This is a genomic window from Rhodanobacter ginsengisoli, from assembly GCF_042657065.1.
Taxonomy (GTDB): Bacteria; Pseudomonadota; Gammaproteobacteria; order Xanthomonadales; family Rhodanobacteraceae; genus Rhodanobacter; species Rhodanobacter ginsengisoli.
In genome coordinates this window covers 168162-223271 of sequence record NZ_JBHSNF010000002.1, presented here as the reverse complement: position 1 = coordinate 223271, position 55110 = coordinate 168162, and the positions used below count along the sequence as shown (strand labels likewise).

General features: G+C 68.0%; 53 protein-coding genes and 1 pseudogene (2 of these 54 running past the window's edge). 28 read left to right on the top strand and 26 right to left on the bottom strand.

What is annotated here, in order from left to right; genetic code table 11:
• The 12 genes from ccmB to ACFPPA_RS10170 form a co-directional block, all read right to left on the bottom strand.
• Window positions 1–38, bottom strand: partial view of a heme exporter protein CcmB gene (gene ccmB, locus ACFPPA_RS10225; protein ID WP_377319666.1) — the start only. 649 nt of this gene lie to the left of the window's left edge; the window shows 38 of its 687 coding nt (coding positions 1–38); the start codon lies at window positions 36–38; its stop codon lies off the left edge, out of view.
• Window positions 35–670 (bottom strand): cytochrome c biogenesis heme-transporting ATPase CcmA, encoded by a 636-nt coding sequence (gene ccmA, locus ACFPPA_RS10220; RefSeq protein ID WP_377319665.1) that lies wholly within the window; start codon window positions 668–670, stop codon window positions 35–37. The genes ccmB and ccmA overlap by 4 nt, the downstream gene beginning before the upstream one ends.
• 61 nt (window positions 671–731) lie before the next feature.
• On the bottom strand, window positions 732–1139 hold the full coding sequence (locus tag ACFPPA_RS10215) for a DUF3293 domain-containing protein (RefSeq protein ID WP_377319664.1): 408 nt from the start codon (window positions 1137–1139) through the stop codon (window positions 732–734).
• Entirely contained in the window at window positions 1132–2535 is a 1404-nt protein-coding gene (locus tag ACFPPA_RS10210) for an FAD-dependent oxidoreductase (RefSeq protein WP_377319663.1), read from the bottom strand. The genes ACFPPA_RS10215 and ACFPPA_RS10210 overlap by 8 nt, the downstream gene beginning before the upstream one ends.
• Window positions 2536–2622: 87 nt before the next feature.
• A complete protein-coding gene (locus ACFPPA_RS10205) occupies window positions 2623–4047 on the bottom strand; it encodes a peptide MFS transporter (RefSeq protein ID WP_377319662.1) in 1425 nt (474 codons plus the stop codon).
• Between the two features lie 124 nt (window positions 4048–4171).
• A complete protein-coding gene (gene phbB, locus ACFPPA_RS10200; protein WP_377319661.1) occupies window positions 4172–4933 on the bottom strand; it encodes an acetoacetyl-CoA reductase in 762 nt (253 codons plus the stop codon).
• Between the two features lie 116 nt (window positions 4934–5049).
• Window positions 5050–5547: a polyhydroxyalkanoate synthesis repressor PhaR gene (gene phaR / locus ACFPPA_RS10195; RefSeq protein ID WP_377319660.1), complete on the bottom strand. Its 498-nt coding sequence runs from the start codon at window positions 5545–5547 to the stop codon at window positions 5050–5052.
• Window positions 5548–5627: 80 nt separating this feature from the next.
• Window positions 5628–7181 (bottom strand): DHA2 family efflux MFS transporter permease subunit, encoded by a 1554-nt coding sequence (locus ACFPPA_RS10190; protein ID WP_377319659.1) that lies wholly within the window; start codon window positions 7179–7181, stop codon window positions 5628–5630.
• Window positions 7182–7191: 10 nt separating this feature from the next.
• On the bottom strand, window positions 7192–8394 hold the full coding sequence (locus ACFPPA_RS10185) for an HlyD family secretion protein (RefSeq protein ID WP_377319658.1): 1203 nt from the start codon (window positions 8392–8394) through the stop codon (window positions 7192–7194).
• Window positions 8381–9862: an efflux transporter outer membrane subunit gene (locus tag ACFPPA_RS10180; RefSeq protein ID WP_377319657.1), complete on the bottom strand. Its 1482-nt coding sequence runs from the start codon at window positions 9860–9862 to the stop codon at window positions 8381–8383. Before ACFPPA_RS10180 ends, ACFPPA_RS10185 begins: the two co-directional genes overlap by 14 nt.
• An 11-nt stretch (window positions 9863–9873) precedes the next feature.
• Window positions 9874–10398, bottom strand: a complete 525-nt coding sequence (locus ACFPPA_RS10175) for a MarR family winged helix-turn-helix transcriptional regulator (protein ID WP_377319656.1) — start codon at window positions 10396–10398, stop codon at window positions 9874–9876.
• 94 nt (window positions 10399–10492) lie between these two features.
• Window positions 10493–11272 carry a TatD family hydrolase gene (locus ACFPPA_RS10170; protein ID WP_377319655.1) on the bottom strand — a complete coding sequence of 260 codons (780 nt, stop codon included), beginning with the start codon at window positions 11270–11272 and terminating at the stop codon, window positions 10493–10495.
• A gap of 173 nt (window positions 11273–11445) precedes the next feature.
• On the opposite strand from ACFPPA_RS10170, the gene ACFPPA_RS10165 reads away from it, so the two are divergent.
• On the top strand, window positions 11446–12015 hold the full coding sequence (locus ACFPPA_RS10165; protein ID WP_377319654.1) for a glycine zipper 2TM domain-containing protein: 570 nt from the start codon (window positions 11446–11448) through the stop codon (window positions 12013–12015).
• Between the two features lie 28 nt (window positions 12016–12043).
• Window positions 12044–12547 (top strand): outer membrane lipoprotein, encoded by a 504-nt coding sequence (locus ACFPPA_RS10160; protein ID WP_377319653.1) that lies wholly within the window; start codon window positions 12044–12046, stop codon window positions 12545–12547.
• A gap of 91 nt (window positions 12548–12638) precedes the next feature.
• On the opposite strand, the gene ACFPPA_RS10155 is transcribed toward ACFPPA_RS10160, so the two are convergent.
• Window positions 12639–13073, bottom strand: a complete 435-nt coding sequence (locus ACFPPA_RS10155) for a cell wall hydrolase (protein ID WP_377319652.1) — start codon at window positions 13071–13073, stop codon at window positions 12639–12641.
• Between the two features lie 476 nt (window positions 13074–13549).
• Complete coding sequence (ygfZ, locus tag ACFPPA_RS10150) at window positions 13550–14353, bottom strand: CAF17-like 4Fe-4S cluster assembly/insertion protein YgfZ (RefSeq protein ID WP_377319651.1); 804 nt, start codon at window positions 14351–14353, stop codon at window positions 13550–13552.
• Between the two features lie 133 nt (window positions 14354–14486).
• Between ygfZ and ACFPPA_RS10145 the strand changes: the two genes are divergently transcribed.
• The 14 genes from ACFPPA_RS10145 (at window position 14487) to lpxK (ending at window position 27630) form a co-directional block, all read left to right on the top strand.
• The gene (locus tag ACFPPA_RS10145) at window positions 14487–14654 is read left to right on the top strand and encodes a DUF1674 domain-containing protein (protein ID WP_377319650.1); all 168 of its coding nucleotides are present in this window, start codon (window positions 14487–14489) and stop codon (window positions 14652–14654) included.
• 86 nt (window positions 14655–14740) lie between these two features.
• Complete coding sequence (gene sdhC, locus ACFPPA_RS10140; RefSeq protein WP_377319649.1) at window positions 14741–15136, top strand: succinate dehydrogenase, cytochrome b556 subunit; 396 nt, start codon at window positions 14741–14743, stop codon at window positions 15134–15136.
• Entirely contained in the window at window positions 15133–15537 is a 405-nt protein-coding gene (gene sdhD / locus ACFPPA_RS10135; RefSeq protein ID WP_377319648.1) for a succinate dehydrogenase, hydrophobic membrane anchor protein, read from the top strand. Before sdhC ends, sdhD begins: the two co-directional genes overlap by 4 nt.
• Window positions 15538–15556: 19 nt before the next feature.
• Window positions 15557–17344 (top strand): succinate dehydrogenase flavoprotein subunit, encoded by a 1788-nt coding sequence (gene sdhA / locus ACFPPA_RS10130; protein WP_377319647.1) that lies wholly within the window; start codon window positions 15557–15559, stop codon window positions 17342–17344.
• Window positions 17345–17439: 95 nt separating this feature from the next.
• Window positions 17440–18222, top strand: coding sequence for a succinate dehydrogenase iron-sulfur subunit (locus ACFPPA_RS10125; protein ID WP_377319646.1), 783 nt, complete (start codon window positions 17440–17442; stop codon window positions 18220–18222).
• A 269-nt stretch (window positions 18223–18491) separates the two neighbouring features.
• Window positions 18492–18746, top strand: coding sequence for an FAD assembly factor SdhE (locus tag ACFPPA_RS10120; protein ID WP_377319645.1), 255 nt, complete (start codon window positions 18492–18494; stop codon window positions 18744–18746).
• Window positions 18718–19155 carry a protein YgfX gene (locus tag ACFPPA_RS10115; protein WP_377319644.1) on the top strand — a complete coding sequence of 146 codons (438 nt, stop codon included), beginning with the start codon at window positions 18718–18720 and terminating at the stop codon, window positions 19153–19155. Before ACFPPA_RS10120 ends, ACFPPA_RS10115 begins: the two co-directional genes overlap by 29 nt.
• Window positions 19156–19251: 96 nt before the next feature.
• Window positions 19252–20493 (top strand): lipoprotein-releasing ABC transporter permease subunit, encoded by a 1242-nt coding sequence (locus tag ACFPPA_RS10110; protein ID WP_377319643.1) that lies wholly within the window; start codon window positions 19252–19254, stop codon window positions 20491–20493.
• A 25-nt stretch (window positions 20494–20518) separates the two neighbouring features.
• Window positions 20519–21214 carry a lipoprotein-releasing ABC transporter ATP-binding protein LolD gene (gene lolD / locus ACFPPA_RS10105; protein ID WP_377319642.1) on the top strand — a complete coding sequence of 232 codons (696 nt, stop codon included), beginning with the start codon at window positions 20519–20521 and terminating at the stop codon, window positions 21212–21214.
• Between the two features lie 139 nt (window positions 21215–21353).
• On the top strand, window positions 21354–23648 hold the full coding sequence (locus ACFPPA_RS10100; RefSeq protein ID WP_377319641.1) for a DNA internalization-related competence protein ComEC/Rec2: 2295 nt from the start codon (window positions 21354–21356) through the stop codon (window positions 23646–23648).
• A gap of 103 nt (window positions 23649–23751) precedes the next feature.
• Window positions 23752–24396 carry a MotA/TolQ/ExbB proton channel family protein gene (locus ACFPPA_RS10095; protein ID WP_377319640.1) on the top strand — a complete coding sequence of 215 codons (645 nt, stop codon included), beginning with the start codon at window positions 23752–23754 and terminating at the stop codon, window positions 24394–24396.
• A gap of 10 nt (window positions 24397–24406) precedes the next feature.
• A complete protein-coding gene (locus tag ACFPPA_RS10090) occupies window positions 24407–24838 on the top strand; it encodes an ExbD/TolR family protein (protein ID WP_377319639.1) in 432 nt (143 codons plus the stop codon).
• Window positions 24835–26619: a lipid A export permease/ATP-binding protein MsbA gene (msbA, locus tag ACFPPA_RS10085; RefSeq protein WP_377319638.1), complete on the top strand. Its 1785-nt coding sequence runs from the start codon at window positions 24835–24837 to the stop codon at window positions 26617–26619. Before ACFPPA_RS10090 ends, msbA begins: the two co-directional genes overlap by 4 nt.
• 9 nt (window positions 26620–26628) lie before the next feature.
• Window positions 26629–27630: a tetraacyldisaccharide 4'-kinase gene (gene lpxK, locus ACFPPA_RS10080; RefSeq protein WP_377319637.1), complete on the top strand. Its 1002-nt coding sequence runs from the start codon at window positions 26629–26631 to the stop codon at window positions 27628–27630.
• Here lpxK and hutI read toward each other — a convergent pair.
• From hutI to ACFPPA_RS10065, 3 genes are read right to left on the bottom strand one after another with little or no spacing between them, the layout of a single operon-like run.
• On the bottom strand, window positions 27567–28829 hold the full coding sequence (gene hutI / locus ACFPPA_RS10075) for an imidazolonepropionase (protein WP_377319636.1): 1263 nt from the start codon (window positions 28827–28829) through the stop codon (window positions 27567–27569). The two genes, lpxK and hutI, sit on opposite strands and share 64 nt — an antisense overlap.
• A 17-nt stretch (window positions 28830–28846) precedes the next feature.
• Complete coding sequence (locus ACFPPA_RS10070) at window positions 28847–30334, bottom strand: chloride channel protein (RefSeq protein ID WP_377319635.1); 1488 nt, start codon at window positions 30332–30334, stop codon at window positions 28847–28849.
• Window positions 30335–30367: 33 nt separating this feature from the next.
• Window positions 30368–31933 (bottom strand): GNAT family N-acetyltransferase, encoded by a 1566-nt coding sequence (locus ACFPPA_RS10065; RefSeq protein ID WP_377319634.1) that lies wholly within the window; start codon window positions 31931–31933, stop codon window positions 30368–30370.
• 92 nt (window positions 31934–32025) lie between these two features.
• On the opposite strand from ACFPPA_RS10065, the gene ACFPPA_RS10060 reads away from it, so the two are divergent.
• The 7 genes from ACFPPA_RS10060 to ACFPPA_RS10030 all read left to right on the top strand — a co-directional run bounded on the left by ACFPPA_RS10060 (window position 32026) and on the right by ACFPPA_RS10030 (window position 40964).
• Window positions 32026–33399, top strand: a complete 1374-nt coding sequence (locus ACFPPA_RS10060; RefSeq protein ID WP_377319633.1) for a formimidoylglutamate deiminase — start codon at window positions 32026–32028, stop codon at window positions 33397–33399.
• Window positions 33400–33571: 172 nt separating this feature from the next.
• Window positions 33572–34303, top strand: coding sequence for an ABC transporter ATP-binding protein (locus ACFPPA_RS10055; RefSeq protein WP_377319632.1), 732 nt, complete (start codon window positions 33572–33574; stop codon window positions 34301–34303).
• A complete protein-coding gene (locus ACFPPA_RS10050) occupies window positions 34300–36666 on the top strand; it encodes an ABC transporter permease (RefSeq protein ID WP_377319631.1) in 2367 nt (788 codons plus the stop codon). Before ACFPPA_RS10055 ends, ACFPPA_RS10050 begins: the two co-directional genes overlap by 4 nt.
• Window positions 36667–36683: 17 nt before the next feature.
• The gene (locus ACFPPA_RS10045) at window positions 36684–37877 is read left to right on the top strand and encodes an efflux RND transporter periplasmic adaptor subunit (RefSeq protein ID WP_377319630.1); all 1194 of its coding nucleotides are present in this window, start codon (window positions 36684–36686) and stop codon (window positions 37875–37877) included.
• 115 nt (window positions 37878–37992) lie between these two features.
• Entirely contained in the window at window positions 37993–38979 is a 987-nt protein-coding gene (locus tag ACFPPA_RS10040) for a multidrug resistance efflux transporter family protein (protein WP_377319629.1), read from the top strand.
• A gap of 87 nt (window positions 38980–39066) precedes the next feature.
• Window positions 39067–39525: a hypothetical protein gene (locus tag ACFPPA_RS10035; RefSeq protein ID WP_377319628.1), complete on the top strand. Its 459-nt coding sequence runs from the start codon at window positions 39067–39069 to the stop codon at window positions 39523–39525.
• Between the two features lie 179 nt (window positions 39526–39704).
• Window positions 39705–40964 (top strand): MFS transporter, encoded by a 1260-nt coding sequence (locus tag ACFPPA_RS10030; protein WP_377320673.1) that lies wholly within the window; start codon window positions 39705–39707, stop codon window positions 40962–40964.
• Here the strand turns inward: ACFPPA_RS10030 and ACFPPA_RS10025 are convergent.
• Window positions 40915–42270 carry an alkaline phosphatase family protein gene (locus ACFPPA_RS10025; protein ID WP_377319627.1) on the bottom strand — a complete coding sequence of 452 codons (1356 nt, stop codon included), beginning with the start codon at window positions 42268–42270 and terminating at the stop codon, window positions 40915–40917. The genes ACFPPA_RS10030 and ACFPPA_RS10025 overlap by 50 nt on opposite strands.
• Before the next feature lie 51 nt (window positions 42271–42321).
• On the opposite strand from ACFPPA_RS10025, the gene ACFPPA_RS10020 reads away from it, so the two are divergent.
• Window positions 42322–42753: a hypothetical protein gene (locus ACFPPA_RS10020; RefSeq protein ID WP_377319626.1), complete on the top strand. Its 432-nt coding sequence runs from the start codon at window positions 42322–42324 to the stop codon at window positions 42751–42753.
• On the opposite strand, the gene ACFPPA_RS10015 is transcribed toward ACFPPA_RS10020, so the two are convergent.
• On the bottom strand, window positions 42754–44184 hold the full coding sequence (locus ACFPPA_RS10015; protein ID WP_377319625.1) for a nitrilase-related carbon-nitrogen hydrolase: 1431 nt from the start codon (window positions 44182–44184) through the stop codon (window positions 42754–42756). It lies immediately after the preceding gene.
• Window positions 44168–44749: a TetR/AcrR family transcriptional regulator gene (locus tag ACFPPA_RS10010; protein WP_377319624.1), complete on the bottom strand. Its 582-nt coding sequence runs from the start codon at window positions 44747–44749 to the stop codon at window positions 44168–44170. Before ACFPPA_RS10010 ends, ACFPPA_RS10015 begins: the two co-directional genes overlap by 17 nt.
• Window positions 44750–44863: 114 nt before the next feature.
• Here ACFPPA_RS10010 and ACFPPA_RS10005 point away from each other — a divergent pair, with 114 nt between their 5' ends.
• The gene (locus ACFPPA_RS10005; RefSeq protein WP_377319623.1) at window positions 44864–45871 is read left to right on the top strand and encodes a bifunctional helix-turn-helix transcriptional regulator/GNAT family N-acetyltransferase; all 1008 of its coding nucleotides are present in this window, start codon (window positions 44864–44866) and stop codon (window positions 45869–45871) included.
• Between the two features lie 34 nt (window positions 45872–45905).
• On the opposite strand, the gene ACFPPA_RS10000 is transcribed toward ACFPPA_RS10005, so the two are convergent.
• The 4 genes from ACFPPA_RS10000 to ACFPPA_RS09985 all read right to left on the bottom strand — a co-directional run bounded on the left by ACFPPA_RS10000 (window position 45906) and on the right by ACFPPA_RS09985 (window position 49145).
• Entirely contained in the window at window positions 45906–46442 is a 537-nt protein-coding gene (locus ACFPPA_RS10000) for a methylated-DNA--[protein]-cysteine S-methyltransferase (protein ID WP_377319622.1), read from the bottom strand.
• Window positions 46439–47974 carry a DNA-3-methyladenine glycosylase 2 family protein gene (locus ACFPPA_RS09995; RefSeq protein WP_377319621.1) on the bottom strand — a complete coding sequence of 512 codons (1536 nt, stop codon included), beginning with the start codon at window positions 47972–47974 and terminating at the stop codon, window positions 46439–46441. The genes ACFPPA_RS10000 and ACFPPA_RS09995 overlap by 4 nt, the downstream gene beginning before the upstream one ends.
• Window positions 47975–48052: 78 nt before the next feature.
• Window positions 48053–48613 carry a YybH family protein gene (locus ACFPPA_RS09990; protein WP_377319620.1) on the bottom strand — a complete coding sequence of 187 codons (561 nt, stop codon included), beginning with the start codon at window positions 48611–48613 and terminating at the stop codon, window positions 48053–48055.
• Between the two features lie 124 nt (window positions 48614–48737).
• Window positions 48738–49145 (bottom strand): response regulator, encoded by a 408-nt coding sequence (locus ACFPPA_RS09985; protein ID WP_377319619.1) that lies wholly within the window; start codon window positions 49143–49145, stop codon window positions 48738–48740.
• Window positions 49146–49427: 282 nt separating this feature from the next.
• Between ACFPPA_RS09985 and ACFPPA_RS09980 the strand changes: the two genes are divergently transcribed.
• On the top strand, window positions 49428–51083 hold the full coding sequence (locus ACFPPA_RS09980; protein WP_377319618.1) for a tetratricopeptide repeat protein: 1656 nt from the start codon (window positions 49428–49430) through the stop codon (window positions 51081–51083).
• A gap of 241 nt (window positions 51084–51324) precedes the next feature.
• Here ACFPPA_RS09980 and ACFPPA_RS09975 read toward each other — a convergent pair.
• Both ACFPPA_RS09975 and ACFPPA_RS09970 read right to left on the bottom strand, forming a co-directional pair.
• A pseudogene (locus ACFPPA_RS09975) lies at window positions 51325–51855 on the bottom strand (cytochrome b); the annotation flags it as partial.
• Window positions 51852–52949 (bottom strand): catalase family peroxidase, encoded by a 1098-nt coding sequence (locus tag ACFPPA_RS09970; RefSeq protein ID WP_377319617.1) that lies wholly within the window; start codon window positions 52947–52949, stop codon window positions 51852–51854. The pseudogene ACFPPA_RS09975 and the gene ACFPPA_RS09970, both read right to left, overlap by 4 nt.
• A gap of 229 nt (window positions 52950–53178) precedes the next feature.
• Between ACFPPA_RS09970 and hutU the strand changes: the two genes are divergently transcribed.
• Together hutU and ACFPPA_RS09960 are read left to right on the top strand one after the other, a co-directional pair.
• Window positions 53179–54849: a urocanate hydratase gene (gene hutU / locus ACFPPA_RS09965; RefSeq protein ID WP_377319616.1), complete on the top strand. Its 1671-nt coding sequence runs from the start codon at window positions 53179–53181 to the stop codon at window positions 54847–54849.
• A gap of 146 nt (window positions 54850–54995) precedes the next feature.
• Window positions 54996–55110 carry the start of an AAA family ATPase gene (locus ACFPPA_RS09960; protein ID WP_377319615.1) on the top strand. It continues 2456 nt past the right edge of the window, so only the first 115 of its 2571 coding nucleotides appear in the window; the start codon lies at window positions 54996–54998; its stop codon lies beyond the right edge, outside the window.

Here is a 55110-nt window from a genome sequence, read left to right as displayed (position 1 = left end):
ATCGCCGCGCAGGCGGCGGCCAGGCCGGGGCGCGTCATGCGTGGATCCGGATGTGGCGCGGTTCGCCGCCATGGAAGCTCACCGCGCCGTGACTGGTCACCAGCGCCGCGCCGCCGGCGGCGAGGTGCTTCTCCAGCAGACGGTTGACCAGCGCGATGCCGATGCGGTCAAGGTTTGCGTACGGCTCGTCCAGGAGCCACAACGAGGCCGGCAGCAACAGCAGGCGGGCCAGCGCGACCCGCTTCTTCTGGCCGGCGGACAGTCGCCGCACGGGTTCGTCCTCGAAGCCGCCCAGACCGATTTCGTCCAGCACGGAGGCGATGCCGGAGCCGTCGCGGTAGCCGTTCAGGCCGGCTGCGATCAGCAGGTTTTCACGCGGGTTCAGGTCGGCCTTGAGGCCGAGTTGGTGGCCGAGGAACAGGATCTCGCCGATGCAGTCGTCCCGCTGCATCGGCTTGCCACGCCAGAACAGTTCGCCGGCGCCCACGTGCAGCAGGCCGGCAAGGATGCGCATCAAGGTGGTCTTGCCGCTGCCGTTGTCGCCCTCGATCAGCGCCAGTTCGCCGGCATCCAGCTGGAAATCGATCGGCGCGAACACCGGTTCGTCCTGGCGCAGGAAGCTCAACGCACGTGCTTCGAGCAGGGGCACAGAGGGAGTCGTGGCAATCATTGCCGCGATTGTCCGCAATGCCGATGGCGCTTGTCCATGCGGCGCGCTGCCGCTGGCCCGGTCATTCCAGCAGTCGCAACAGGGCGATGCCGTCGGCGTGGCCATGGACGTAGGCCAGTTGTGCGTGGTCGCGGGACAGGCGATCCAGCACCGCGACGTCCGCTCCGATCGCGAACAGGCTCGGTTCGGCCCAGCCGCTGGTGCCGACACCGAGGGCCGCGTAGACGTCGACATCCGGCCGGTTCTTCAGGGCGCTCAGCAACTCGTGTTGCGCGGCCAGGTTTTCCGCGGCGGGGCGCCTGCGTGCCTGCGGGTTCCAGGCCGTGATGAAGCCCCACGGACGCGCACCGACAACGGAGACGAGTTCGCGGGGCAACGGCAGGTCGACGCGTATCGTCGCCCAGGTCACCGTGTCCAGGCTGACGTAGTAGGCCGTGGCGCGGAACGCCTCGAGCAGGAACTCATCCATGCCGCAGGGCCGGCAACGGCGCCAGGCTGGACCGGAACAGCCGCGCCGCTGCATCGAGATCGATGTCCGCCACCCGCGGCACATCGCGCAGCAGCTGTTCCAGCAAGGCATCCTGGGCACGGCCGCGCTCCAGCGCGTAGGCGTAGGGCACATGGGTGAACGTGACCAGCCGATAGCGCGCCATGTAGTGCCCGGGGATCCGCGCCGCCAGCAAGGCGCCCAGTTCGCGCTTGGCCAGGTAGTGCGGGTCGGCGACCGAGTCGCGCATCTCGATGTAGTTTTCCAGCGCCATCGTGGCGATGGCGTCCGCGTTGGGCTGGCGCACGCGCTGGAACTCGGCGAACACCTCGGCGCTGTCGTCCGGCGCCGCCGCCAGCAGATTCGCCAGCACCACGGTGTCCTCGAAGCCGCAATTCATGCCCTGGCCATGGAACGGCACGATCGCGTGGGCGGCGTCGCCCACCAGCAGCGCGCGCCCGTCCAGGTGCCAGCGTTGCAGGTACAGCGTCGACAGGGTGCCCACCGGGTTGTGGTCGTAGTCTTCGCTGAAACGCGGCAGCAGCGGCAGCAGGCCGGGGAACTGCTCGCTGAAGAAGGCGGCGGCGCTGGCCGCGTCGGGCAGGGTGGCGAAACTCGGTGCGGCCCCCTGGGCGGGCAGGAACAGGGTGACGGTGAAGCTGCCCTCGGTGTTCGGCAGGGCGATGCACATGTAGCCACCGCGTGGCCAGATATGCAGTGCGTTGGGCTCCAGTGCGAACTGGTCGTGGCCGCCGCTGAGCTGCAACACGGCGGACGGCAGTTCGCCGGCGGGCGGAATCTCCAGCTCCTTGTAGCCATGGCCGAGCGATTCGATCCGCTCGCCCAACGGCGTGTGTGCATTCATCGCCGCGCGCAGCGCCGAGCCGGCGCCGTCGGCACCGATCAGCATGCCGACCGGCATCTCCCGCACGACACCGGCGTCATCGGCGAGTCGAATGCGTCGCCGCTCGAAGTCGGCATCGACCAGCGACTGCCCGAAATGCATCGTCACTCCGGCGGCCTCGGCGGCGTCCAGCAGCAGCACGTTCAGCGCACCGCGGGAGACCGACCAGATCACCTCGCTGTCGTCGACACCGTAGCGCTGCAGGCCGCAGCTGCCGTCGATTCCATGCACCATGCGTCCGCGCATCATCACCGCATGCTGCAACACGTCGTCGGCCAGTCCGGCGCTGCGCAGGGCCTGCAGGCCACGCTCGGCCAGCGCCAGGTTGATCGAGCGACCGCCCCGAAATCCGGTGTGGCGGGGATCGGGCCGCTTCTCGAACAGTTCGACCGCAAAGCCACGTTGCGCCAGTTGCAGGGCGAGCAACGCGCCGACCAGTCCGCCGCCAATCAGGGTGATGGGTTGCTGCGCCATGCTGCGATCCATGTGGGGAATTCGCCCACTGTTCCGCAAGCCGCGGGAGACTGCAATCCCGGCGAGTGCGGCGAGGGCGCGGCTGGCTCAATCCGTCGATGCGTCGAGGATCGCCGGAGTCATGACCGGCCGGTCGGGGTTCGGCATACGCCGCGTTTCCGGGTCGTCGATCGCCAATGCCCGCATCAGCGGTCGTCTCAGCACGAATGCCAGCACGCCACCGAGGGACGCGATGCCGGCGTGCATGGCCCAGAAGGCGGTGGGCGTCATGCTTTCGTAGAAGCCGCCGAGCCAGCCGATGATCATGTTGGCGAGAAACAGCGACAGGAAGACCGCGCCCATCAGGGTCGCCTTGATCGACGCTGGCGCGGCGCGCGAGACCAGCGCGAGCAGGGTGGGCCAGTAGTACAGGAACGAAATGCCGAGGATCATGTCGTAGAGCAGCGGCACGATCACCGGGATGCGCGTGCCGAACAGGCAGGCCGCCACCAGCAGCAGGTTGGCCGCGGCGGCCATCCATGCGCCGGTGCCGATCTTGCCCAGGTCGTCCGGTTCGCGGCCGCGCGCGGCCTGGCGTCGCCACAGCGCGAACAGGAGCGGCACGCCCATGATGCTGGCCAGCGGGTCGATCGAGTTGAACCAGGCTACCGGCACATGGAAGCCGAGCAGGTCCAGGTCGACGCTGCGGTTGATCCAGATCAGTGCCAGGTTGGTGTTCTGGTAATAGCTGACGCTCTGGAAGATCGTGATCGCGGAGACCACGGCCAATGCCCAGACGATGCGCCGTTGGCGACGATCGAGCGGCGCCTTCGCCTGTGTCGGGATCGCGCGGGGCCGGTCCCGCGGCAGGTAGCGGAAGCCGGCGATGTAGGTCAGCAGGCCGATCAGCATCAGCACCCCGGCCAGACCGAAGCCCGCGTGCCAGCCATAGAGCTGGGCCAGCAGGCCGCACGTCAACGGTCCGACCACCGCACCCACGTTGATGCCGATCGAGAAGATCGCGAACGCGCGGGTACGCCCTTCGCCGTCGGTTTCGGCGTAGAGCTCGCCGACCTGGGTCGAGATGTTGCCCTTCAGCAGGCCGCAGCCGACGATCAGCAGCAGCAGGGCCAGCAGGAACGAGGCATCGAACGCCATCGCCAGATGGCCCGCGCTCATCATCACCGCGCCGAGCATCACCGCGAGCCGACGGCCGATCCAGCGGTCGGCGACCCAGCCGCCGAGTACCGGCGTGAAGTAGACCAGGCCGGTGTACAGCCCCATGATCTGCGACGCCAGCGCCAGCGTGGTCATCGGTCCGAACACCGATTCCAGCGCGGAGCGGAATGTCGTGAAGCCCGCAATGTGCTCGACATGGCCCGGCAGCAGCAGCGCCTGGCTCATGTACAGCACCAGGATCGCGGTCATGCCGTAGTAGGAAAAACGCTCCCACGCTTCGGTGAAGCTCAGGTAGGCCAGGGCCATCGGCTGGCCCAGGAACCGGCGCGGCGGATCGATGTTTGCTGTGCTCATGGGTTCCCCGGAGGATGGTCGAGCCTAGTCCGAATCGGGACGCGATGTACACGGACCGCCAGCATCAGGGGGTCCGCCGTCGGCGTTCGCGTTCCGAGGGTGGAGGGCACGCGGCGCCGGCCCTTCAGAAGCTCATGAAATAGCCGCCGTTGACCGGCAGGTCGGCCCCGGTGATGTATCCGGCATCGTCGGCGGCCAGGAACTTCACCGCGCGGGCGATATCCGCGGGCGAGCCGAGCCGGCCGACCGGGATGTCCGCGATGATCTGGGCGCGGATCTCGGCGGATACGGCCGCGACCATCGGGGTGTCGCAATAGCCCGGGGACACGGTGTTGACGGTGACGCCCTTGCGCGCGGTCTCGCGCGCCAGCGCCATGCCGAAACCGTGCACGCCGGCCTTGGCGGCGGAATAGTTGGTCTGGCCGAACTGGCCGGTCTGGCCGTTCACCGAACTGATGTTGACGATGCGACCAAAGCCGCGCGAGGTCATGCCATCGACCACGTTGCGGCACATGTTGAACACGCCGTCGAGGTTGACCCGCATCAGTTCCTGCCATTGCTGCGGCGACATCTTGCGCAGGCTGGCGTCGCGGGTGATGCCGGCGGCGTTGACCAGGATGTCGAGACTGCCGTGTCGCTGCTCGATGCGCGCGGTCAGCTGCTGGCAGCTGTCGAAGTCGGTGACGTCGACCGGCTCGAACGTGATGGCGCCGTCCAGCGCGGCCACTTCCCGCTCGAATGCCTCGACGCGCTCCGCACGCGCCGGCAGATCCACCGCGATCACCCGGCGACCGGCCTGCGCCAGCTGCCGGCAGATTTCCGTGCCGAGCCCGCCGATGCCGCCGGTCACCAATGCAACGCGCTTTGCCGATTCGGTCTGGTTCATGGATGTTCAGTTCGCAGGCAAGTTCATGCCGCAGGACAGCACAGGTCGTGCTGCCGCGGTCGGTAAGAGGAGGGATGGCCGGTGGCGGGCGAATGCGCGCCGCCGGCGGGCCGGTATCAGCCGGGCTTCTTGCCGCCGCGGGAAGCGCTGGTCGGCGTCGGCATCACCTTGGCGGCGGTGTCGATCAGGCCGCGCTGCATCGCCTGGAACGCGGCCAGGTTGCGCTCGGTCAGGTCATTCAGCGTGTTCCACGGGGTCTGCCCCATGAGGCTGTTGAGCTGGCTGCGGAACTGCGTCTGCTGATCGAGGAACACCTGCAGGCTGCGCTCCAGATAAGGCCCCATGAAGCCCTGCAACGAATCGCCGTAGAACCGGATGATCTGGCTGAGCAACTGCGGCGACAGCATCGGCTGCCCCTTGTCCTCGTGCTCGGAGATGATCTGCAGCAGCACCGAACGGGTCAGATCCTCGCCGCTCTTGGCATCGCGGACCTCGAAATCCTCGTTGTCCATGACCAGCTGGCGGACTTCCTCCAGCGTGATGTAGCTGGAGATTTCCGTGTCGTAAAGACGCCGGTTCGGGTACTTCTTGATGGTGCGTTTTGTCTGAGCCATGCGGCGCAAGCTAGCAGAAGATATTGCGCCGCACCAGTGATCGGCCGGGATTCATGCTGCGGCGGCGGACCGCAGCAATCTCAATGGCCGACGGCTCCGCCGGCGCTGCCGAACGGCGGCCTGGCAAACCACAACAGCGGAATCAGCAGCACGAACAGGATCGAACACCCCAGGAAAACATCGTTGACCGCGAGGGTGAGTGACTCGCGCGTCAGCAGCTGGTTGATCACGCCCAGGCCCTCGGTGCGTGACATGCCGCTGTGGGTGAGTTGCTGCAGGAAGTGCGTGGCGGCCGGATGGGCCGCGGTGACGTTCTCGGTCAGGGTGGCGTGGTGAGTTTCGCCGCGATGCGACCAGAGCGTGACCATCACCGCCGTCGAGACACTCGAGCCCATCGTGCGGCAGAAGTTGGACAGGCCCGAGGCGCTGGCGATCTGATCCACCGGCAGGCCGGAAAGGTAGACCTGGTTCAGCGGGATGAAGAAGCACGGAATCGCCAGGCCCATCACGAAGCGCGGCACGATCAGGCTGGAGAACGAGGCGGAGCTGTCGAAGGTGGAGAACCAGTAGGCCGTCCCGGCGAACACCACGAACGCGAACGTCACCACCGCGCGCAGATCCAGCCGGTGCATGTTCCTGCCCAGCACCGGCGCGATCAGGAACGCCAGGATGCCGACCGGCGCCGTGGCCAGCCCGGCCCAGGTGGCGGTATAGCCGAGGGTGATCTGCAGCCACAGCGGGAACACCACGTTGATGCCGAAGAACGCGAACATGCCCAGCGACAGGCTGACCACGCCGACGGTGAAGTTGCGTTGCCGGAACAGCGACAGGTCCACCACCGGATGTTTGGCGTGCAGCTCCCATACGATCAGGAACGTCAGGCAGACCAGGGCGGTGAGGCCCAGGGTGAGGATCATCGGCGAGGAGAACCAGTCGTTGTCGTTGCCGTTGTCCAGCATGAACTGCAGCGCACCCACGCCGACCACCAGCAGGGCCAGGCCGATCATGTCGATCGGTGCCTTGGTGGTCTTCGTCTCGCGCTTGCGCAGCAGGCCCCAGGTGACCACGGCGGCGGCCAGTCCGACCGGCAGGTTGATGTAGAAGATCCACGGCCAGCTGAAATTGTCGGTGAGCCAGCCACCCAGGATCGGTCCGAAGATCGGCGCCACCACCACGGTCATCGCCCACAGCGCCAGCGCGATGCCCTGTTTCTCCTTCGGGTAGTTGGACAGCAGCAGGGTCAGCGACAGCGCCACCATCGGGCCGGAGCCGGCACCCTGCAGCAGGCGGCCGATCACCAGCATCGGCATGCTGGTGGCCAGCCCGCACAGCATCGAGAACACCACGAACAGCAGCACCGATGCCACGAAGGTCTTCACCTCGCCGAAGCGGCGCGCCAGCCAGCCGGTCAGCGGCTGCATGATCGCGCTGGCCAGGGCGTAGGAACTGATCGTCCAGGTCCCTTCGCTGGGACTGACGCCGAGGCTGCCGGCGATGTGCGGCACCGCGACGTTGACGATCGTCATGTCCAGCACTTCCATGAAGGTGCTGAAGGCGACGGCGATGGTCAGCAGCGCCAGCGGGGCACCGTGCAATGGTTTCAGCGGCGTGGCGTCGTTCGGCGAGGCGGCCATCGGTAGGGACTCAGTTCACTGCGGCGGCGTGCGGAAGATTGGCGCGGATGATCCGGTCGGCCTCGGCGCCGGCCTGGCTGGCCATCTGCTCGTAGACGTCGGTCTGCGCCACCGGCGGTTTTGTCGGCGTGCCGGCCAGCACGCCGCCCTTGTCGTTGCGGATGTCCACCGTGACGGCGGCCGACAGGCCGACCCGCAGCGGATGCCGGTCGAGTTCCCGGTTGTCCAGCGCGATGCGTACCGTCACCCGCTGCACCACCTTGATCCAGTTGCCGGTGGCGTTCTGCGCGGGCAGCAGCGAGAACACGCTGCCGGTGCCCGCGCCGATGCCGATCACCTTGCCGTGGTAGGTCACGTCGCTGCCGTAAAGATCCGAGACCACGCTGGCTGGCTGGCCGATGCGGATGTGGCGAAGCTGGCTTTCCTTGAAATTCGCATCGATCCACAGATCGTGCAGCGGGATCACGCTCATCAGCTGCTGGCCCGGCTGCACGCTGTTGCCCAGTTGCACGCTGCGCTGGGCGACGTAGCCGGATACCGGCGCATAGATCGCGTTGCGCTGGGCGGCGATCCAGGCCGCGCTGAAATTCGCGCGGGCCTGCAGCACGGCGGGATTCTGCGCGATCTCGGTGCCCTCGATGGCGGCATGGGCAGCGCCGGCCTGCGCTTCGGCGGCGGCCAGCGCGGCGCGTGCCTGCGCCACGCCATCGCGCAGGTGCTGCACGATCTCGGGCGACTCGGCATGCGCGGCGAGCAGCGGCAGGTGACGCTTCAGGTCGGCCTCGGCCTTGTCCAGGTCCACCCGGCTCGCGTTCACCCGTGCATCGGCGCCGCTGGCCGAGCTGGTCTGCTGGCGCACCTCGCGCACGGCCTGGGCCAGTGCACTGCGCGCCTGCTGCAGGCGCACCTTGGCGTCGGTGCTGTCCAGCTTCACCAGGATCTGGCCGGCGTCCACGTGCTGGGTGTCATCGGCGAGGATGGCCACCACGGTGCCCGGCACCTGGGCGGAAATCGCCACCTGGTTGCCGCCGACATAGGCATTGTCGGTCTTCTGGCGGGTGGAGAACACGAAGGTCCACAGCAGGAACCAGATCAGCCCGCCGAGAATGAACACGCTTGCCACGATCAGCAGGGCGCGGCGGCGCTTTCCGGGGTTCTTCGCGGCCATGCCGCTGTCGTTGGCGGCGGACTTGTCGGACTCAGTGGCGCTCATGGTCGGCGGCTCCGTCGGTAGCAATGGGGGAAGAGGGAAGGGTGGTGGCAGCGGGCGCCCGATAGCCGCCGCCGAGCGCCTTGATCAGGGTCAGGTCGGTGCTCAGCGCCTGCGCCTGCAGCTGGGTGGCGGCATCGCGCTGCTGCAGCAGCCGGGACTGGGCGAGGAGGCTTTCGCGGCCATCGCGCACCCCCTGGCGGGCACGCGCCTGTGCACTTGCCAGCAATTGCCGGTCGGCATCGAGCTGGACCTGTTGCTCGCGGCGGCGGCCGGCGATCTGTTCGGCACTCAGGGCCTGGGTCGCCACTTCACGCGCGGCACTCAGCACGGTGCCGTTGTATTGCGCCACCGCCGCATCGAGTCCGGCCTTGCTCAGGCCGTAGTTGGCCTGCAGCGAGCCCGCGCTGAAGATCGGCAGATGCAGTGCCGGGGTCAGCGCGAACACGCGGCTGCCGGGGGTCAGCAATTTGCCCAGGTCGATGCTGGACAGGCCGGCCAGGGCGCTGATGCTGATGTCGGGAAAGAACTCGGCGCGGGCGGCATCGGTCTTCTTCAGCGCGGCCTCGACCTGCCAGCGGCTGGCGGCGATGTCGGGGCGGCGGGCGATCAGGTCGAGACCGACATCGGCCGGCACGCCGCGATCCACCGACGGCAGCGGACGCACCTGCAGCGCCGGCAATTGCGCCGGCGCGATACCCAGCAGCGACGCAAGCGCGGCGCGGCGGATCCTGGCCGAGCCGTCCAGCGCCACGCGCATCTCCCGCACGCCGGCCAGTTCTGCCCTGGCTTTCTGCGCCTCGTCCGGCAGGTCCACGCCTTGTTTCACGCGCAGGTCCGCGATATCGGAAAATTGCTGCTGGGTGGCGAGCTGCCGATCGGCCAGTTGCAGGCGCGCCTGGTCCGCTTGCCAGCCAAAGTACGTATCGGCGACGGCGTATTCGATCGCCAGCGCGGCGGCGCTGCGCTGGGCTTCCGCCGCGTGTGCTTGATCCAGCGCGGCTTCCACCGTCGCCCGTTTCTTGCCCCACCAGTCGAAATCGTATTGCAGCTGCACCCCGAGGTCGGCCTGGTTGTACCAGCTGAAGCCGAGGAACTGGCTGGGAATCAGCCCGTGGTCACTCAGTCGCTGACGGGCGACCTGGGCGCTGCCATTGACCGTGAGGCCCAGCTGCGCCGCAGCCAGCCGGGCGGACTGCTCGGCGTTCTGCACGCGGCTCTGCGCCAGCGCGAGATCCGGCGATTGCCGCATCGCGCGATCCATCAAATCATCCAGCTGCGGATCGCCGTACTGACGCCACCACTGCGTTTCGGGCCAGCCGGCGCGGGTAGGCGCCTGCAAACCCGCCAGCGGGACATCGTCGCGCAACGTGGGTGAGCCGAGTCGGGCCGGTGCGCTGGCGCAGGCCGCCAGCAGCAGCGCGGTCGCCACGGTCAGCGCGGTGCGACCGCGGAGCAGGGCATGCGTCATCGGTGCTTCCTTCATGGAGGGGGGGCTTCGCTCAACTGATCCAGGTTGTCCGCCAGCTTGCGCAGCAGGTGGCTCAGCTGGCGCTTGTCGGTATCGCTGAATCCGGCAAACATGCCGTGGATACGCGGGAACATCGGCGGCAGCATCTGCTGCACGAGCCGCTGGCCGGCGGCGGTGATCCGGATCAATACGCGGCGCCGGTCCTCCTTGCTGGCCCCGCGGGTGATCAGGCCGCGCTTGACCAGCGCATTGCCGATACGGGTCATGTTGGTCGCGCCCTGGGTGGCGAATTCGCACAGTTCGCCCGGCGTCGAGCTGCCTTCGGGGCGGCTGTACAGGATCATCAGGGTGAGGAATTCGCTGTGATTGAGCTTGTGCGGCTTGAGCTTCGATTCCAGCCCTTCCTCCATGCTGCTGCCCACCATCAGCATCAGCCGGCTCAGTCGTGCTTCGACGGCAGGCAACTCCGGGATGATCTGGCTCACCCGTTCGATGCCCTCGTCCATCATCGCGATGCCGTTCTTCAGGCGTGCCATTTCACCAATTCATATTTCATCAATGAAGTAAAACATAGCAAACGGGCAAAGCGCTTGGCAAGTGCGGGGTGGCAGGGGGATGCCGGTGGCTTGCTCAGGCGGAGCGACGGTCAAGATCGAACAGGCGCCGCGCGTTGGCGCGGGTGGCGGTCGCGATATCCGCCTCCGGCTCGCCACGCAAGGCAGCCACGCAACGCAGTACCTCGGCGACGTATGCAGGCTCGTTGCGCTGGCCCCGGTGGGCAGCGCCCGGTTGATCCGGCGCATCGCTTTCCAGCAGCAGGAATTCGATCGGCATCTGCGCCACGATCCGACGCAGGCGCTGGGCCCGCTCGTAGGTGATCGGACCGCCGATGCCGAGGTGAAAGCCCATTTCCCACAGTTGCCTTGCCTGCTGCTCGCTGCCGGAAAAACTGTGCACCACGCCGCGCAGCCCGCCGGTCCGGCGCAGGGTCAGGCTCACTTCCTCCAGTGCGCCGCGCGCATGCACGATCACCGGCAGGTCGCGTTCGCGCGCCAGCTGCAGCTGGCGGACGAAATAGAGCCGCTGCAGCTCGTGATCCAGGCCGGCCACATGAAAGTCCAGGCCGATCTCGCCGACGGCGACGGCGCTGCCGTCATCGAGCCAAGAAGACAGTGCGTCCACATGGGCGGGCGCATGGTGGGGAAGAAATACCGGATGCAACCCGAAGGCGGGGTGTATCCGCGCATGGTTTGCGCACAACGCCCGGATCCGCGGCCAGCTGTCGATGTCGACGGCCGGCACGATCATCGTGTCCACGCCGGCCAGGGTGGCGCGCTCGATCACGGCGCCGCGGTCGATGGCGAATGCGGCATCGTCGAGATGGACATGGCTGTCGACGAGCTTGGGCATGCTGCGGTTTTCGTGCACTGGCAGAGAGTTCCGCGATGGGTACGTGAAGATAATGTAACGAGCGCGAGCTAGCTGGGATTCAGTTGCGCACAGGTTCAATGGGTGCGCAGATTATTGCGCCGGCGCCACGCCCGGGCATGAAAGCTACAAACAAACAGAGGAGAGGATGTCTGATGAACAAGTTGATGATCAATGTACTCAATATCGCTATCGCGGCGGCGCTGGTGACGGGCCTGTCGGCGTGCAACCGCAATGCCGACGCGGGTATCGCCAATGGTGCCGCGGATTCCGGCGCCGGAGTTGCGTACGGCAAGGTGGTCAGTGTCGACCCGGTGCATTCGACGGTGAACCATCCCAGGGAGGTTTGTCACGACGAGACGGTTACGCATACCGCTCCGCCCAAGGATGAGCACCGCATTGCCGGCACCGCGATCGGCGCGGTCGTGGGCGGCCTGGTAGGCCATCAGGTCGGTGGTGGCAAGGGCAAGACGCTGGCTACCGTGGCCGGTGCCGTCGGCGGTGGCTACGCGGGCAACCGCATCGAGGCCAGTCGCCAGCATGCCCAGGTAACCACCTCGGTCGAGCGCAAGTGCACCACGGTCAACAACACCAGCAGCAAGATCGTCGGCTACGACGTGCGCTACGTGTACAACGGGGTGACCCGTACGGTGCGCATGGATCACGATCCGGGCGACCGGGTGCAGGTGCAGGAAGGTGTTACCGCTGTCTCCGACGCACACTGAATCAACCGATCAAAACGGAAGTGACCTCATGAATGCATTTACTGGAAAGTTTGCCCTGGCGACCGCGATGACCGCGGGGCTGGCTCTCGCCGGCTGTGCCACCACGCCTTACGGCAACAGCAGCAATGGCGGCAATTACAACGGTAGCTATCAGGGCCAGCAGAACGGCTACTCCAATCGGAACGCGCGTTGCCAGACCTGTGGCGTGGTGCAGGAAGTGCAGCAGGTCTATGTGCAGGGCAGCGGTAATGGGGGCACGATCGGTGCAATCATCGGCGCGGTCGCTGGCGGTGTCCTCGGCAATACCGTCGGCAAGGGCGATGGTCGCAAGGCGGCTACGGTGGCTGGCGCGGTGGCCGGTGGCGTGGTCGGCAACCAGGTCGGCAAGCGCAGCGGCGGCGAGAGCACCGCATGGCGCATCGTGGTGCGACTGGACAACGGCCAGTATGCCACGGTGACGCAGCGCGAAGACCCCGGTGTCCGTAACGGTGATTACGTCGAAGTTCGTGGCGATCACGTCTACGCGCACTGATCATGATGTATTGATCTAGACGTCCAGACGTCCAAATGAAAAAGGCCATCGTGATGATGGCCTTTTTCATGTCTGCTCGAGCGGTAGCGGATCAGTTCACGGCGTAAAACGCATGATCGCCGATCGTCTTGCTGGGGCGATTGTGCGACCAGTACGGTGCGATGGCCGTTGTGGCGAAGTGATCGGCACGGGGCACCAGCATGTGGCGCTGCGCGACCGGCAGTTGCCAGTTGTGGATCGATCTTCCGGCGACTTTCCACGCCTTGCCGAAAGCATCGAGGTTGGTGATCTCGAAGGAGCCGGATGTGGTGGTGGTCGCAAATTGATGCGGCGCGGTCACCACCTTGCATACGGTGTTGCCGTAGTGTCCGCGATCGAGGCGGCGCAGCGCCACTTCGGCCACGGCCAGCTGGCCGACGATGGGCTCGCTGCGTGCTTCCAGATACACGGTAGTGGCCAGGCAAGCCTGGTCGGCTACGGGCTGGGGCATCAGGGATGTCAGCCACAACAGCATGGAAAGTTTCATTGTTCTGCCTCCAACGTGCTGTACGCGCAAAGCAGACTGCAGGCTTTGTGCGCCATTGCGGTGGACGGGCGGGCAGGCCGTTCCACCTGGATCTGTCGCGATGACCGAAACTTGTGGTCATCACGCTTTGCCACGGGATTGTGGCGGTTCGAGCGGCGGTTCGATGCCGTTCGGGAACTGGTGTTGCATTGGCGTTGCGCGAGCCGGATCGGCCGTGTTGCCTGCAACTGATGCGCATTCGTTGGATGCAAATGCGTTATGCCATCCGACGATGTTCTGTCGGGTCGCGCCGATTCGGACTCTTCCGATTCGTCGCGTACTTCGGCACCCCGTGTCATGGATGCCGCGATATTCGATCGGCGGAGCCTAGTGGCGGATGTCGCCGCTGGCAAGTGCCGTGCTGCTGGAGTTTAACCGATGCTCACAATCCATTGACAAGTGCCATCACGGGATTGATCGGCAGCCACATGCATCACTCATGCCGGCCATGATGTGCCGAGACCGATGACCAGGTGGTCGTCGAAACCGGAAAGGTATCCATCCGTTGCAAGGGTGACGACGTCATCGTTCAGCACGATGAGCGCTTCGACGGCATCGTCGGACTCGACGACGTCGATCACGCGACCGACCTCGCGATCGTTCATGCGCAACGTGTCTCCTGCGCTCGCCGCCTGCGACAATGTGCCGCTGTGCAGGTGTCGCTTGTGACCGCCGCGAAAATGCAGTCGTGCGACGATTTCCTGGCCGGGATAGCAGCCCTTGTCGACGGCAACCGCCTGCAGCCGCTGCAGTGACAGTGCAGCAGGCAGCAACTCACCCAGGGTCGATGCGGGCAGCCACGGCCAGCCTGCCTGCAGTTGTGTCAGGCGCCATGCGTCGTCGCCGGTTCCGGAGGTCATGATCCTGAGGCTGTGTGTTTCGCAGCCGAGTGAAATCGCGTCGCCGTCGTTGCTGATGGCATGCATGGCCTGCGCGGCCCCGCTCGCCAGCACGCGCGGTGGCAGCGCCGTCAGGCTGAGCTTCGAACGAAACACGAAGCGTTGCAGCGCGTCGACCATCGCCAAGGCATGGCCGCCGCGCAGCAGCAGCAGATAACGTTCCTCGTCGAGTCGCGCCAGATGGAACAGCGCCCGCACACGACCTTGTGGATCGAGCCACGCACTGAACTGCCACTGGCCGACGTCGAGCGAGTTGACCTTGCTGCTGAACTGGGCGTGCGCGAACGCCGCGGCGTCGGGGCCTTCGATCAACAGGGTTTCCGCGGGATGAGGGTTCGACATAGGCACTCATGAATTGGGGCGGGCGGGATCAAGCGCAAGTGCCCCTGGGTGGCCCTTGCCGCGCTGCTGAGGTCGTCGTCAATGGTTGTGCTGCTTTGGCGCAGGTATTAATCTTCGCAGGCTTACTAAAACCATGTCCGATACCTTCTCCTCAGCCGAGTCCACACCCGCTTCCGCTCCGACGGAAACGACTGCCGTGCCTGTCACGCCGGCGGGGGACAAGACGCAGGTGGAGCGACCGGCTCTGGATCCCACGCGTTATGGCGACTGGGAAAAGAACGGGCGCTGCATCGACTTCTGAACGACCACGGCGTTCGTCGCCGATTGCGTATCAGGCCAGGAACCGGTGCGGCAAGGACATCAGCGATTCCACTCAGGATAGCCGCCATGGCAGACACGCAACGACCGCTTTCTCCGCATCTGCAGATCTACAAGCGGCAAGTGCAGATGATGACTTCCATCGTGCACCGCGCCACGGGCATCGCCCTCGCCGTCGGCAGCCTGGTGGTCGTCGCCGGACTGATCCACCTCGCCGCCGGCGAGGAGAGCTTCAATCACTTCAGGAGCGTCGCCGGAAGCCCGGTGGGGATGATCCTGCTGCTGGGCTGGAGCTGGGCGCTGTTCTATCACCTGTGCAATGGCATCCGCCATCTGATCCAGGATGCCGGTGTCGGCTATGAAATTCCCCAGTTCGTGCGCTCCAGCTGGCTGTCGGTCGCCGGCAGCATCGTGCTTACCGCGCTGGTGTGGGCCTACGTATTGATGCAGGGAGGTGCCGCATGAGCGCAAAGGATGTCGTCGTGAAGGATCGGCGCAACCCGCTGAAGGTCGCCCGGGGCCTGGGCTCGTCACAGTCCGGCGTGGGTCACTGGTGGACCCAGCGGATGACCGCCGCGGCGCTGGTGCTGCTCGGCCTGTGGTTTGTCGTCACCGTGTTGTGCCTGCTGCATGCCGATTACGCCACCGCCCGTGCCACCGTGGCCAGGCCGTGGAATGCACTGCTGCTGATCGCGTTCGTGCTCACCATGTTCTGGCATGCCGTGCTCGGGCTGCAGGTGGTGATCGAGGACTACGTGCACACCCGCTGGAAGGAAGTCGTCCTGCTGGTGGCGATCAAGTTCCTCGCGGTACTCGGCGCGCTCGCAAGCGTGCTGGCCGTGCTGCGCATTGCGCTGACCCCATAAGACGCGAGGAAGAGGTTTCATGGAAAGCTACAAGATCCAGCAGCATCTGTATGACGTGATCGTGGTCGGCGCCGGTGGCGCGGGCCTGCGCGCCACGTTCGGCCTGGCCGAGAAGGGCCTCAAGGCCGCCTGCATCACCAAGGTGTTCCCGACCCGTTCGCATACGGTCGCGGCGCAGGGCGGCATCTCCGCTGCGCTCGGCAACATGGGCGAGGACGACTGGCGCTTCCATTTCTACGACACGATCAAGGGTTCCGACTGGCTCGGCGACCAGGACGCGATCGAGTACATGTGCAAGAACGCACCGGCCGCGATCATCGAGCTGGAACACTACGGTGTGCCGTTCTCGCGCACCGACGAGGGCAAGATCTACCAGCGCCCGTTCGGCGGCATGACCACGCATTACGGCAAGGGCACCGCGCAGCGCACCTGCGCCGCGGCCGACCGTACCGGTCACGCGATCCTGCATACGCTGTATCAGCAGGCACTGGCGCATGACGCCGCGTTCTTCGTCGAGTATTTCGCGATCGACCTGATCTTCGACGAGGAGGGTGTCTGCCGCGGTGTGCTGGCGCTGGACATGAACGAGGGCACGCTGCATTTTTTCCGTGGTCAGGCGGTGGTGCTGGCGACCGGCGGTTACGGCCGCGCCTACTTCAGCGCCACCTCGGCGCATACCTGCACCGGCGACGGCGGCGGCATGGTGCTGCGCGCGGGCCTGGCGCTGCAGGACATGGAGTTCGTGCAGTTCCATCCGACCGGCATCTACGGTGCCGGCTGCCTGATCACCGAGGGCGTGCGTGGTGAAGGCGGCTACCTCACCAATTCAGCCGGCGAGCGCTTCATGGAGCGTTATGCGCCGAGCGCGAAGGACCTGGCGTCGCGCGACGTGGTCAGCCGAGCGATGACGATCGAGATCCGTGAAGGCCGCGGCGTCGGCGAGAACAAGGACCACATCCATCTCAACCTGATGCATCTCGGCCCCGAGGTCATCAACGAGCGGCTGCCCGGCATCGCCGAGTCGGCGCGCATCTTCGCCGGCGTGGACGTCAGCAAGGAACCGATCCCGGTGCTGCCGACCGTGCACTACAACATGGGTGGCATCCCGACCAACTACCACGGCGAAGTCGTGCAGAAACGCGGCGACGACGTCGACGCGATCGTGCCCGGGCTGTTCGCCATCGGCGAGGCGGCCTGCGTGTCCGTGCATGGCGGCAACCGCCTGGGCTCGAACTCGCTGCTCGATCTGGTCGTGTTCGGTCGCGCGGTGGCGCATCGTTGTGCCGAGCTGATCCAGCCCGGTGCGGCGCACAAGGACCTGCCGGCCAACGTGCTGGACAAGTCGCTGGCCCGCTTCGACGCGCTGCGCAATGCCAAGGGCAGTACACCGACCGCAAAGATCCGCGCCGCGATGCAGCGCACGATGCAGAAGGATGCCGCGGTATTCCGCACCGGCGAAACGCTGGCCGAAGGCAAGCAGAAGATCTCCGAAGTGTTCGACATGTTCCAGGACGTCGGCGTCAGCGATCGCTCGCTGGTATGGAACTCCGATCTGGTCGAGACGCTGGAGCTGTCCAACCTGCTGGCACAGGCGGTGGCCACCATGCATTCGGCCGAGCAGCGTCCGGAAAGCCGCGGTGCTCATGCGCGCGAGGACTTCCCCGAGCGCGACGACGTCAACTGGATGAAGCACACCCTGGTGTGGGTCGACGAGGCCGGCAAGTCACGCTTCGATTTCCGCCCGGTGCACATGCAGCCGATGACCGACGAGGTCGAGGCCGTGCCGCCGGCGAAACGCGTCTACTGATCCACGGGCGGCCACGGCCGCGTCGTGGCGAGTGCATCATTAGGTTGTACGGTCGGGGCGCAAGCCCTCCTGCAGAAAGTTGAAGGGTTCAGCACATGGCAGAGTTTTCGCTACCGAAGAATTCCAAGATCCAGCCGGGCAAGCACTACCCGGCCAAGGATGCGAAGAAGCCGCGTACGTTCCGGATCTACCGCTGGTCGCCGGACGACGGACAGAACCCGCGCATCGACAGCTACGAGGTCGATCTGGCCGCGTGCGGTCCGATGGTTCTGGACGCGTTGCTGAAGATCAAGAACGAGATCGATCCCACGCTCACCCTGCGTCGTTCCTGCCGCGAAGGCATCTGCGGTTCGTGTGCGATGAACATCGACGGCACCAACACGCTGGCCTGTACCCGGGCGATCAGCGAGTGTGCCTCCGGCGACGTGAAGATCTACCCGCTGCCGCACATGCCGGTGGTGAAGGATCTGGTGCCCGACCTGACCCACTTCTACGCCCAGTTCGCCTCGATCAAGCCGTGGATCCGCACGCAGAGCCCTGCGCCGGATCGCGAGCGGCTGCAGTCGCCGGAAGAGCGCAAGAAGCTCGACGGCCTGTACGAATGCATCCTGTGCGCCTGCTGCTCGACCAGTTGCCCGAGCTACTGGTGGAACGGCGACAAGTACCTCGGCCCGGCGATCCTGCTGCAGGCCTATCGCTGGATCGTCGATACCCGCGATGAAGCCACAGGCGAGCGCCTGGACGACCTGGAAGATCCGTTCAAGCTGTATCGCTGCCATACGATCATGAACTGCACGCGCACCTGCCCGAAGGGTCTGAACCCGGCCAAGGCGATTGCCGAGATCAAGAAGCTGATGGTGGAACGGCGCAGCGCATGATGGATCGTCGCCACCACGTGGCGACACAGCATTACCTCTCCCCTTTGGGGAGAGGGCAGGGTGAGGGGCGGGTGCTCGCGGGGATGTCGGGCGGAGCTTCTTCTTGATGCAGGTGTCTCGCAAGATTGTCCCCTCACCTCAATCCTCTCCCCGCGGGGGAGAGGAGGCCAAGGCGGCTTCGCGGCGATGTTTCATTGGAGCGCCCTCACCTCAATCCTCTCCCCGCAGGGGAGAGCAGGCCAGGGAGGCGCTGCGCGCGGAGTCGTTTGATGAAAGCTGAAGATGCCCGTCTCAAGCGCCTGCGCTGGCGTGCCCGTCGCGGTACGCGGGAGCTCGACGCCCTGTTCGGCGGCTGGCTGGACGAATCCTTTGCCGACGCCGACGCAGCGCAGCAGCAGGCGTTCGACGAATTGCTCGACGCGCAGGATCCGGATCTGTGGGACTGGGTGATGGGGCATGCCCGGCCCGATCGGGCGGACTGGCAGGTGATCATCGATGACATCCGCGCCCGCCATCGGCTTTGAGTACCGGCCGTCGCGCCTGCTCCGGCGCACGATGATCCTGATGGCCGGGCTGGCCATGCTGGCGGTGCTGCTGTGTGCACTGGCGCCGTGGCTGAAGCTGCTGCTGGCGATCGTGGTGCTGCTGCCGACCTGGCGTTCGCTGCGGCGGATGCGCGCCACGCCGATCGTGGCCGCCGGCTGGAGCGCCGACAACGACTGGATGCTGCGCCTGGTCGATCAGGAGGACGTCCCCGCGAGGCTGGCCTCGTTCCGGGTGCTCGGTGTCTTCGTGCTGCTGCGTCTGCAGACGGCGGAACGGGGGGCGCAGATGCTGTTGCTGGCGCCGGACAACAGCGACGCGGACATTCGCCGGCGCCTGCGCATGCGGCTGGCGACCATGCAGCCGGGCGAGGCGCTGCCGCGGCTGTGACACAACGGCAACTTCGTCGACCCAGCGCGGTCCGATCGAATACCTGATAATGGACGTTCGGGCGGCCCGCCCTGCGATCACCACAAGCGACCACCCATGTTCCGACCGCTCGAACTCTTCATCGGCCTGCGCTACACGCGTGCCAAGCGCCGCAACCAATTCATCTCGTTCATCTCCACCGTGTCGATCGTGTGCATCGCGATCAGCGTGATCGCGCTGATCACGGTGATGTCGGTGATGAACGGTTTCGACTACCAGATGAGGTCGCGCATCCTCGGCGCGATCTCGCATGCCACCGTCTCCGGCATCGGCGAAAGCGTGCAGGACTGGCCGCGCGCGTTGAAGATCGCCGAGGCGAATCCGCACGTGCTCGGTGCGGCGCCCTACGTCGAGACCGAGGCATACCTTAACGCGCGACGCTCCAGCGGTGCGCTGGTGCGCGGCATCGAGCCGTCGCAGGAGCCCAAGGTCGTCGACATCGGCAAGCACATGGTCGAGGGCAAGCTCGACGAACTGACCCCGGGCAGCTGGAACATCGTGCTGGGACGGGAACTGGCCATGACGCTTGGCGTCGGCGTCGGCGACCGCCTGACCATGGTGGTGCAGCAACTGCGCGCCACGCCGATGGGCGGGGTGCCGCGGATGCGCAGTTTCCATGTGGTCGGCGTGTTCGAGCTGGGCATGGAACAGTTCGATTCGGGGCTGGCCCTGGTCAACATGAGCGATGCCGAGAAGCTCAACGACCTCAGCGGCCCCACCGGCATCCGCCTGCGCCTGGACGACCTGTTCAACGCGCGTCCGGTCGCCAACGCGCTGGCCGACCAGCTGGGCCAGGTCTATCGGGTGCAGACCTGGATGGATACCAACGCCAACCTGTTCGCCGCGCTGTCGATGGAAAAGATGGTGATGTTCATCATCCTGTCGCTGATCATCCTGGTCGCGGTGATCAACCTGGTCTCGATGCTGATGATGCTGGTCACCGACAAGCAGGCCGACATCGCGATCCTGCGCACGCTGGGTGCCACGCCGCGCAGCATCATGGGCGTGTTCATGGTGCAGGGGCTGCTGGTGGGCTTCGTCGGCATCGGTCTGGGCGTCGGCCTGGGCTCGCTGCTGTCGTGGAAGCTGCCGGGCATCATCAAATGGATCGAGCACACCTTCCACGTGACCTTCCTGTCGCCGGACGTCTACTACATCAGCGAGGTGCCGAGCCGGCTGCAATTGCACGATGTGATCTGGGTCGCCCTGCTGACCTTCACGTTCTCGCTGCTGGCCACCCTTTATCCCGCGTGGCGCGCTTCGCGCACGCAGCCGGCGCAGGCGCTGCGCTATGAATGAGACCACCAGGAAAGAGAGCGCCGCGATGTCCCCGAGCGAAAACGTGCTGCGCGCCAGCCACGTGGCCAAGACCTACGACGAAGGCGGCTTGCGCACCGAGGTGCTGGGCGACGTCAACTTCACCCTGAAACGCGGCGAGACGCTGGCGATCGTCGGCGCCTCCGGTTCGGGCAAGAGCACCTTGCTGCACATCATCGGCGGGCTGGACACGTTGACCGCCGGCGAGGTGGAAGTGGACGGCCGCGTGCTGTCCACGCTGTCCGATGCCGAGCGCGGACGCGTGCGCAACCGCTCGCTGGGCTTCATCTACCAGTTCCATCACCTGCTGCCCGAGTTCACCGCACTGGAGAACGTGTGCATGCCGCTGCTGATCCGCGGCACCGCGATCGGCGAGGCGCAGCAGCGGGCGATGACCCTGCTGGAACGGGTCGGGCTGGGCGCGCGCACCCACCACAAGCCGTCCGAACTGTCCGGCGGCGAGCGCCAGCGTTGCGCGGTGGCGCGCGCGCTGGTGACCCGGCCGGCCTGCGTGCTGGGCGACGAGCCGACCGGCAATCTCGACGAGGGCAATGCCGCGCAGGTCTATGCCTTGATGCTCGAGCTCAACCGGGAAATCGGTACCAGCTTCGTCCTGGTCACCCACGACACGCGGCTGGCGGCGCGGATGGATCGCACCCTGGTGCTGCACAACGGCGTGTTGCAGGAAAGCGCGCAAGACTGAGCGTCGAGGGCGGCGGATTCGGCGCCGCCAGCGCGCGGCGTCTGCCTACAGGGTTTTCGTCCGCATCGCCGTGGCGACCGCGCTAGGCTCGTCCCATCCAGGATGGAACGGGGCGGGTGGCATGACGCGAGTGGCGGCAATGCCCACGGCAATCGCGGCGGCAGCGTCGCTGCTGGCCGGTGTGCTGCTGGTGCAGTGGCTGCCGATGTTGCCGCCATGCTGGTGCTCCGGCCTGCTGTTTCCCCTCGCGTTGCTGCTGGCCTGGCGCTGTCCGCGCTGGCGCTGGCTGGCCTGCCTGCTGCTTGGCGTCGGGTGGGCGGCGTGGCGTGGCTCGGTGGCGATGGATGCGCGTCTGCCACGCGCGCTCGAGGGTCGCGATTTCGCCATCGTCGGCACCCTGGTCGACCTGCCGCTGGCGCGCACCGATGCCAGTCGCTTCACGCTGCGGGTGGAGCGGGCGATGCTGGACGGCCGGCCGGTGGACCTGCGCGGACGTATCACCGTGTCCTGGTACGACGGCGCGCCGTCCTTGCGGCCATGTACCCGCTGGCATCTGCTGCTGCGCCTGAAGCGACCGCGCGGCCTGCTCGATCCCGGCAGTGCCGACAGCGAGCGCTCGGCACTGGAGCGCGGCATCGTCGCCACCGGTTATGTGCGCGATGACGACGGCAACCACCCGCTGGCCGGCCCGCACTGGTGCGTCGATGGCGTCCGCGACGCGGTCGCCCGCGGCATCGCCGCGCGCGTGCGCGATCCGCATGATGCCGCGCTGCTGCAGGCGTTTTCGGTCGGGGATACGCGCGGGCTGAGCCAGCGGGACTGGGCCGTGGCGCGTGCCAACGGGGTCTCCCACCTGATCGCCATCTCCGGCTTCCACGTCGGCGTGGCGGCGGTGTTCGGCGTATGGCTGGCCATGCTGGTGCATGCGCTGTGGCCGCGTTGCGGGCTGTGGCTGCCACGGCCGCAGTCACAGGCCGCCGCCGCGTTGCTGGCGGCCGGCATCTACAGTGCGCTGGCCGGCTTCGGCCTGCCCACCGTGCGCACCCTGTTGATGATTGCGGTGGTGGCGCTGGCACGCTGCAGTCGACGTGGCAGCAGCGGTGAGCAATCGCTGGCGCTGGCGATGATCGCGATCCTGCTGGTCGATCCGCTGGCGGTGCTGGCGGCGGGGTTCTGGCTGTCCTTCGTCGGCGTGGCGTTCCTGATGCTGTGCCTGCAGGCGCGCGGGCGTGGACTGCGCGCGTTCGTGCACGAGCTGTCGGCCGGTCAGCTGGTGATGACGGTGGCGCTGCTGCCGTTGACCCTGTGGTTTTTCGGCCAGGCCTCGCTGGTGGGGGCGCTGTCGAACCTGATCGCGGTGCCGCTGGTCAGCTTCGTGATCGTGCCATGCGCGCTGCTCGGCATGTTGCTGCTGGGACTGTGCCCGCCGCTGGCCACGCCGGTGCTGTGGCTGGCCGCGCGCCTGGTGCATGCGCAGTGGTGGCTGCTGCAGCACATGGCGGGCTGGCCGGGCGCGCACTGGTATCTTCCTGCGCTGCAGCTGCACGCCTTGCTGCTGGCCCTGCTGGGCGCGCTGTGGCTGTTCCTGCCGCGTGGCGTGCCCTTGCGCTGGCTGGGCCTGTTGCTGTTCCTTCCGCTGCTGTGGCCGCCGCGTCCGGTGCTGCGCGATGGTGCGTTCCAGGCATGGGTGCTGGACGTGGGGCAGGGCCTGTCGGTCCTGTTGCGCACCCGCGACCACGCGCTGGTTTACGACGCCGGCGCGCGGTATCCCTCGGGATTCGACCTCGGTGACGCAGTGGTGCTGCCCGCGATCCATGCGCTCGGCATCGGCCATCTGGACCTGCTGATGATCAGCCACGGCGACAACGATCACGCCGGCGGCGCCGTGGCGGTCGCGAGTGCGTTTCCGCAGGCCTCTCGCTACGCCGGCGAGCCGGCGCGGATGAAGCTGCCGATGCGCCAGTGCGTCGCCGGCCAGGCCTGGCAATGGAACGGCGTGCACTTTCGCGTGTTGAATCCCGCGCCGGGCCGCGGCGACAGCGGCAATGACAGTTCCTGCGTGCTGCTGGTCGAGGGCCATGGCGGACGCCTGTTGCTCACCGGCGACATCAGTTCTCGAGCCGAGCCGGCCGTGGCTGACGCACTCGGCCGCGGACCGGCGCCGGTGCTGCTGGTGCCGCATCACGGCAGCAGCAGTTCCTCCGGCGCGGCCTTCATCGCCGCCGTGAAGCCGCCGCTGGCGCTGGTCTCGGCGGGCTGGCGCAACCGCTTCGGTCACCCGCGGGCGGACGTGCTGGCGCGCTATGCCGAAGCCGGTGTGCCGGTGTTCAATACCGCGGTGGAGGGTGCGATCGCGCTGGATTTCCCGGCCGACACCCGGCCGTGGCGCGAACCGGGCTGGCGCCGACGGCAGGCGCGTTACTGGCGCGAATGAGGCCGGGAATGCCACCGGTGCCGCAGTACCGGCGGGCGGGACTGCTATGATGCGCGCTTCTTGTCAGGTAGTACGTCGGGGTCGAAAGGTGCTGGAAATTCTGATGGCTGGCGGGTGGGCGATGGTGCCCATCCTGATCTGTTCGGCGATTGCCCTGGCGATCGTGTTGGAGCGCTGCTGGACGCTGCGGCGCAAGTCGGTGCTGCCGCCCGGGCTGGGTGAGGAGGTGCGCCAGTGGGCGCGCTCCGGCCAGCTCGATCCGAAACACCTGGAGACGCTGTCGGACGGCTCGCCGCTGGGCGAGCTGCTGGCCGCCGCGCTGGCCGTGCGCAGGCAGCCGCGCGAGCTGATCAAGGAGCGCATCGAGGACACCGGCCGGCATGTGATCCATCGCATGGAACGCTACCTCAACACGTTGGGCACGATCGCCCTGATCGGCCCGCTGCTGGGTCTGTTCGGCACCGTGATCGGCCTGATCCGCATGTTCATGGAAGTCATGGCCGGCGGCATCGGCGATCCGGCCAAGATGGCCGGCGGCATCGGCGAGGCGCTGATCTGCACCGCGTCGGGCCTGACCGTGGCGATTCCCGCCTACGTGCTGCACCGCTACTTCCGTTCGCGCGTGGCCGGCTACTGCGTGGAGATGGAGAAACAGGCGACCGCGTTGCTGGACGACCTGACCCTCGCTGCCACGGTGCCGGCACGGCCCCGTCGCGCGCCCACGGCGACCGCGCCGGGCGCGGGCTGAGTGCACGCCGATGCGTATCAGCAACGACCGCCGCGGGGATGATTTCGAGATCAACGTGATTCCGTTGATCGACGTGCTGCTGACCCTGCTGATGTTCTTCGTGCTGACCAGCACGTTCGTGCAGCACTCACGCATGAAGGTGACCCTGCCGCAGGCCAGCGTGCAGGAGCGCGACATGAACGCACCGGCGCTGACCATCATGATCGACCGCGACGGCCGCTTCTACGTCGGCAGCGACGAGGTGATGGGCGAGGGCATCGAGCCGCTCAAGCAGACCATCACCCGCAATGCGGGCGATGACCGCGACCGCCCGGTGACGATCCGCGCCGACGCGATGACACCGAACCAGAACGTGATCACCGCGATGGACGCGCTGGGCCAGCTCGGCTTCACCCGGCTGTCGATCGCCACTACGCCGAGCAAGCCAGGCGCGGCTCAATGAGCTCCGGCAAGGCCGGCAAGCGGGGTGCCGACAGCTGGCAGGTGTACCGGCGGCTGCTCGGTTACTCGCGGCGCTACTGGCCGATCGCCCTGGTCGCGCTGGTGGGCATGCTGGTCGATGGTGGCGGCCTGGCCCTGTTCACCGGCCTGCTCAAGCCGATGATCGACAAGCTGTTCACGCTCAAGGATCCCTACCTGATCTTCTGGATGCCGATCTGGATCATCGGCATTTTCCTGGTGCGCTCGCTGGGCACCTTCGTCAGCGACTACGGCGTTTCCTATATCGGCCGTCACGTCGTTCAGGCGATGCAGCAGGACGTCTTCAACGCCTATCTCAGGTTGCCGGCGCCTTTTTTCGGCAGCGAGCCCTCCGGACAGCAGGTCTCGCGCATCACCTACACCAGCGAACAGGTGGCGGCGGCATCCAGCAGCGCGGCGAAGATCGCGATCACCGACGGCTTCACCGTGATCGCGATGCTGTTCGTGATGCTCTACTACAGCCCCTACCTCACGCTCTCGCTGCTGGTGATGGTGCCCGCGATCGCGCTGGTCGCCACCGTGGTCAGTCGCCGCTACCGCAAGATCAGCCGCCGTATCCAGGGCACCATGGGATCGGTCACCGGGACCGTGGAGGAATCGGTCGGTGCCCATCGCGAAGTGCGGATCTACGGCGGTCAGGCGTATGAGGCGGGCCGCTTCGAGCACATCACGCGGCATACGAGCCGGCTCAATCTGAAGATCGCCGCCACCAATGCCGCCTCCAGCTCCACCGTCCAGCTGATCGCCGCCACCGCGCTGGCCGCGCTGGTCTTCCTCGGCACGCGGCCACAGGTGCTGGGCAGCATGACGCCCGGCGTGTTCTTTGCCGTGCTCACCGCGATGGGAACGATGCTGCCCTCGCTCAAGCGCCTGGCCAGCGTGCAGTCGAACATCCAGCGCGGGCTGTCGGCGGCCGAGGAGATCTTCGAGGTGATCGACCTGCCGCCGGAAGTGGACAGCGGCAGCCGCGAGCTGGCACGCGCCCGCGGCGACCTGCGCTTCGAGTCGGTCAGCCTGGTCTATCCGCGCAACGATGTCGCCGCCTTGCGCGGGGTCGACCTGCATTGCGTACCGGGCACGGTGACGGCGCTGGTCGGTCGCTCCGGCAGCGGCAAGAGCAGCCTGGTCAGCCTGCTGCCGCGTTTCAATACGCCGGGCGCGGGTCGCATCGTCCTCGACGGCCAGGACTATGAGAACTACACCCTGGCCTCGCTGCGTCGCCAGATTGCCTGGGTCGGGCAGGGCGTGATGCTGTTCAACGACACCGTGGCGAACAACATCGCCTATGGCGAACTGGCCGGCGCCGACGAAGCGGACATCGTCGCCGCGGCCGAGGCGGCCAATGCGATGGAATTCATCGCGCGCATGCCGCAGGGCATCCACACCCAGATCGGCCAGGGCGGCAACATGCTTTCCGGCGGCCAGCGCCAGCGCATCGCGATCGCCCGTGCGATCCTCAAGAACGCGCCGATCCTGGTGCTGGACGAAGCCACCAGCGCACTGGACACCGAATCGGAGCGACTGATCCAGCAGGCCCTGCAGCGACTGATGCGCGACCGCACCACCCTGGTCATCGCGCATCGCCTGTCCACGGTCGAAGGCGCCGACCAGATCGCCGTGATGGATCAGGGGACGATCATCGAACGCGGTACCCACGCCGAGCTGATGGCGCTGGGCGGCCAATACGCCGCGTTGCACCGGATGCAGTTCCACGATGCCGTCGTCCGTCAGGGCGGCGACTGAGGATTGACCATGGCGCTGATCGACACGCTCGAATCAGCCTGGTACGGCAGTCGCCGGGCGCCCTGGTGGACGTGGCCGCTGGCGGCGCTGTACGGCGCCGTGGTACGCCTGCGCCGGATGCTGTATCGGGCCGGCTGGCTGCGCAGCGTGCGCCTGCAGGCACCGGTGATCGTGATCGGCAACCTCAGCGTGGGCGGCACCGGCAAGACACCGCTCACGATCGCGCTGGTCGAGGCCTTGCAGGCACGGGGTTGGCGCCCCGGCGTGGTCAGCCGTGGCTACGGCGGCAGCCGGCGCGAACCGTTGCTGCTGGGCGCCGCACCGGATCCGGCGGAAGTGGGCGACGAACCCTGCCTGATCCATGCCAGCGGCGTGCCGGTGGCGGTGGGTCGCGACCGGCCGGCGGCGGCACGCCTGCTGCTGGAGGCTGGATGCGACGTGCTGGTCGCCGACGACGGCCTGCAGCACTACACGCTGGCCCGGGACCTGGAGATCTGCGTGATCGATGGCGTGCGGCGCTTCGGCAACGGGCGGCTGTTGCCGCGCGGTCCGTTGCGCGAGCCGCTGGCCCGCCTGCACCGGGTGGACTTCCGCGTCTGCAACGGCGGCACCTGCGCCGAGGGCGAATACCCGATGCAGTTGCGCGGTGGCGAGGCGGTGGCCCTGGGCGATGGCCGACGCCAGCCGCTGGCTGCTTTTTCCGGTCGCCGCGTTCATGCGATCGCGGCGATCGGTCATCCGGCGCGTTTCTTCGACAGCCTGCGTTCCGCAGGCATCGAGGTGATCGAGCATGCCTTCGCCGATCACCACGCGTTCGCGGCGCGCGAGCTGGACTTCGGCGATGAGCTGCCGTTGCTGATGACCGACAAGGATGCGGTCAAATGCCGCCAGTTCGCCCGGCCGCACTGGTGGCGCGTGCCGGTGCAGGCGGAGCTGCCACCGGCTTTCTACGAGGCGCTGGGCGAACGCCTGGGCGGCTTGCGCCGCGACACCGTTTCGCCTGCCACATAGATCTTGCGGGCCAGGCTGCCGCCGATCCAGTAGCACAGCTCGGCCGGCCGGCTGGTGTTCCATACCACCAGGTCGGCGCGCTGGCCCGGCGCCAGCGTGCCGCGATCGGTCAATCCCAGCGCGCGGGCGGCATGGACGGTGACCCCGCGCAACGCTTCCTCGGGCGTCAGCCGGAACAGCGTGCAGGCCATCCCGGCGGCCAACCGCAGCGACAGCAGCGGCGAGGTGCCGGGGTTGCAGTCGGTGGCGACCGCCATCGGCACGCGATGCTCGCGCAGCAGGTCCACCGGCGGCAGCCGCGTCTCGCGCAGCGCATAGAACGCACCGGGCAACAGCACGGCGACGGTACCGGCCATGGCCATCGCCTTGATGCCCGACTCGCCGAGATGCTCCAGGTGGTCGGCCGACAGGCCGCCGTATTCGGCGACCAGCGCCGCGCCGTCGAGGTCGGACAACTGCTCGGCGTGCAGTTTTACCGGCAGCCCGAGCTGCTTCGCGCGCTCGAACAGGCGGCGGGTTTCCTCGCGGCTGAAGCCGATCCCTTCGCAGAACGCATCGACTGCGTCGACCAGTCCGTCGGCGGCCAGCGCGGGCAGCATCTCGTCGCAGACCAGCGCCACGTACTCGGCGCGTCGATCGAGATATTCCGGCGGCAGCGCATGCAGCCCCAGGAAACTGGTCTGCACGGTGATCCCGAGTTCGCGGCCCAGCCGCCGCGCCACACGCAGCATGCGGCGCTCGCTTTCCAGCTCCAGGCCGTAACCGGATTTGATTTCCAGCGTGGTCACGCCGTCGGCGAGCAGCGCGCGTGCCCGCGGCAAGGCTTGCGCGTACAACGCCTCCTCGCTGGCCGCGCGGGTGGCCTGGACGGTCGACAGGATGCCGCCGCCGGCGCGGGCGATCTCTTCGTAGCCGGCACCGTTCAGGCGCAGGTCGAATTCATGCGCGCGGTCGCCACCGAACACCAGATGGGTATGGCAGTCGATCAGTCCCGGCGTGACCAGCGCGCCATCCAGCGATTCCACCACGTCGGCAAGCAGGTTCGGCGCGTCCGGCAGATCGTTCACGCGACCGAGCCAGGCGATACGACCGTGATGCAAGCCGATCGCCGCCTGCTCGATCAGGCCGTACGGGGTGTCGCCGACGAACGTCGCCAGCGTGGCATTGAGCAGCAAGCGGTCCCAGCGTGGCTCGTTCATGTGCGTGCTGACTCCGTCTAGGGTGTGGCCTGCTCTTCGGTCGGGGCGTCATCGCCCTCATCCGCCGGCGTGGCCTGCTCGTCGTAGGCACTGGTCTTGCCGACATGTTGCATCGCCACGGCTTCGAGCCGCGCCTTCTCGGCGTCTTCGGCGTGGGAGGCCTGCTGCCGTTCGAAGTCCTGCACCATGCGCTCGGCGAAATCCTTGTACACCGGCGTGGGACAGAACAGCGAGGCCGCCGCGCGGGCCAGCAGGCAGGCGGCCATGATCGGGATCACCATGTCCTGGTTGTCGGTCAGCTCCATCGCGATCACCGCCGAGGTCAGCGGTGCGCCGGTGACGCCCGACAGATAGGCGCTCATGCCCAGCAGCACCACGGTGCCTGCCGGGATGCTGGGCAGGAAGTAGGCGATGTTGTGCCCGAGGCCGGCACCGACCGCCAGAGCCGGCGAGAAGATGCCGCCGGGAATGCCGGCCCAGTAGGAAACGACATTCGCGAACAGCTTGGCGATGCCGAAGCTCTGGCCCGGGGTGACCGCCGCCTCCTGCACGAACGCGCGCGCCTGTTCGTAGCCGGTACCGTAGACGTTGTTGTGCGAGAACAGCCCGATCAGCGCCAGCGCGAGGCCGCAGCCGGCGGCGAACAGCACCGGCGCGTGCGAGCGCAGCCGGCCGATATACGCCAGCGGTCCGTTGCGGCTGAGCAGGATCAGGCGTGCGAACAGGCCGCCCAGCAGGCCGCAGATGATGCCGGTCAGCAGCACCGCGAGCCAGGCATGGCCCAGCGGCAGGCTGGCACTGACGTGGCCGAAGTAGGCGTAATTGCCCATCACGCCGAGCGACACCACGCCGCCGACGATCACCGCGGTCAGCAACAGGCCGCTGAAGCGATGCTCGAACGTGCCGGCCAGTTCCTCGATCGCGAAGACCACACCGGCCAGCGGAGCGTTGAACGCCGCCGCGATGCCGCAGGCGCCGCCGGCGAGGATGAAGCGCGAGGCGGCCTTCGGGTCGGTGAAGCCGAAGCGCCGGCCCAGCGAATAGAACAGGCCCGCGCCCACGTGCACGGTGGGGCCCTCGCGGCCGATCGATGCGCCGACGGCCATCGCCAGCAGGGTGAGCACCATCTTGCCGACCGAGATCGGCAGCGACAGCATGCGCGCGCGAAAGCCCTCGTCCTCGATATGCAGGGTGCCGATCACCTGCGGGATACCGCTGCCGCGGGTGGCGCGCAGCTTGCCCTCGGTGACCCAGGCGAGCAGGCCGAACACGATCGGCGTGATGATCAGCGGAATCCATGCGCCATAGCCCAGCATCAGCCGGAACAGGTGGTAGGACCAGTCGCTGGCCTTGGCGAACAGGATCGCCGCCAGCGCCACCAGGATCGCGCCGACCCACAGCGCGATGCGCCGTTTCCATTGATGCGGCGCAAAGAATTCGTGTCCGAGCAGGGCCTGCAGACGCGGATTGGAGGAGGTCGGGGAAGCCGGTGTGGGTTCGGTCATCCGGTGATTATCGCAGACCTCGCGCCCTCACCGTCAGTGCGGCAGCGGACGCCAGCGTGTTTCGTACAGATCGAAGCGGCGATCCTTGAGGTTCTGCACCGCGCCGGCGTTGCGCGCACGGGCCAGGCTTTCCAGCCGCAGCTCGGCGAACAGCACGGTCTCGATGTTCGGCGTGGAGTCCGCCGCCACGCCATCGCGGGCGAATGGAAAGTCGCTGGGCGTGAGGATGCAGCTCTGGCCGTACTGGATGTCGAAGTTGTTGACGCCGGGCAGGTTGCCCACGTTGCCGGACATCACCACGTAGCACTGGTTCTCGATCGCGCGGGCCTGGGCGCAGTAGCGCACGCGCAGGTAGCCCTCGCGCACGTCGGTGCAGAACGGCACGAACAGGATCAGCGCACCCTGGTCGGTGAGGTGGCGCGCCACTTCCGGAAACTCGGCGTCGTAGCAGATCATCACGCCGATCGGGCCGCAGTCGGTCTGGATCGTGGCGGCGCTCTCGCCACCGGTGATGTTCCACACGGTGCGCTCGCTGGGCGTGACGTGCAGTTTCTCGCGCTCGTGGATCGAGCCGTCGCGCAGACACACGTAGCAGACGTTGTGGATATCGCCGTTGGCCTGCTCGGTCGGATGCGTGCCGCCGATGATGTTGATGTTGAAGCGGACGGCCAGGCGGCTGAACAGCTCCTTCACCCGCGGCGTGTAGTGGCTCAGCTTGCGGATCGACTCCACCGGCGACAGCTCGGTGTTCTCGATCGACAGCAGCTGCAGCGTGATCAGCTCGGGGAAAGTGACGAAATCCGCGTTGTAGTCGGCGGCGATGTCGGTGAAATATTCCACCTGGGTGGCGAACTCCTCGAACGAGGTGATCCGCCGCTGCTGGTATTGCACCGAGGCCACCCGCACCGAATCGGGCAGTCGTTGCGTTGACGACGGCGAGGGGGTGTCCGGCTGGTCGTGCAGGCGCGGGTTGCGCCAGATCAGGTGCGCGGCATAGCCGAGCGACTCGTGGTCCGAGGACACATAGGCGCGCAACAGCCCGATCAGTTCGAAATCGTTGTTGAGCTGGAAGCTCAGCGTGAGGTCGCGGCGCTTGCCGTCGACCACGGCCTGCACATAGGCCTCGGCACTGCCGTAACGCTGGATGTTCTTCGCCAGGCCGGGGATGCGCCCGCCGAACACGATGCCGCGCAGCTTGAGATCGGTGCACAGCCGCTTGCGCGCCTGGTACAGGCGCTGGCCGATGCGCATGCCGCGGTAGTCCGGGTGCACCACCACTTCCATGCCGTACAGCCAGTCGCCGTCCGGATTGTGGCGGGAGGCCATGCCGCCGCCGGTGATCTGGTTCCAGGTGTGCGGCGCCAGCGCGGTCGCCTCGTCGATGCGGAACGTGGCGCAGTAGCCGACCAGCTTGCCCTCGTACTCGACCACGAACTGGCCTTCGGGGAAGTGGGTCTGCTGGGAACGCAGCATCTCGGCCGAATGGCCCCATTCGGTGGAATAGATGCGTCCGGTCAGTTCGACCAGGGCCGGTACGTCGTCGGGCTTTGCCTGACGCACCTGGAGTCGTGGAGTCTGTTCGTTCGTTTTCTTGGCCATCCGGAGAGTATGCCCACCGCTGTGGGCAGGCCAGGTGAAGACGCGCGGGCCCGGCCGGTTACACTGCCCGCCTCGGGCAACGGAGCAGGCAGATGGGCATTCCCGCACACAGCGAAAGCATCAGGGTCGAGCAGCTGTGGCAGCCCGACGGCTGGCACGCCGGGGTCACACTTGCCATCGGCGCGGATGGACGACTGCAGTCGTCGCCGCAGACGGCAGGCGAGCCGATCGGACGTTGGGTGCTGCCGGGCATGCCGAACCTGCATTCGCACGCGTTCCAGCGCGCGATGGCCGGGCTGGCCGAGCGTCGCGGCAACACCGACGACAACTTCTGGAGCTGGCGCGAGACGATGTACGCGTTCGCCGCCACGATCGGGCCGGACGAACTCAGGGCGATCGCGGCGCAGTTGTATGTCGAGATGCTCAAGGCCGGCTATACCCAGGTCTGCGAATTCCATTACCTGCACCACCAGCCGGACGGCGCGCCGTACGCCCATCCCGAGGCGATGTCGCTGGCCCTGATCGAGGCGGCCCGCGAGGCAGGTATCGCGCTCACCCTGCTGCCGGTGTTGTACATCAGCGGCGGCTTCGACGGTCGTGCACTGACCCCGCGCCAGCGCCGTTTCGGTCATATGGTGGAAGGCTATCTGCGCCTGCTCGAGACGCTGCGCGCCCACGAGAGCGCCGACGTGCGTATCGGCATCGCGCTGCATTCGCTGCGGGCGGTGCCGGAACAGGCGATGCGCGAGGTGCTCGCCAGCGACATCGCGAAAACCTGCCCGATCCATATCCACATCGCCGAGCAGATCGGCGAGGTGCAGGACTGCCTCGCCACCCGCGGTGCGCGGCCGGTGGAATGGCTGTTCGATCACGCCGACGTCGATTCCCGCTGGTGCCTGGTGCATGCCACGCACCTGACCGACGCCGAAACCGGGCAGATCGCGCGCAGCGGCGCGGTGGCCGGCCTGTGCCCGACCACCGAGGCGAATCTCGGCGACGGCCTGTTCCCGCTGGCGGCCTACCAGGACGCCGGCGGCACGTTCGGCATCGGCTCGGATTCGCACATCTCGATCTCGCCGGTGGAGGAACTGCGCTGGCTGGAATACGGCCAGCGCCTGAGCACGCGTCATCGCAATGTCGCGGCCCGGCAGCAGGGCGACAGCGTGGGCGAGACGCTGTGGCGCGCCGCCTTGCGCGGGGGCGCGCAGGCGTCGGGCATGCCGCTGGGCGAACTGCGTGCCGGTGCCCGCGCCGACCTGATCGTGCTGGACGAAAACTCGCCCCTTGTGGCCGCGCGCGACAGCCGTGCATTGATCGACAGCTGGCTGTTCGCCGGCAACACGCCGCTGGTGCGTGACGTGATGGTGGGCGGGCGCTGGCAGGTGCGCGGATTCCGCCACCACGACGAGGAACGGATCGCCGCGCGTTACCGGCATGTGGCGGCGGAGCTGGCCTCCGGCATCTGAGCGGGTCGAAGGTTTGCCGGCCGGCCCGGCATGGCCGGTGCACGGCAGTGTCGTCCATGTCGGGCATGCGGAAATCCATCCGAAATTGCGTGAAGTCATGAAACGGCGCGCAACGAGCGGCTAGGCTGGTTCTCGCCACCGCTTCCCGGCGGTCCCGCCCTGGGGTGACTGCATGATTCCGGCCTCATCGCTGCCCGTTGCCGAACCGGTGTTTCGCGCCCGCGGCCTGACCAAGGTCTACCGCATGGGCGAAGTCGAGGTGCCGGCCCTGCGCGGGGTGGATCTGGACCTCTACCGCGGCGAGTTCGTGGTGCTGCTGGGGCCCTCGGGCAGCGGCAAGTCGACCCTGCTGAACATCCTCGGCGGGCTCGACGTGCCGACCGCCGGCGAGGTCTGGTACGAGGGGCATCACCTCACCGGTGCCGACGAGCGTGAGCTGACCCTGTTCCGCCGCGAGCACGTCGGTTTCGTGTTCCAGTTCTACAACCTCATTCCCAGCCTCACCGCGCGCGAGAACGTGGCGATCGTCACCGAAATCGCCGAGCAGCCGATGACCCCGGAGGAAGCGCTGGCGCGGGTCGACCTGGCCGATCGCATGGATCACTTTCCCGCCCAGCTGTCCGGTGGCCAGCAACAGCGCGTGGCGATTGCCCGCGCGATCGCCAAGCGGCCGGCGGTGCTGCTGTGCGACGAGCCGACCGGCGCGCTCGATTCGGCCACCGGCGTGCGCGTGCTGGAGGCGCTGGAGCGGGTCAACGCGGAACTGGGCACCACCACCGTGGTGATCACCCACAACGCCGACATCGCCCGCATGGCGCATCGCGTGCTGTACCTGGGCGACGGCCGCATCGTGCGCGAGGAACGTCCCGCACAGCGCATTCCCGCGCGGGAGCTGAGCTGGTGAGCGCGCTGACGCGCAAGGCGTGGCGCGACCTGTGGCACCTGCGCGGGCAGGCGCTGGCGATCGCGCTGGTGATCGCCGGCGGCGTGGCCACGCTGGTGATGTCGCAGTCCACTTACGAGTCGTTGCTGACCACCCGCACGCTGTTCTATCAGGAGGGCGCGCTGGCCGACCTGTGGGCGCCGCTGAAGCGGGCGCCGGACACGCTGGTGCCCCGACTGCAGGCCGTGCCGGGGGTGCAGACCGTGCAGACGCGCCTGCTGGCGATGGGCACCCTGGGTCTGCCCGGTTACAGCGAGCCGATACGGGCGGAAGTGGTGTCATTGCCGATCCGCGGTGGCCAGCCGCTGCTCAACCGGCTGCAGCTGCGCAGCGGCCGTCTGCCCGATCCGGATGTCGACAACGAAGTGGTGCTGGGCGAGGCGTTCGCGAGCACGCATGCGCTGCGTGCTGGCGACCGCGTGCGCCTCATCCTGCGCGGTCGCCAGCGCTGGCTGCAGGTGGTCGGCATCGGTACCTCGCCCGAGTACGTGCTGCAGAGTCCGCCAGGGGCGATCTTCCCGGATTTCAAGCGTTATGCCGTGTTGTGGATGAACCGTCACGCGATGGAGCAGGCATTGAACATGGACGGTGCCTTCAACAACGTGGTGCTGCGCCTGTTGCCCGACGCGCGGCCGGCCCAGGTGATCGCGTCGCTGGACACGCTGCTGGCGCGCTACGGCGGCGTCGGTGCGTATGGGCGCCACGAGCAGACGTCGGCGCGTTATCTCGAAGAGGAGTTGCGCCAGCTCGGCACCATGGCGCGGCTGTTTCCGGCGATATTCCTGGGCGTCGCCGCCTTCCTGCTGCACGTGGTGATGATGCGCCTGCTGGGCACCCAGCGTGACCAGATCGGCGTGCTCAAGGCCTTCGGCTACCGCGACCGTGCGCTGGCCGGCCACTACCTCAGCATGGCGGGAATCATCGCCCTGGGCGGCGCCGTGCTGGGCATAGCCCTGGGCGCCGTGCTGGGCCACCTGCTGGCCCAGCTCTACCAGGACATCTACCGCTTCCCGTTCCTGAAGTACCACCTCAGCGTGGGCGCGCTCGCCACCGGCCTGGCGGTGAGCCTGGCCGCGGCGTCGGCCGGCGCCATGATGGCGTTGCGCGCCGTCCTCGAATTGCCGCCGGCGGAGGCCATGCGGGCACCGGCGCCACCGCGCTTCGGACCCACGCTGATCGAGCGACTCGGGTTGCAGCGCTGGCTGTCGCAGTCGTCGCGGATGGTGTTACGCGACCTGGAGCGCCGCCCGGGACGGGCACTGCTCACCGTGCTGGGGCTGGCCATGGCCAGTGCGGTGATGATGGTCGGGCGCTTCCAGGGCGATGCGGTCGGCTACATGGTGGATACCCAGCTCAGCATCGCCCAGCGCCACGACCTGGCGATCAGCTTCGTCGAGCCGGCGCCGCGCCGGGTGCTGTTCGAGCTGGCCGCCTTGCCCGGCGTGCGTGATGCCGAGCCGGTGCGTTCGGCGCCGGTGCGCCTGATCCACGGGCTGCGCAGCTATCGCACGGTGATCGAGGGCCTGCCGCCGGGGGCGGAACTGCGAAGGCCGCTGGACACGCAGCTGCAGCCGGTGAAGCCTCCGTCCGACGGCGTGCTGCTCACCGACTACCTGCAGGGCATGCTCGACCTCAAGCCGGGCGACCGCGTCGAGGTACAGGCGCTGGAAGGTCACCGGCGCCTGCGCAGCGTGCGGGTGGCGGGCTTCGTGCACGAATACTTCGGTGCCCAGGGCTACATGGAACTGGACGCGCTGAACCGGTTGCTGGGCGACGGCGACGTGGTGTCGGGCGTCCTGCTCAGCGTCATGCCAGGCGCCGAACCGGACGTCTACACCCGTCTGGATCGGCGGCCCTGGGTGGCCGGGATCAGTTCGCGCCTGGCCGCGGTCAACAGCTTCTACGACACCATGGGCGAAAGCATGCTGATGTTCACCTGGGTGGCCGGGATGCTGGGCGCGGTGATCAATTTCGGGCTGGTCTACAACACCGCGCGGATCAGCCTGTCCGAACGCGGGCGCGAGCTGGCCAGCCTGCGTGTGCTGGGCATGACCGAAGGCGAGGTCAGCGCCGTGCTGCTCGGCCAGCTGGGCCTGCTGGTGCTGGCATCGCTGCCGCTGGGCTTCGTCGCGGGCTGGAGCCTGTGCTGGGTCATGGTGCAGGGGCTGCAGTCCGAGCTGTTCCGCGTGCCGGTGCAGCTGACCACGGCCACCTATGCTTACGCCGGATTGATGGTGCTGGGCGCCAGCCTGGTGTCGGCGCTGCTGGTGCGCCGGCGCATCGCCCGGCTGGACCTGATTGCCGTACTCAAGACGCGCGAGTGAGGACTGGAATCGTGAGCATGAAACGCCGCAATCTGATGCTGTCCGTGGTCGTCGTCATCGCCGCGCTTGGCGTGGCGTGGTGGGCGCTGCAACGGTCGCCGCGCCCGGTGGACGTGGTCGGCGTGCACCGCGGCACGCTGGTGCAGCACTTCGAGGAGGAAGGGCGCACCCAACTGCCGCGGCGCTGGGTCATCTCCGCGCCGATCGCCGGCACCCTGCAGCGGATCGATTTGCTGCAGGGCGATGCGGTCAGGGCCGGGCAGGTGCTGGCGGTGATCGAACCGTCGCGGGCCAGCTTGCTCGATCCCGCGAACCGGGCCCGCCTGCTGGCCGAGGAACAAGCCGCGCAGGCCTCGATGCAGGCGGCGGCGCAACGCCTGGCGGCGGCGCAGGCCGACGCCGATCTCGCCCTGCGCGACGTGCGGCGCATGCGGACGCTGGGTGCTTCCGGCGTGGTCAGCGTGGCGACGCTCGACGAGGCCGAGGCGCGCCTGGCCCGTGCCCGGGCCGCGGCGGCGGCGGCGGGCGCCGAGCGGCGTGCCGCGGAGCAGCAGCGGGTGGCACTGGCGTCGTTGCTGAGCGGACAGGGTCGCACCGGCGGCCAAGTGGTCGAAATGCGTGCGCCGATCGACGGCGTGGTGCTGCACCGCTATCAGGAAAGTGCGGTACCCGTGCAGGCGGGGCAGTCCCTGCTGGAGCTCGGCGATCTGCGCCAGCTGCAAGTGATGGTGCAGGCACTGTCGCAACAGGCCATCACGCTGCGACCGGGGTCGGCGGCGCATATCCTGCGCTGGGGCGGCGAGGGCGAGTTGCCGGCACGGGTCGCGCGGATCGAGCCCGGCGGCTTCACCAAGGTCTCGGCGCTGGGCGTGGAGGAACAACGCACCCTGGTGTGGCTGGACATCACGGCCCCGCACGAGCAGTGGGCGCAACTGGGCGATGGCTACCGGGTCGAGGTGGAGTTCGAGGTGGCGCGTCGTCCGGACGTGCTGCAGGTGCCTTCCAGTGCGCTGTTCCAGCACGGGCGCGACTGGGCCGTGTATCGCGTGGTGGGCGGGCGGGCGCGGTTGACGACGGTGAAAACCGGCACGCAGGGCGATGGCACGATCGAAATCCTCCAGGGTCTGAAGCAGGGCGATCGGGTCATCGCCTACCCGGATGATCGCCTGGTCGATGGCCAGCGCGTGCAGGTGGTGGACGCCTCGTCGTGACCTGGCTGGCGACGCCGGCCGCGCGGGCTCCCGGTGGCCTGCTCGGCCCGATCCGGCTGGACGGCTACGCAGCCGTCGTGCGATTTGCCACACTCGCGTTTTCCGGGAATCGCCGATGCGCTCGAATGCTCTCGCCGCGGTGGGGCTGGCGCTGTGTTCGGCGCTGTTCTTCACGCTGACCTACGTACTCAATCGCAGCCTCGTGAGCGGTGGCGGCCATTGGGCGTGGGCGGTGATCCTGCGCTACCTGTTCACGTTGCCGCTGCTGGCGCTGGCGTTGCCGCTGCAGGGTGGGCTGGGTGACCTGCCGCGCGAGCTGGCCCGCTACCCGCGCACCTGGCTGGGCTGGAGCGCGGTGGGTTTCGTGCTGTTCGGCATCCCGCTGACCTGGGCGGCCAGCAGCGGGCCGTCGTGGCTGATCGCCGGCAGCTTCCAGACCACCGTGCTGGCCGGGCCCTTGCTGGCACCGCTGATCTATCGCGATGCGCGGCGGCAGCTGGCCTGGCGCACGCTGGCGATCGGCGCGCTGATCGTGGCGGGGGTGTTCGTGTTGCAGTGGGGCCATGCGCACGGGCAATTGCATGCCGGCGACTGGCTGGCGATCGCGGCGGTGGTGCTGGCCGCGTTCGCGTATCCGCTGGGCAATCGCAAACTGCTGCTGCATCTGGAACACGGCACGACGCACCTGAATGCGGTGCAGCGCGTGTTCGGCATGACCCTGTGCAGCTGGCCGCTGTGGTGGATGTTCGCGGTCATCGCCTGGTGCACGATCGGGCCGCCGGGCTGGCGCGAGGCGCTGCTGGCCGGCGGCGTGGCGCTGTCGTCGGGCACCATCGCCACGGTGCTGTTCTTCCGCGCCACCGACATGGTGCGGCGCGAGCCGACCGCGCTGGCGGCGGTCGAGGCGATGCAGGCGGCCGAGCTGCTGTTCGCGACCCTGCTCGGCGTGCTGTTCCTGGGCGAGGCGTGGCCGCACGGCTATACGCTGTTCGGCGCACTGGCGATCATCGTCGGCATCGCGCTGTTCGGCTGGGTCAGCGGGCGCGGGGCGGCCGGCGACGACGAGGCGGTGCGCATCCTGCGTGGCGATCGCAGCGCCTGACCGGGAGTCGACATGACTGCTGGCACATGCCGGGTTGCCGCCGCTGGCGTATTCCGGTGCGTTCGTCCAACAACGAGGGAGCCACCGATGACCGAAGCACGTACCCCAGCGCTGGTTGCCACGCTCTGTGGCGGCCTCGTCGCCGGCACGCTCGATGTCGGTGCCGCCTCGCTGATCAATGGAGTCAGTCCATGGATCATCCTGCGTGCGATCGCCAGCGGCCTGCTTGGCCGCGAGGCGTTTCACGGCGGCATGGCGGTGTCGCTGCTTGGCCTCGCCCTGCAGTGGGGGATGTCCCTGCTGATTGCGGCGATCTTCGTCGTCGCGTCGCGCCGATTGGCCTGGATGCGTGAACGCTGGATCGCGGCGGGAGTGGCCTATGGCGTGGTCGTCTTCGTGGTGATGGAGTACGTCGTGGTGCCGCTGTCGGCGGCCGCGAAGCCGCACTTCACCGCGCAATCGCTGCTTGCCAACGTGCTGGCGATGCTGCTGTTCGGCCTGATCGTGGCGTTCTTCGCGCGGGATGCGGTCGCTGCCGCGGAATGACCGATGCGGTGGATGCGCGTCCTGCGGATCGGTCCGCGCAGCGACACCCGGTACCGGGCCGGAATCGGGCTCGCCGCTCGACAAGATCCTGCCTTTCGCGCGCGCTGCGGTTATCGTGCGCGCATCGAAGCAGTCTTGAACGGGCAGGCGGCATGAAACACGATCCGGAATCCATCGCCATGCCGTCGCCGGCCGCCGCTCCGTCGGCGGAGCGGATCCGCCACGGCACGCCGGCGTTCCGCCGCACCAACCTGGCGCTGTTCGCGGCCGGGTTCGCCACGTTCGGCCTGCTGTACTGCGTGCAGCCGCTGATGCCGGAGTTCAGTCGCGACTACGCGGTCAGCGCGGCGACCAGTGCGCTGTCGCTGTCGCTGACCACCGGCGTGCTGGCGTTCGCGATGCTGTTCGCCGGCGCGCTGTCCGATGCCTGGGGGCGCAAGTCGGTGATGGTGGCGTCGCTGCTGTCCTCCGCCGTGCTGGTGCTGGTGACCGCGCTGATGCCGGACTGGTCGGCGCTGCTGCTGGTGCGTGCGCTGCTCGGGCTGACCCTGAGCGGGTTGCCGGCGGTGGCGATGACCTACCTCAGCGAGGAGATGCATGCGGATTCGATCGGCCTGGGCATGGGCCTGTACATCAGCGGCAGCGCCGTCGGCGGCATGGGCGGGCGGCTGATCACCGGCGTGCTGGCCGATTTCCTCGGCTGGCGCTTCGGCGTCGGCGTGGTCGGCCTGATCGGCGTGCTGGCCGGGCTGATCTTCTGGCGGGCGTTGCCGCCGTCGCGGCATTTCGTGGCGCAGCCGCTGCACTGGCGGACCGTGCTGGGACGCTTCGGCGGGATGTTTCGCGACCGCGGCCTGCCATGGCTGTTCGCCGAGGGCTTCCTGCTGCTCGGCGCGTTCGTCACCGTCTACAACTATCTCGGCTACCGCCTGCTGGCGCCGCCGTACAACCTCAGCCAGGCCACCGTCGGGCTGATCTTCGGCATCTACCTGGTCGGCACCTTCAGTTCGGCCTGGATGGGTCACCTGGCCGGCCGGCTGGGCCGGCGCCGGGTGCTGTGGAGTGCGTTCGCGCTGATGCTGGCGGGGGTGGCGCTGACCCTGATGCACGGGCTCGCGCCGATCATGCTCGGCATCGTGGCGGTGACGTTCGGCTTCTTCGGTGGCCACTCCATCGTCAGCAGCTGGGTCGGACGACGAGCCGGCGCGGCGAGGGCACAGGCCGCGTCGGTGTACCTGTTCTGCTACTACATGGGTTCGAGCCTCGCCGGCGCCAGTGGCGGGCTGTTCTACGCCGCGTTCGGCTGGAACGGCGTGGCGCTGTTCGTCGGTGCGCTGGTGCTGGCCGGTCTGCTGATCGCGCTGCGCCTGTTCCGCCTGCCGCCGCTGGTCAACGTGGCGACGCCGCCGACCCCGATGAGCCGTGGGGCGATGCCGTGAGCCGGTGCTCCGGGTCGCGGCCCGCGTGCGGCGTGGGCTTCAGCATGTCCTTCACCGCGTCGAAGTCGCCGTCGTTGGGCACGGGCGGCAGCCGGAGCAGGTGGGCCATCAGCGGATAGACGTCCACGTTCGGGAACGCGGGAACCTTCACGCCCACCCGGAACGCCGGCCCGTGCGCCACGAACACCGCCTGCATCCGCGGATCGGCATTGTCGTAGCCATGCTCGCCGAGGCTGATCGGCTTCTTGTGGTGGGCCAGCTTCCAGGTCGTGGTGATGCGCCAGCCGACATCGGCCAGGCACAGCAACTGCGGTACGCGCGGATTGTGGCCGTAGGCGAAGCGGAGCGGCACCCGCGTCTTGTCCCAGCACTTCATGTGCTGCTGCGGTTGTTCGAGCCGGTGTTCGATCGTGGCGAATTCGGCGCGTGCCCGCGCGCTGCGGTCCTTTGGATTGAAGCCGGCCAGCACGCCGGTGCTGACGGTCTGCAACTGATCGAGCGGAATCAGCCGGTCGATGAGGATGCTGTTCGCCAGCGGCACGCTGGCCATGCCGTGATCGGCCAGCACGATGATGTTCATCCGCTCGAACAGGCCGCGCTGCTTCAGGCCGCGCACCAGTCGCGCCATCGCCGCGTCGGTCCTGCGCAGCGCCTCGTTCAGCTGCGGCGAGTCCGGGCCATCGAGGTGGCCGTAGTGGTCGACCTTGTCGAAATACAGGGTGAGAAAGCTCGGCCGCTGGTCGGCGGGCAGGTCCAGCCAGGCCAGGATCTGGTCCACCCGCTGGTCCGCGGGCATGCTCATGTCGAACGGCTGCCACTCATCCGGATAGCGGCCATGGATGTTCGCCTCGGAGCCGGGCCAGAACATCGTGGCGGTGCGCAGGCCGTGCCGGTCGGCGGTCTCCCAGATCGGCGTGGCTTCGGCCCACCAGCGTCCATCGCGGACCGCCCGGCGGTTGTCCAGCGAGAACTCGCCCAGCTGCGGATCGACCATGTCGTTGTGCACGATGCCGTGGTGATCCGGGCGCAGGCCGGTGACGATGGTGTAGTGGTTCGGAAACGTCAGCGACGGGAACGACGGCTGCATCGAGGCGGCCTGCACGCCGGTCCGCGCCAGCATCGCCAGGGTCGGGCTCAGTCCGCGCTCGATATAGTCGTAACGGTAGGCGTCGATCGAGATCAGCAGCAGCGGTGTCGGCCGGCTGGAAGGCGCCGCCACGGCGGTCGGCGCGGACGGCGGCCGGGTGACGCAACCGGCGCTTGATGCCAGCAACGGACACAGCAGCAGGCGGAACAGGAATTTCATGCTCGGAACCTTACGATACGGACAAATATCCCGACATGATTGCGCAGAGTCATGACCATTTCACGAACCGAGCATGGCCACCCGATCCGGCACGCGCTGCTGACCGGTGCACTGGCGCTGCTGCCGGTGGCCGCTGCCGGCGCCTGGCAATCCGCGCCGCAGCCAGTGATCAAGCCGGTCCCGGTGGTGATCGCTCCCGCGCCCGATCTGCAGTTCCAGCAGACCGTGCAACAGCAGCAGGTGCGCGACGAGTTGCAGAAAAGCCAGCTGCAGCAGCAGCTGCATCAGTCGGTCTCGGACAACGCGAAGCGACCGGGTGCGAAGCACCCGCACTTGCAGCGGCAGCTGGACCAGGCCGATCGCGCGCAAGCCGATCGCGACCGTGCCGAGCAGGAGGCACGGCTCGATCGCTACCGTGACCGGACCGCGCTGCCGCGGGTGATTCCGCGGGACTTGCCGGCATCGGCGCGCAGCGGCAACTGATCAGCGGCGCCCGTGCAGCGATCGGCGCGCGGCCCCTGCCAGCAGCGCCAGCAGGGCCGCCAGATCCAGCCATGCGAACCAGTTGCCCCAACGCCCATACAGTGTGTGTGCCGTGCGCAGCGGCAGGTTGCCGACCAGTTCGGCATCATGTTTTTCGCTGGACGCCTCGGCCACCACGCGGCCGCGGTCGTCGCTCAGCGTGAGGCGGCCGGAACGCGCCGCGCGCGCCACCGCGAAACCGCCCTCCACGCCGCGCATGATCGCCATGCGGCTGTGCAACCAGCCGTCCACGCTGAAGTCCCATGCGGGTACCAGCAACAGCTGTGCATCGCGCGCGGCATAAGCATGGCCGATGTCGTGAAAGTCCATGTCCTTGCAGATCGCCAGGCCCACGCGCGGCGTGCCGTCGAGCATCCGGTAGCTGTCGCCCGGCGTGTAGTGGTCCTCGAAGCCGGGGATCAGGTGGCGCTTACTGTAAGTGCTCGGCGCGACGGCACCTGGCTGGAAGACCATCGACATGTTGCGCTCCGCCCGCGGGTCGCCCTTGAAATCGATGCCGGTGTCCACGACCAGGTCGTGCCGTTGCGCCAGTGCGGCGAACGCGGGGACGGTGGCATCGGCGTTGGCAAACGAGGTCTCCGGGATCACCACGGTGCGTGCGCCCCGGTCGGCGAGACGGTCGATTGCCGCGACGTAGCGGGCCTCCAGCGCCTGGCCGTCAGCAGAGTGCAGGGCAGGCCGGATCGGCTTTTCCAGCGACACCAGGCCGATTCGCATCACGGTCGTCGCCGGCTGCTGCAGGCGCCAGCAACCGTAGCCGAGCGCGGCGCCGAGCAGCAGCACGGCGATTGCGGCAACCGCGGCGCGGTCGCGCTTCGATGCAGCAGGTGCCATCTGCATCGCGAGCGCGGCCGGCAGCAGCAGCAACAGGAGGCTGATGCCCCAGAGGCCGGTGACGGCGGCGACCTGCAGGATTGGCAGCGCGTCCATCTGGGTATAGGCGATGCTGCCGAACGTGCCATGCGGCGAGAGCTGCGTGTTGAGGTATTCGATCGCGACCCACAGGGTCGGCACCGCCAGCACGGCCGCGATCGCGCGACCACGTAGCAGCAGCTGCCGGAACAGCAGCGTGCACAGGGTCAGCATCAGGGCGGGTCCGCCGATCGCGAGCAGAATCGTCGGCAGTGGCAAGCCGATGTAGCCGTGCAAATAATCCCACTGGTTCAGCCCGCCGAGTGCATACGCCGCGAACGCCGCCAGGGCAGCCCAGCGTGCACGTACACGCGGTGCCAGCAGCAGGACCGGCAAGGGCGCAAGCCAGGTCAGCCACCACAGCGGATGCAGGCCGCTTCCATGCCACCAGCCCAGCGCCGACAGCGCCGTGGCACTCAGACCAAGCGCCAGCCACTTGCGATCAACATTTGATGCCATCGATCAATTTCCCCAGCGATTCCAGATAGAAGTGGCGGAACTGCGCTTCGTCATAGCTGAAGCGCCCCGCGCGAAACAGCGCGATCAGCCCATGCGAGTGCGCCCACAGCGTCATCGCCACGTTCCACGGATCGTCCCGGCGCAGTAAACCCTGGCGCATGCCTTCGGTGATCGTGTCGGCGATGATCGTGAGCGTCGGCGACTGGCGCTCGCGGAAGTCCGCGGGGAAGCGTCGTGCATCGTCGCGACGTAGCGAGAACGCGTGATCGAACAAGTGCGGATGCGCCAGTGCGTAGTCCAGATACGGCTCCAGCAGGGCGATCAGGCGCTTGAGCACATCCGGGTGTTGCGCGTGCGCCTGCCATTCGTGCGCCACAGCATGGAAGCTGTCGTCGGACAGCCGCTTGAGCAGTGCTTCGCGATTCGGGAAATGCCGATAGATCGCCATTGGCGTGATGCCGACCGCCTCGGCTACGCGGCGCATGCTGACCGCATCCGCGCCACCCTGCTCGAACAGCTGGAGTGCGGCGCGCAGGATTTTTTCGGCGGTACCCGGGTGAGTCATGTATACAGTGTATACATCCGGCGACCGGCACATCAAGCGATCCGCGGCGGGGGCTTGCCAGTCCGCCAGTTCAAATATATGTTAGCACTAACACAAAAACTGACGGATGGTCCCATGGAGTTCGTGAACGAGTTGGGGCTGCTCGCCCTGGGCAGTCGCATGCGGGCGTTGAGCGATCGTCTGTATGCGATCGCGGACGAGGCCTATCAGCGCGGCGGCATCGCGGTGCAGGGGCGCTGGTTCCCGTTGCTGCGGCTGTTGCACGATCGCGGGCCGCGGACCGTCGGCGAGATCGCCGAAGCGATCGGGCAGACCCATTCCGCGGTCAGCCAGCTCGCCGACAAGCTGGTCCGCGACGGCTGGCTGGTGGTGAATGCCGATGCCGCCGACAAACGCCTGCGGCGGCTCGGCCTGACCGCGAAATCCCGGGCGGCCCTGCGCGATGCCAAGCCGGCGTGGCGGGCGATCCAGGAGGTGCTGGAATCGCGCTGCGGTGACGCCGGCATCGACGTGCTGGGCACGCTGTCCGGGTTTGCCCGGGTGCTGGAGCCGCCGATCCAGGAGGAGATCGCCGAACGCACGCTCGCGATCCAGCGCGAGGCGGTGCGCGTGGTCGGCTTCCAGCCGGAGCTGCGCGAACACTTCTACCGGCTCAACGCCGCATGGCTGCGCAAGTATTTCTACGTCGAGGAAATCGACGAACGCGTGCTGTCGAATCCGGAGCAGGAAATCCTTGCCGCTGGCGGACAGGTGTTCTTCGCGCTGCTGGGCGATGCGGTGGTGGGGACGTGCGCGTTGACGAAGGAGCCGGACGATTCCTGCGAGCTGACCAAGATGGCGGTGGACGAACGCTACCAGGGCCTCGGCATCGGTCGTCGCCTGATCGAGGCCGCGATCGAGGAATTCACCCTCCGTCGCGGCAAGACCCTGTTCCTGGAAACCAACAGCAAGTTGACGCCGGCGATCCGGCTGTACGAAAGCGTCGGCTTCGAGCATCAGCCCACGTCCCGGCCCGATTCTCACTACCGGCGAGCGAACGTCTACATGGTGTGGCGCGCGCCGCGTGCCGCGAACGCGAAAGCCGGCGCCCGCCCGCGGCGAAAGGGTGCCCGCGTCGCGTGACGTTCGCCACGGAGCGGTCGGCCGCGAGCGCCGCTCAACCCCGCGCGGTGAACAGGTCGCCGTGCGCGATGCGATCTTCCAGCGCGAGCAGGAAGCGCTTGGTCGGCAGGCCGCCGCCGAAGCCGGTGAGGCTGCCGTCGCTGCCGATCACGCGGTGGCACGGCAGCACGATCGGCAGCGGATTGCGCCCGTTCGCGGCGCCGACCGCACGCACCGCCGCCGGCTGGTCGATGCGCCGGGCCAGTTCGCCGTAGCTGATCGTGACGCCGTACGGAATGTGCGCCAGTTCCCGCCACACCGCGAGCTGGAACGGCGTGCCGAGCGGGCGCAGCGGCAGCTCGAACGTCTGCCGTTCGCCGGCGAAATATTCCTGCAGCTGCCGGTACGCGGCCGCGATCGGTGCCGACGCGTGCGGATCCGCCAGCAGGGTCCAGTGCGCCAGTGACGGTTTCGGGTGGCGTTCGCGTTCGAACCAGATCCCGCGCAGCGCGTCGTAGTCCGCGACCAGGCGCAGACGGCCGACCGGGCTCGGCATCTCGTGGTAGTGGATCGTGTCCGGCATAGTCGTCATGCGGGTAGTGCCGGTTTGCGGCCGCGTGCCCGCGTGGCCGCCGGCGTGCGTGCGGGCGGCGCCGCATCGGAGGCGCCGCGCCACAGGTGGATCACCGCATACGCGCGCCACGGCCGCCACGCTTCCGCGCACGCGGTCAGCGCCTTCGTGCTCAGCGGCAGCGCATCGGTGGTGGCCACGCGGCGCAGGATCAGGTCCGCCGCGGGGAACGCGTCCGGCTCGCTCAGCGCGCGCATCGCCATGTAATGGGCAGTCCATTCGCCGATGCCGGGCAGCGCGACCCAGCGCGCCACGAACGCATCCAGCGATTGCTCGCTGCGGAAATCCACGCGGCCGTCCAGCAGTGCCTGCGCCATCCCGCGCACGGTCGCCGCCCGCGTCGTGGTGAGGCCGATTTCGCGCAGGTCCGCGTCGGCCAGCGCGGCCGGTGTCGGGAACAACCGCTGCAGCCCCGGCATCGGCGACGTCGCCAGCGGTTCGCCCCAGCGCTGCACGATGCGCGTCGCCAGCGTGCGTGCCGCCGCCACGCTGATCTGCTGGCCGAGGATCGCGCGCACCGCGATCTCGAAGCCGTCCCAGCCACCGGGCAGGCGCAGGCCGGGGCGGCGCGCCAGCAGCGGGCCGAGCACCGCATCGTGGCGGAACGTGTCCGCGATCGCCTGCGGGTTCGCATCCAGGTCGAACATCCGCCGCAAGGTCGTCACCACGCCGAGCAGACGTCCCGGTTGCGGGCAATGCAGCTGCAGTTGCAGCGCGTGCCCGCCGTCCGGCCACGCGCGCAGCTGCAGCCAGCCCGGCGCGTCGGCCGGGCCGAACACACGCGCATAGCTGTGCTCGTCGACGTGCTCCACGCCGGGCAACGCGCGCGTGCGCAGGAAGCCGAGCAGCGCCTCGAAATCGTACGGCGGACGGTAACCGAGCCGCAGCGTCAGCAGGCCCGGTGGCGTCGGGCGCGGATGGCGGCGCAGCTCGCGCGGCGCGATGCGGTTCGCCTGCGCGAACGCCGCATTGAACCGGCGCAGGCTGCGAAAGCCCGAGGCCAGCGCGACCTCCGTCACCGGCAGCGCGGTTTCGGTCAGCAGCTGTTTCGCGAACAGCAGCCGGCGCGTCGTGTGCACGCTGATCGGCGGGGCGCCGACCCGATCGACGAACAGCCGGCGCAACTGCCGCGCGCCGACGCCGACCCGCGCCGCGAGCGCATCCAGCGATTGCTCCGTCAGCATGCCGCCCTCGATCAGCTTCAGCGCGCGCGCGACGACGTGATCGCCGCGCTGCCACTGGTCGTTGCCCGGCGCCAGCTCAGGCCGGCAGCGCAGGCACGGCCGGAAGCCAGCCGCTTCCGCTGCCGCCGCGTTCGCGTAATAGCGCACGTTCTGCGGTTTCGGCGCGGGCGCGGGGCACACCGGCCGGCAGTAGATTTTCGTGCTGGTGACGGCGGTGAAGAACAGACCGTCGAAGCGGGCATCGCGACTCAGCCGCGCCTGTTCGCAGACGCGGTGATCGGGCAGGGCGCTGGCGTGGGTTTCGGACATGCGCGCAGGCTAGCACCGTCCGCGGCAGTGGACTCGCCGTTTTCGGACATGGATGCCGGAGCCCGTCAGGCCCCCGGATCAGGCCCCGGGGTCGCTGCCGGCCGGCGTGTCCCGCGGGCAGGCATCGCGACGGCCGGCGCGGAACGCGGCGACCTGCGCGGCGGTCGCCGGCCGGGCTTCGTCGCCGCCGTCGAACGCGACACGCCAGACGCGGTCGCGGCCGCGCCGCCATACCGTGGCGAACCGGCCGATCCGCTCGCTCGCTGGCTTGTCCGCCGACGGCTGCGTCACGAGCAGGTACGCGCCGCTGGAATACGCGAGCGTGCCGTCCGCCGTCGTCACCACCTGCTGCGGATACCAGCTCAGTTGCACGTTCTTGCCGGCGATGATCGCGGCCCAGTGCTCGCGGATCGCGTCGCGGCCATGCGTCGGCGTGGCGGTGTTCGCATCGAACACCGCATCATCCGCGACGTGGCTCGCGAACGCGGCCGCGTCGTGCCGCTGCACGCTGCGCGCAAACGCCAGTTCGCGTTGCCACACCGCGCAGGCCGCCCCGTTCCGCCGCGGTTTCGCCGCCGGCGGCGCCGCCATCGCGCCAGACCAGGCGAGCAACAGTACCAACCCCATGATGCGTGACATCGCTCCACTCCCTCTGCATTTTTCGCCAGTCTCCATCGCGGGACGATTGCGTGCCAGTGCAGTGCGGTCGACGAGCCGGGCGTTCGGGGCGCCGGATCATCCGCCGTCGGGGACGGTGCCGGAATCAGGGCGCCGATCGGCCCGGTCTGATCCGATGCAGCATCACCAGCAACGCATTCAGCCCGAACGGCTTGCGCAGGATCGCGCAGCCGGCATAGAGCGGCGGCAGTTCGACCGTGCTCAACCCGGTCAGTACGCAGATCGGTACGTGCCGGGTGGCCAGTGAGGTGAACAGGGCGCTGGACGCGCCCACGGCGAGCCGGCCGTCGATCAACGCGATATCCGGCGTCGAGCTTTCCAGCAGTTCGCGCGCATCGCGCATGTTCGCGGCCGGACCGAGCACGCGGTATTCCCTCGATTCGAGCGCGATCTCCAGCGTGTCCGAAGTCAGCCTGTCGTTCTCAACCACCATCACCAGCGGCCAGTTCGGCGACGCGTCGTCCAGGTCGGGCAGTGCTGCGTGGTAGTTCATGGGATTCGGGCCGATGCTGGGGTGGGGTGGGCGTCATGCCGCAGGGGTGACGAACGCGCGGGTCGAACCGCATTCACGTGAACCGGCTGCGTTGCCTGCCGTCGCGATGGAGCCATCAGGCGCGCTCCGATGCGAACGTGGTGCGAAATGGCACGCATCGGCCAAGGTCGCCGTTCACATTCACGCTGCGCGCCGCATCCATCCCCGCGAATCCGCTTCCGCAGACAGCCGATACGGGCCAGTGCTACTGTCCAGCCATCGCTGCCTGGGGAGGCGCATGTCATGGGTTCAGGACCACGCGGGCTGCTGATTGCGGCCATTGTTCTGCTGGGTATCGGCGAGTTCGCCTGGGGCTGGCACTCGGTCATGGCAAGACTGGTCGCCACGCGCCAGGCGACGGCCGTGCCGCATCGCCCACCGCCACTGCCTGCCGCGAAAGCGCATCTGTTCACGCGCGACGAGGCGAATGCGTTCCTCGCCCGGGCGAAAAAGGCCGAGGCGATCGCCGATCCGCTGCAGCGCTGCCTCGCCTATCCCGATCCACCCGGCAGCCACTGGTCGCCCGATGCGGTGGCGGCGTTTTGTCGTTATTACCGGCTGCCGGTGATCACGTTTGCCGAGGCGCAACAGCTGATCCAGAGCGGGCACGCGGCCGAGCTCGATCACCGGCTGGCCGCGGCGCTACAGGCCCAGATGACCGAACCGGGATCGAAGGGCCTGCTCGATCGGATCTACCGCGAGGCGTTCCGCAACGGTTCGTTCGACATCCGTCCCACGCTCGATGCCTGGATGCGCGAGTCGCCCAACAGCGCCTTTGCGTATGCCGCCAGCGGGGTAGCGTATGAATCGATGGCGGGCGACGCCCGCGGTGGCGCCTACATGGCGGACACACCGCAGAGCAACGTCGATTCGATGGACAAGTTGCTGGGCCAGGCCGACCGCGACCTGCGCCGGGCGATCGCCCTGAATCCGCAAATGACCCCGGCCTACGTGGCGATGATCAATGCGGGCGGACTCGGTCTGGGGACGTCGTATGCGGAGGATGCCGCCCGACGCGGACTCGCCGTGGCTCCGGATGACTATGCGATCTACAGCATCCTGATGTGGGCGAAGCAGCCCAAGTGGGGCGGCTCGATCGGCGCGATGCGACAGCTCGCCGACCAGGCGCAGGCGCATGCGAAGGAGAATCCGCTGCTGGAGCTGTTGCAGTCGGAGGCCCCGTACTACGAGGCGAGCAATTGCGACTGCGACAGGGACACCGAGCTGGCAGCGTACCCGCCGGCGCTGGACCAGCTCGCCAGCACCAACGACCTGGCGGCGGCCGGTCACGCGGCGGACGGCACGCCCCGCGTGGAGACATCGCTGATCTACCTGTCGGAGGCGCTGCGCTTCGAGCCGACCCGCGACAACGAGCGCTTGCATCGGGCCTTCGACCTGGTCGATTTCGACGAGGCCGCCTGGGCGGTGGCCGAGGCGAACCGGCTGATCACGGCGTCGCCACGCAACGAGGATGCGTTCAAGGTGCGCGGCCATGCCTACGAGGCGATGAACGACTACGTCCATGCCGAACAGGATTTCCGCGCGGCGCTGGCGCTCGATCCGCACGACCTGTGGACACTGACCCAGCTCGGCGACATGTTCGTGAACTGGACGCACGAGTGGGACAAGGGCTGGGCCATCGCCGACCGGATGATCAGGGATCAGCCCGAAAACCCGTATGGCTGGTTCCTGCGCGCGACCATCCAGGAGCGCCAGCCGCGGGCCGGCCTGAAAGACACCGTCGATTACTTCGAGGCGCACTTCGGCAGCGACCCGCAGATGCGCGAGCAGGCCGTCCGGATGCGCGCGGCGCTGATCCTGCAGACCCATTCGGGCAGCAAGGTGCTTGCCGCCAAGGGTCAATCGACGGCGGGCAAGTCGGTGGCGGCCAGCCAGTGATGCACCGCCGGGCGGGCTAGTCGGGGCGCGGCGGAACGCGCCGGTCGTCCGGCGCAGGCGTGGCCGCATCGTGCGGCGCAGGCGTGGCCGCATCGTCCGGCGTGGCGGCGGTGGAGGGGCTGGGCGATCGATCGCCCGGGTCGGCCACTTCAGGTCGGTCGAGCGATTCGATCGGCACCGCTACCGCCGCCTCGATCGCGACCGGCGCGATCGCCGCCAATCCGCCCACCGGCGTTTCCCCGTCGCCGCGAAGCATGCTCGACAGCACGCCGTCGCGGCGGATCAGGCCGTGGTACAGCGCGGCGCCCAGGTGGGCGAGAAACGTCAGCACCAGCAGCAGCGCGAACCAGCCGTGCAGGTGGCGCAGCACCGCGAACCCGGTCGGGCTGGTCGGAAAGATCGGCGGCAGCCGCAGCGATTCGCCCAGCATCACCGGATAGCCGCCGGCCGACAGCATCGCCCAGCCGATCAGCGGCATCGCCAGCATCAGGAAATACAGCAGCCAGTGCGACGCATGCGCGGCCAGTTTCTGCACGGCCGGCAGGTCGGCGGGCAGCGGCGGGGGCGGATGGCGCAGGCGCACCGTCAGGCGCACCACGGCCAGGATCAGGATCGCGATGCCCAGCGGCTTGTGCAGGCGCAGCAGCCAGTCGTGGCGGGCGGAGACCGAGGCGACCATGCCGATGCCGATGAACAGCATCGCCAGGATCAGTGCGGCCATCAGCCAGTGCAGCACGCGGGCGGCCAGGGTGAAGTGGGTGGCGGATTTCATCGGTGGCTCTCCGGCGTCGAACGGGCGGCGGCTGTGCCGGGCAGGTGGGCTTCCTCGCTGGTGCGGCGCAGGTAGGAATCCGCATACGCGGCCGAGCGGGCCGGTAGCAGCGGGTCGTCCGAGGCCTCGATCCCGGCGGGCAGCACCAGCGGGTCGTAGTTGATGTCGCGGCACGGCCCGCTTTGCTGCGGCTCGGTGTGCTCGATCACCAGGGTGCCCGCATCCACCGTGGGACGGTCGGTGGGCCACGTCTTCGTTGCGTCGCTGGTCGGGTCGCCCGCGGCGGCCAGCGTCACCAGCAGATGCCAGCGCAGCGGACCTTGCGCCAGCCGCCGGCCGAGGTCGGCATCGAGATAATCCGACGCGGCCGGGGCCACGGCGCCCGCGGCGTCGGTGGCTTCCGGCACCATCCGCCAGCGCACCGGCTGGCGCTGGCCGCCGGCATCGACGAACACGAACGCGTCGAGGCCGTAGTAGCTGTCGGTGGCGAAGCTGGCCGACGGTCGGGCCGTCTTCGCCCAGGCGCGGAACGCCGCCGTTTCCGGATGTGCGGCGAAGAATGCCTTCAGCTTCGCCGGGTCCGGCTTGCCGGTGGCCGGGTCCGGCTGCTGCGCCTGCAACAGCGCATAGAACGCCTGCGGCGTGGCCACCGGAAACACCGGCATGCTGTTCATGCCGGTGCGCCACTGCTGCCCGTTCGCGAGCGCGAAGCGCAGCGCCATGCTGCGGATCGGCACGCTGCTGTCCGGCGCGTACGGGTTGCCGCCGGGGATCGCGAAGCGGCCCACCAGCGGCGTGCGACCCGGTGCGAACACCTGCGCCCGGGAATACGCCTGCGCCTGGCCATGGCTGTCGAAATAGCCGGTGACGCACACGCCCTTGGCATGGTTGCGCCGATAACCGGCAAACGTGCCGGCGTTGTGCTGCAGCTGGTTCACCAGCTTCGCCGGCGTCAGCCGCTGCGGTGCCAGCCAGCCGCCGACATAGCCGAACGCGCCCGCGGTGGCGGCGAGCACGGCGGCGATCAGCGCCCAGGAGCCGATGCGGCGGGTTGGCGTGGAGCGGGGGGATGCCGCGGGGGTGGGATCATGCATGGTCGATTCCTTGTCGGTGAGGCGCGGGGTCGCCTCGGGCATGTGCGGCGGCGGGACGTACTCCCTGCCGCTGGGTGTTCGTTGCGCAGGCGCGTGCGGTTACCCGGGCCGGCGAAGAAAATCGCCTGCGCCGCGGGCGCGCATCGATGGCGTGGCGGCCCCGTCGGCATCGGGCCGGGGCAGGGGCTGTCCTATACTCGGTCGCATGTCCCACCGGAGTCCTTCGTCCATGAACGCACCCACCCGCATCGACACCACCCGCACCATCCGCGCGCCGCGCGGCACCGAGCTTTCCTGCAAGAGCTGGCTCAGCGAGGCGCCGTTCCGCATGCTGCAGAACAACCTCGATCCGGAGGTGGCGGAGAACCCGGCCGAGCTGGTGGTGTACGGCGGCATCGGCCGCGCCGCGCGCAACTGGGAGTGCTTCGACGCGATCCTGCGGTCGCTGCGCGAGTTGAACGACGACGAGACGCTGCTGGTGCAGTCCGGCAAGCCGGTCGGCGTGTTCCGCACGCACAGGGACGCGCCGCGCGTGCTGATCGCGAATTCCAACCTGGTACCGCACTGGGCCACCTGGGAGCACTTCAACGAGCTCGACAAGAAGGGCCTGATGATGTACGGCCAGATGACCGCCGGCAGCTGGATCTACATCGGCTCGCAGGGCATCGTGCAGGGCACCTACGAGACGTTCGTCGAGATGGGTCGCCAGCATTACGGCGGAAATTTGAAGGGGCGCTGGATCCTCACGGCGGGCCTGGGCGGCATGGGCGGCGCGCAGCCGCTCGCGGCCAGCCTGGCCGGCGCGTGCAGCCTCAACATCGAATGCCAGCAGAGCCGCATCGACATGCGCCTGAAGACCCGCTACGTCGACGAGCAGGCCACCGACCTGGACGACGCGCTGGCGCGCATCGCGAAATACACCGCCGCCGGCGAGGCGAAGTCGATCGCGCTGCTCGGCAACGCGGCCGACATCCTGCCCGAGCTGGTCGCCCGCGACGTGCGCCCCGACGCCGTCACCGACCAGACCAGCGCGCACGACCCGGTCAACGGCTACCTGCCGATCGGCTGGACCGTGGAGCAGTGGTTCGAGCGCCGCAAGAACGATCCGCAGCGCACCCGCGACGCCGCCAAGCACTCGATGAAGATCCACGTCGAGGCGATGCTGGCGTTCCACGCCCAGGGCATCCCCACCTTCGACTACGGCAACAACATCCGCCAGATGGCGAAGGACGAAGGCCTCACCAACGCGTTCGCGTTCCCCGGCTTCGTGCCCGCCTACGTGCGCCCGCTGTTCTGCCGTGGCATCGGCCCGTTCCGCTGGGTCGCACTGTCCGGCGATCCGGAAGACATCTACAAGACCGACGCCAAGGTGAAGGAACTCATTCCCGACGACGCGGCGCTGCACAACTGGCTCGACATGGCGAAAGAGCGCATCAGCTTCCAGGGCCTGCCCGCCCGCATCTGCTGGGTCGGCCTGGGCCTGCGCGACAAGCTCGGCCTCGCGTTCAACGAGATGGTGCGCAACGGCGAGCTGAAGGCGCCGGTTGTCATTGGGCGCGACCACCTGGATTCGGGGTCGGTGGCGTCACCGAACCGGGAGACCGAGGCGATGAAGGACGGCTCGGACGCGGTGTCGGACTGGCCCTTGCTCAATGCGATGTTGAACGTGGCCGGTGGCGCGACCTGGGTGTCGCTGCATCATGGCGGCGGCGTGGGGATGGGCTATTCGCAGCACTCGGGGGTGGTGATTGTGTGCGATGGTACGAAGGAAGCGGATGAGCGGATTGCGCGGGTGCTGTGGAATGATCCGGGTACCGGGGTGATGCGGCATGCGGATGCGGGGTATGAGATTGCTGTTGAGTGTGCGCGGGAGCAGGGGTTGAGGTTGCCGATGGTGTGAGGCCAGAGAGCCGGAGCGAGACAAACACAGAATCGGAGAGGCTCCTTAACTATGGGATGCGAGATTGCGGGCGGGCCGATTAACAGCGCTTTATGCGCTAGGTAAACTCGCCCTGTTGAAAAGCACAAGGATGCAGGGGATCAAACATGGACACATTCGATCAATGGATGGCTGAGCGCGATGCGTGGCTTCAAACGGCTGCGGCAGATCTCTTGGAACATGGGAAGCCTAGCGCCACCCAGATCGCCCAGCTCGCCGACT

Bases quoted from the DNA above. Each gene is read 5' to 3' on its own strand.
- ccmA (WP_377319665.1), bottom strand. From the start codon at position 670: ATGATTGCCACGACTCCCTCTGTGCCCCTGCTCGAAGCACGTGCGTTG.
- ACFPPA_RS10215 (WP_377319664.1), bottom strand. From the start codon at position 1,139: ATGGATGAGTTCCTGCTCGAGGCGTTCCGCGCCACGGCCTACTACGTC.
- ACFPPA_RS10210 (WP_377319663.1), bottom strand. From the start codon at position 2,535: ATGGCGCAGCAACCCATCACCCTGATTGGCGGCGGACTGGTCGGCGCG.
- ACFPPA_RS10205 (WP_377319662.1), bottom strand. From the start codon at position 4,047: ATGAGCACAGCAAACATCGATCCGCCGCGCCGGTTCCTGGGCCAGCCG.
- phbB (WP_377319661.1), bottom strand. From the start codon at position 4,933: ATGAACCAGACCGAATCGGCAAAGCGCGTTGCATTGGTGACCGGCGGC.
- phaR (WP_377319660.1), bottom strand. From the start codon at position 5,547: ATGGCTCAGACAAAACGCACCATCAAGAAGTACCCGAACCGGCGTCTT.
- ACFPPA_RS10190 (WP_377319659.1), bottom strand. From the start codon at position 7,181: ATGGCCGCCTCGCCGAACGACGCCACGCCGCTGAAACCATTGCACGGT.
- ACFPPA_RS10185 (WP_377319658.1), bottom strand. From the start codon at position 8,394: ATGAGCGCCACTGAGTCCGACAAGTCCGCCGCCAACGACAGCGGCATG.
- ACFPPA_RS10180 (WP_377319657.1), bottom strand. From the start codon at position 9,862: ATGACGCATGCCCTGCTCCGCGGTCGCACCGCGCTGACCGTGGCGACC.
- ACFPPA_RS10175 (WP_377319656.1), bottom strand. From the start codon at position 10,398: ATGGCACGCCTGAAGAACGGCATCGCGATGATGGACGAGGGCATCGAA.
- ACFPPA_RS10170 (WP_377319655.1), bottom strand. From the start codon at position 11,272: ATGCCCAAGCTCGTCGACAGCCATGTCCATCTCGACGATGCCGCATTC.
- ACFPPA_RS10165 (WP_377319654.1), top strand. From the start codon at position 11,446: ATGAACAAGTTGATGATCAATGTACTCAATATCGCTATCGCGGCGGCG.
- ACFPPA_RS10160 (WP_377319653.1), top strand. From the start codon at position 12,044: ATGAATGCATTTACTGGAAAGTTTGCCCTGGCGACCGCGATGACCGCG.
- ACFPPA_RS10155 (WP_377319652.1), bottom strand. From the start codon at position 13,073: ATGAAACTTTCCATGCTGTTGTGGCTGACATCCCTGATGCCCCAGCCC.
- ygfZ (WP_377319651.1), bottom strand. From the start codon at position 14,353: ATGTCGAACCCTCATCCCGCGGAAACCCTGTTGATCGAAGGCCCCGAC.
- ACFPPA_RS10145 (WP_377319650.1), top strand. From the start codon at position 14,487: ATGTCCGATACCTTCTCCTCAGCCGAGTCCACACCCGCTTCCGCTCCG.
- sdhC (WP_377319649.1), top strand. From the start codon at position 14,741: ATGGCAGACACGCAACGACCGCTTTCTCCGCATCTGCAGATCTACAAG.
- sdhD (WP_377319648.1), top strand. From the start codon at position 15,133: ATGAGCGCAAAGGATGTCGTCGTGAAGGATCGGCGCAACCCGCTGAAG.
- sdhA (WP_377319647.1), top strand. From the start codon at position 15,557: ATGGAAAGCTACAAGATCCAGCAGCATCTGTATGACGTGATCGTGGTC.
- ACFPPA_RS10125 (WP_377319646.1), top strand. From the start codon at position 17,440: ATGGCAGAGTTTTCGCTACCGAAGAATTCCAAGATCCAGCCGGGCAAG.
- ACFPPA_RS10120 (WP_377319645.1), top strand. From the start codon at position 18,492: ATGAAAGCTGAAGATGCCCGTCTCAAGCGCCTGCGCTGGCGTGCCCGT.
- ACFPPA_RS10115 (WP_377319644.1), top strand. From the start codon at position 18,718: ATGACATCCGCGCCCGCCATCGGCTTTGAGTACCGGCCGTCGCGCCTG.
- ACFPPA_RS10110 (WP_377319643.1), top strand. From the start codon at position 19,252: ATGTTCCGACCGCTCGAACTCTTCATCGGCCTGCGCTACACGCGTGCC.
- lolD (WP_377319642.1), top strand. From the start codon at position 20,519: ATGTCCCCGAGCGAAAACGTGCTGCGCGCCAGCCACGTGGCCAAGACC.
- ACFPPA_RS10100 (WP_377319641.1), top strand. From the start codon at position 21,354: ATGCCCACGGCAATCGCGGCGGCAGCGTCGCTGCTGGCCGGTGTGCTG.
- ACFPPA_RS10095 (WP_377319640.1), top strand. From the start codon at position 23,752: ATGGCTGGCGGGTGGGCGATGGTGCCCATCCTGATCTGTTCGGCGATT.
- ACFPPA_RS10090 (WP_377319639.1), top strand. From the start codon at position 24,407: ATGCGTATCAGCAACGACCGCCGCGGGGATGATTTCGAGATCAACGTG.
- msbA (WP_377319638.1), top strand. From the start codon at position 24,835: ATGAGCTCCGGCAAGGCCGGCAAGCGGGGTGCCGACAGCTGGCAGGTG.
- lpxK (WP_377319637.1), top strand. From the start codon at position 26,629: ATGGCGCTGATCGACACGCTCGAATCAGCCTGGTACGGCAGTCGCCGG.
- hutI (WP_377319636.1), bottom strand. From the start codon at position 28,829: ATGAACGAGCCACGCTGGGACCGCTTGCTGCTCAATGCCACGCTGGCG.
- ACFPPA_RS10070 (WP_377319635.1), bottom strand. From the start codon at position 30,334: ATGACCGAACCCACACCGGCTTCCCCGACCTCCTCCAATCCGCGTCTG.
- ACFPPA_RS10065 (WP_377319634.1), bottom strand. From the start codon at position 31,933: ATGGCCAAGAAAACGAACGAACAGACTCCACGACTCCAGGTGCGTCAG.
- ACFPPA_RS10060 (WP_377319633.1), top strand. From the start codon at position 32,026: ATGGGCATTCCCGCACACAGCGAAAGCATCAGGGTCGAGCAGCTGTGG.
- ACFPPA_RS10055 (WP_377319632.1), top strand. From the start codon at position 33,572: ATGATTCCGGCCTCATCGCTGCCCGTTGCCGAACCGGTGTTTCGCGCC.
- ACFPPA_RS10045 (WP_377319630.1), top strand. From the start codon at position 36,684: ATGAAACGCCGCAATCTGATGCTGTCCGTGGTCGTCGTCATCGCCGCG.
- ACFPPA_RS10040 (WP_377319629.1), top strand. From the start codon at position 37,993: ATGCGCTCGAATGCTCTCGCCGCGGTGGGGCTGGCGCTGTGTTCGGCG.
- ACFPPA_RS10035 (WP_377319628.1), top strand. From the start codon at position 39,067: ATGACCGAAGCACGTACCCCAGCGCTGGTTGCCACGCTCTGTGGCGGC.
- ACFPPA_RS10030 (WP_377320673.1), top strand. From the start codon at position 39,705: ATGCCGTCGCCGGCCGCCGCTCCGTCGGCGGAGCGGATCCGCCACGGC.
- ACFPPA_RS10025 (WP_377319627.1), bottom strand. From the start codon at position 42,270: ATGAAATTCCTGTTCCGCCTGCTGCTGTGTCCGTTGCTGGCATCAAGC.
- ACFPPA_RS10020 (WP_377319626.1), top strand. From the start codon at position 42,322: ATGACCATTTCACGAACCGAGCATGGCCACCCGATCCGGCACGCGCTG.
- ACFPPA_RS10015 (WP_377319625.1), bottom strand. From the start codon at position 44,184: ATGGCATCAAATGTTGATCGCAAGTGGCTGGCGCTTGGTCTGAGTGCC.
- ACFPPA_RS10010 (WP_377319624.1), bottom strand. From the start codon at position 44,749: ATGACTCACCCGGGTACCGCCGAAAAAATCCTGCGCGCCGCACTCCAG.
- ACFPPA_RS10005 (WP_377319623.1), top strand. From the start codon at position 44,864: ATGGAGTTCGTGAACGAGTTGGGGCTGCTCGCCCTGGGCAGTCGCATG.
- ACFPPA_RS10000 (WP_377319622.1), bottom strand. From the start codon at position 46,442: ATGACGACTATGCCGGACACGATCCACTACCACGAGATGCCGAGCCCG.
- ACFPPA_RS09995 (WP_377319621.1), bottom strand. From the start codon at position 47,974: ATGTCCGAAACCCACGCCAGCGCCCTGCCCGATCACCGCGTCTGCGAA.
- ACFPPA_RS09990 (WP_377319620.1), bottom strand. From the start codon at position 48,613: ATGTCACGCATCATGGGGTTGGTACTGTTGCTCGCCTGGTCTGGCGCG.
- ACFPPA_RS09985 (WP_377319619.1), bottom strand. From the start codon at position 49,145: ATGAACTACCACGCAGCACTGCCCGACCTGGACGACGCGTCGCCGAAC.
- ACFPPA_RS09980 (WP_377319618.1), top strand. From the start codon at position 49,428: ATGGGTTCAGGACCACGCGGGCTGCTGATTGCGGCCATTGTTCTGCTG.
- ACFPPA_RS09970 (WP_377319617.1), bottom strand. From the start codon at position 52,949: ATGCATGATCCCACCCCCGCGGCATCCCCCCGCTCCACGCCAACCCGC.
- hutU (WP_377319616.1), top strand. From the start codon at position 53,179: ATGAACGCACCCACCCGCATCGACACCACCCGCACCATCCGCGCGCCG.